Genomic DNA, 56,667 nt, shown 5'->3' with positions numbered 1-56,667 from the left:
TGAAGTACGTGATCGCCATCCAGCCCAGCGCGGTGCGCACCGGCACGTCACGCGGGCGCTGCAGCAGGTTGTGGTGCGCGTAGTCCTTGGTCATCCTGCGCTCGATCCACGGGTACATCGCCGCGATACCGGTCAGCAGCGGCAGACCGAGGATGAACGGCAGGAACGGCGCCGGGATCGTGTAGTTGCCCAGGTAGAACTCCCACGCCGGCCAGATGCGGACCAGGCCGTCGGTCCAGCCCATGTACCAGTCCGGCTGCGAGCCGGCGGAGATCTGCGCGGGGTTGTACGGGCCGAAGTTCCAGATCGGGTTGATCTGGAAGACGCCGCCCATGATCGCGATGACACCGACGACGATGGCGAAGAAGCCACCGCCCTTGGCCGCGAACACCGGCATGATGCGGACACCGACGACGTTGGTCTCCTTGCGGCCCACGCCCGGGAACTGCGTGTGCTTCTGGTACCACACCAGCGCGAGGTGCGCCGCGATCAGACCCAGGATGATCGCCGGGATGATCAGGATGTGCGCGGTGTAGAGCATCGGGATGATGTCGGTGCCGGGGAACTCCCCGCCGAACATCAGCCAGTTCAGCCACGTGCCGATGACCGGGAACGAGATCAGCAGCGCCGCCATGACGCGCAGGCCGGTGCCCGAGAGCAGGTCGTCGGGCAGCGAGTAGCCGAGGAAGCCCTCGATCGCGCCGAGCATGAACAGCACGATGCCGATGACCCAGTTGATCTCACGCGGCTTGCGGAACGCGCCGGTGAAGAAGATCCGGAACATGTGCACGACGATCGCGGCCATGAACAGCAGCGCCGCCCAGTGGTGCACCTGGCGGACGAACAGGCCACCGCGCGTCTCGAACGAGATGTCCAGCGTGGACGCGAACGCCCGCGACATCTCGATACCGCGCAGGTTCTCGAACGCGCCGTTGTAGGTGACCTCGGTCATCGACGGGTCGAAGAACAACGCCAGATACGTACCCGACAGCAGCAGCACGATGAAGCTGTACAGCGCGATCTCACCGAGCAGGAACGACCAGTGCGTCGGAAAGACCTTGTTGATCTGCTTGCGCAGGCCCGAGGCCGGGTGGAACCGCTCGTCGGCAGCGTTGGCCGCCGCTCCTGCGACGCGCGCGGCGGCGTTGGCCGGCTTCGTCGGCGTGGTGATGGCACTCATGACTTCCGCTCCCAGAACGCCGGACCCACAGCCTCGACGAAGTCGCTGCGGGCAACCATCCAACCGTTCCCCTCCGACGGTAGGCGACAGGACGATGGATCGGCCAGTGATGGATCCGCCACGCCGCGTCGCGGCTGAGAGTCGTCGCTCATCGGGCGTCATGCTTCTCAGTTGCCGCGGCTGCCGGTGCCGCGCGTTGTGCGAGTGGGTCAGCCGTGGACGTCCGCCGCGTTTCCCGTCGTGGCGGGAAGCCGGGTCGCCATCCAGAACGGCACGGCCATGAGCGCGGCCGCCGTCCACGTCAGTGCGGGTGCCGCGGTGTCCAGCACCACTCCTCCCACCGCGGCACCCCCTGCCACCGCGCCGTTCCAGGCCGCGATGGTCAGCGACTGGGCCCGATCCGCGTCCCGTCCCGCGACCAGGGCCGTGACCGATTGGAACGCCGTCGGAGCGCCGCCGAAAGCCAAGCCCCACACCGCGCACCCCATCAGCGTCGTGGCGGCATCGTCCGACACCGCGAACACCACGATCCCGGACGCGGTCAGCAACGGGCACCAGCCCAGCACCGCGCGCGGACTGCGGTCCATTGTGGATCCGACAGCCAGGATGCCGCACACGGCGGCGACACCGAACACCAGCAGGGCCGTGCTCAACAGCTCTTCCTGTGCCAGCCTGGCCAGTGCCGGCCCGAGGTAGGTGTAGAGCACGTTGTGCCCCAAGGAGTACACGAACACCATGACCAGGACGGGGCGCAGCATCGGGAGGGCGGCCCGCGTCGTCCGGACGGGTTCGGTGGTGATCGCCGGCAGCACGGTCAGGATCCAGCACAGCAACGGCACGGCGATCAAACCCATGGCCGCGAACGACCAGCGCCAGCCGACGAGGTCACCGAGCGCCGTGCCGGCGGGCACTCCGACCGCGAACCCCACGGGTGTCCCCGCCATCGCGACCGCGAGCGCACGCCCGGCTTGTCGTGGTGGCGCGATCCGCATCGCGTACACCGCGACCAGTGACCACATCACGCCGGTGATGGCGCCGGACGCCACCCGCGCACACAGGACGACGCCGTAGCCGGGGGACAGGGCTATCACGAGGTTCGTGGCGATGAAACCGAGCACGAGCGCCACCAGCACGTGTTTGCGGGGCAACCGGGAGGTCAGCGCGGTCAGGGGGACGGCGGTGGCCGCTGTGGTGACGGCGTAGACGGTGACGAGCTGCCCGGCGGCGGACGGCGACACCCGGAGGTCCTCCGACATGGCCAGGAGCAACCCCGCGGGCAGCACCTCGGTGAGACAGCCGAGCAGCACCGTGAGCGTCAGTGCGAGCAGCGCACGCCAAGGCAACCTGTTCTGGGACAAAGGGTTCCTCTCACGTGGGAACCGCCCCGGCACGGTCAGCAGGGTCTCGTGCCGGGGCGGAGGAGGGAGATCAGCCCTTGGCCAACTGGGCGTCGATCCACGCCCGCAGCGCGGTCTCGCCCCGGAAACCGATCATGCGGGAGCCGGGCAGCTCGGCCGCGTTGCGCATCGGCACCAGTGTGGGCAGGTACTGGACGCGGTAACGGGACAGGAGGTCACGGCTGACGTCCGCGTCGACCTCGCCGAGCAGGAACCGGCCGCCGTACTGCGCGGCCAGCTTCTCGATCACCGGTTTGAGCTGGCGGCACGGCGGGCACCAGGCGGCTCCGAAGTCCAGGATGACGAGCTTGGTCCTGGACGCCTCCATCACCTCGTCGTGGTTCGCGGACGTCACCTTGACGACGTTGTCCGCACTGACCTGGATGGTGGCGTCGGCCATCGGCGTGGCCTGGGCGGGTGCGGGCACCAGCACCGCGGCCACGACGGCCGCGGCGGCGACGCTCGCGCGCAGCCAGTTCTTGAGCAGGGACATGAGAACTCCTTGATGGCAGGGAAGTGCGAGTGCTCAACCGGCGGTGGTGGCGAGGCCTGCACCGACCCAGTCCTCGATGCCCTCCCGGTATTTGCGCACGTTCGAGTAACCGAGGTGGAGCAGCCGGGATCCCACGAGTTCGCTGTTGCGACAGGGCACGTTGGCGCAGTAGACGACGATCTCGGCGGTCTTGTCCGGCAGCACGTCGGGTGCGTACCGGTCGGTGAGCTCGGCCGCCTGCTCGTAGGGAAATCCGGGGATGTTCACCGCGCCGGGCAGGTGCTCCACCTCGTAATAGGCTGCGGGCATGGTGTCGACCACCACCAGCGTGCCCGCGTCGATACCCTCTTTCAGTTCTTCTCGCGAGATCAACGACAACATCTGAGGATCCCTTTCCGGCACGATTCGCGCATGTTCGCGTCGATTTCGAGTGTGACCGGGCAGGAGATTCCGTCCCACTGCCAGAGGGCTATGTCGTGCCGTTATCCATCCACTCGCGATAGCGGTCGGTCCGCATCATGAGCTGTTCGTAGGCGCCGGTGACGGCGCGGTGCAGCTCGGTGAACCGGTCGTCGAGCAGGTGGTCCGCCCGCCACAGCAGGACGTGTTGCACCGTCATCGGATCTCCGGCCAGCGGCCGGATCGCCACGCCGGGAAGTTCCGAGGTGGTCGGCTGCACCAGGCACACCCCACGCTCTCCGGACACCAGCCGGTGCCGCAACGCGTCCACGTCGTGCGCGATGAGCGGCGTGAAGCCGTGTGCCAGGCACATCTCGCGGAAGACGATGCGGCAACCGTCGCCGCAGCTGGACACGATCCAGCGCTCCCGCGCGAGATCGCTCAGCTCGACGACCGGCGAGGCGGCCAGCCGGTGCCGCGCCGGCAGCGCCACGAAGGACGGCTCGGTGACCACCCTTTCGGCACGTACTCCATCGGGCACGGCCAGCGTCCGCGGTCCGCAGATCATCGCCAGCGCCAGGTCGACGCACCCGCTGGCGACCTGGGTCACCAGCCTGCCGTGTGACAGGTCGGCGCGGCTCGTGAGCTCCAGGTCCGGAAACAGGTCCTCGACGCAGTCGAAGAGACCGGACACGAGCCCGCTGTCGTTCCAGCCGATCCGCAGCCCGCCACCGGACGGCTCCTGGCGGCGGAAGTCGCGGTCCAGTTCGTCGAACGCCGGGATGATCGCCTCGGCGCGGGCGAGCACCAGTTCGCCGATCCGGGTGGGACGCACGCCTCGCGTGCCGCGGTCGAACAGCCGGTCTCCCACCATCTGCTCGATCCGGCGGAGCTGGTGGCTGAGCGCGGGCTGGGCCAGCCGCAGCTCGCCCGCGGCGCGGTTGAGGCTGCCAGCGCGTGCGATGGCGACCAGCACCCGCAGGTGCCGGACTTGGAGTTCCATGTCACCCATCAGACACGGCTGGTCGCGTGCTGTCACCCGTTGGGACCGAACGGATCGGTCGCGCATAAGCCGATGGCATGACCTTCCGGCAGTACCCACCGGTTCTGCTTCTGCCGATAGTGGTCGAATCCGGATTTCCCTGTCCCTGTGAATATCATTTTCGGAGTCGACGGTGTTGCTGACAACTCCGCTTACCGAGCACTGTGCCGCTCCTTTGCGAAGTGGCCGGCACGTGTGCGTCGGGGTGAGCCCGTTCAACAGCTACTTCACGGTGGATCGCATTACCGCACTTGCGCGGTGGGCGATGCGAGAATTCGAGCGCTTCCATTTCTTCGTGCCCGATCACGCGGCCGTGTACACCTTGGAGGCCCTCGGCTACGAACCCGGCCGCGCCCAGCGCAAGGCCGGGCGGCAGGGCCAGTACGTGGTGAACAAGATCTTCCGGGCCCTGCGCGACGCCGGTGTGCCGGACCCCGAGGAGCACCTGCTCGACGGCATGACGCTCGCCCGCAACGACTCGTACCGCGAGCTGCTGCGTGACGCGGGGGCGTGGTTCCTGACCGACGACGCCTTCGCCGCGGACTGCCTCGAGGCCACCCGCTGGGTGCTCGACCGCCGGTTGCCGGACGGGCAGTCGCCCACCGACGACCAGCTGCGCTGCGCCGTCCGCTACTTCTTGGCGGAGCTGCCGATGTTCATCGACACCCCGGCGATCGTGGGAGCCGACAGCTCGGTGTTCGCCTACCACCAGCGGGTCGCGTTCCTGGAACGGCTCTACGCGAGGGAGCTGGCCTGGCAGCCCAACACCGCGCAGGGTTTCGTCGTGCTGCGCGCCGGCGACGAGGTGGCGTAACCGTGGCCCACGACGACTACTCGTTGCGCCGGCTGCCGGACGAGGCCAGGAGGTCCTGGTTCTCCGTCGCGGTGCAGCGGTTCGGACAGGTGTCCGCGTTCCACCAGTTCCTGCTCGGCGCCACCCTCGGACTCGGGATGACCTTCTGGGACGCGGTGCTCGCCATCACCCTCGGGTCGGTGATGCTCGAGGTCGTCACCATCCTCATGGGGATCGCGGGCGTGCGGGAGAACCTGTCGACCTCGGTGCTGGCGCGTTGGGCCGGGTTCGGCGCACGGGGTTCCGCGCTGGTGGGCCTGCTGGTGACGCTCAGCCTCGCCGGCTGGTTCGGAGTGCAGAACGACGTGTTCGCGCACGGTCTGCACCGCCTCATGGGTGGCCCGCCGGTCTGGGCGTGGGCCGTGCTCGGAGGCATCGCGGTGACCGCGATCGTCGTGGCGGGCTTTCACACCATGGCGTGGACGGCGTACCTCACGGTGCCCGCCTTCCTCTTGCTGACGGGGTGGACGATCGTCACCGAGCTGCGCAGGCACGACCTCGGCGACCTGGTCGGCATGCCGGCGCCCGGCCCGGCGCTGACCCTCGCCCAGGGCACGACGCTGGTCGCCGGCGCGTTCATCATGGGTGCCGTCATGACTCCGGACATGACCAGGTTCAACCGGAGCACCTCCGACGTCGTGAAGCAGACGCTGATCAGCGTCACGCTCGGCGAGTACCTGATCGGCCTGACCGGGGTGCTGCTGGCGCACGCGGCGCGCAGCGCGGACGTGGTCGGCATCGTGATGTCCAGTTCGGGTGTGATCGGCATGCTGATCATGGTCACGGCCATCCTGAAGATCAACGACTGGAACCTCTACTCGGCCTCGCTCGGCCTGGTGAACACCGTGGACGTGCTGCTGCGCAAGAAGATCAGCCGGTCGGCCGCGACGTTGTGGCTGGGGGCACTGGGCACACTGCTGTCCGCGCTGGGCATTCTCGACCACTTCACGGTGTTCCTCACGTGGATCGGGGTGATCACGCCACCGGTCGCGGGCATCGTGATCGCCGAGTACTTCGTCGTGCGCACCTGGCGTGCCGAACTGGACGAGTCGCGGTCCAGGGGAGAGCTGCCGGCAGACCCTCCTGACTGGGTTCCGGCGGCACTGGGGTGCTGGGCCGCGGGAACGGCTGTCGGCTTCCTGGTGCCGGTCGGCATCCCGACGATCAACTCCGTCGTGGTCGCTTTCGCGCTGTACGCTGCGATCGGCAGAACAGCCGGAATCGTCCGGCAGGTGCCCGGATCCCGGGTCGACACTCACCGCTGACGGGGAAGTGACGGCATGGAACTCGACGTCCACCACCTGCGGCTCGTGCGGGCGATCGGCGAAACCGGCAGCCTGTCCGAGGCCGCGGTGCGGCTCGGCACCAGCCAGCCCGCCGTCAGCGGCAACCTCAAGCGGCTGGAGAACGCCCTGGGACAACGGTTGTTCGACCGCGGTTCCCACACCACATCGGTCACACCGACCCCCACCGGAGAACTGCTGCTCGACCGGATCGGCGCGGTCCTGCCGATGATGGAGGGGCTGGTGCGGGACATAGGGGTCCGCTCCGGCCCCGCCGAACCGGTGCGGGTCGGCGGGGTCTGCTCACCCGTGCTGTGCCACCTGCCCGCCATCGTCGACAGCCACCGTCCGCACGGTCCCGGCGCATCGCTGTTCGACAGCGAGTGCCGGGACCTCGTCGTGGAAATGGTGGCGCAGCGGCGGCTGGAGGTGGGCGTCGTCAAGGACTACCCCGGCTTCGAAGCGGTCGCGCCCTCGTCCGTGCACCTGGCAGTGGTGGCTCACGACCGGACGCTCGTGCTGCTGCGCGAGGACCACCCGCTGGCCCGGCACAAGGTGATCAGCCTCGAGCAACTGGCGGACGAGCAGTGGGTGCTCCCACCGCCCGACTCCTCCCGCTTCCACGAGTACTTCCACAGGTCGTGCCGGCGCAAGGGTTTCACGCCTCGCGTGCGGTACGTGTCAGAGTCGTACAGCACGACTGTCGCCGCAGTGCGCAACGGCGCCGTTGGCCTTTCCCAGGCGGCGTGCGAGGGGCACCAGCAGGTCGCCGCCCGGCTGCTCGCCGACGACGCGTTGTCACGAAGGTTCTTGTTGGTGTGGCACAAGGAGAGCGAGTTCGCCGGCTTCGCGAGCGACGTGCTCACCGAGACCGCGCTGGCCTACCGGCTGGAATGCGAGTCGTCACCGGTCTACTCCCGCTACCTGGCATGACGGTGTGCCCTCCGCAGACGTGGAGGGCACACCGTCATGCCAGGTGACGTCAGCGCAGCTCCGCCGGTGGCGGGGTCGTCCCGTGAACCCAGGCCTCGTGAAACGCTGTGAGGTCCTGATCCGCCACCGCCGCCGTGTAGAGCTCCCAGTCGTACCAGCCCTGGTTGAGCAGCACAGCGATCGCCGGGTACTCCCGCAGCACCGTGAAGAACTTCTCGTCACCGATGTGCTTGCGCAGCGCGTGCACCATCAACACGCCCTTGTCCGTGACCGAGAACTCCCGGCCCACGCCCGGATCAGCCAGCTTGCGCCCCCAGAACCGCGTGTCCGCCCCGGCCTGGCGCAGCGCGTCCTGGTAGCGCCGCTCGACGGCGGGCCCGCCACGGGCCTCCTCCCACAACCACACCACGTACCGGGCGAACGACTCGACCATGGGCTGGTCTTTCCACATCTTGATGGCGAGCTGGTTTCCCCACCACTGCGAGGCCAGTGCCTGCACCAGCGCCGACTGGTCCGCGGCAGCACCGTGCACCGGGCGCCCCTGTGAAGGATGCGAGTAGGCGAGCCGGTCAGACAGGTACACGCCACCCGTCACAGGCAGGGGATGCGGACCCAGCTTGTCGTGCAGGAACTCCATGATCTCGGGCAGGTTCCTGGCCAGCGCGGTGCCGGCACCGGGCCCGAACGCGTCCAGCACCGCGATGCCGCCAGGCAGGGTGGACTCCCGCACGCTGAACCGGTCGATGGCGATCATCGTGGCGGATGGTGTGATCGGAACATTCTCCTCCCAAGCGTGAAGTCCTTCGTGGACGGACTTGCGCACACCGTTCGACACCACGCTCCACCCAGCCGGCACGCGCGCGTTGAGGCGGAACGTCGCCTTGTCGGCGGAAGTCTCGTTCACCGGAAACCACGTGGAAGCCGAGTGAGGCGCCCCGGCGGCGAGCCCGCCGCCCGACCGCGTCGTGCGCCACCCGGTCACACCCCGGGGCGCGTGTTCCGATCGGGGACGGCCGCAGTAGAGCACCTCGACGGTGAACGCGGTGTCCGCCGCCAGCGTGCTGGCGGGCGTGATCACCAGTTCGTGCTCGCCCCTGCGGACGAACGACGCGCGCACGCCGTCCACCCTCACCGACGTCACGGTGAGCCCGCGCAGGTCCAAGTTGAACCGGCTGAGCCGCTGCGTCGTCGTGGCCGAGACAACGGTCCTGGCGTTGAGGAACCGGGCGGCGGGATCGTAGGACAGGTCGACGGCGTAGTCGGCGACGTCATAACCGCCGTTGCCATCGGTGGGGTAGTAGGGATCGACGCCGAGCACGACACCGTTGGGTGCGACGTGCACGTAGCCGTCGGAGCCGATCGTGTCGTCCGCGTGCGCTGCAGCCGGACATAGGGACAGGCCGCACAAGAGCAGGGTGGCCGACGAGAACGTCCGCCGAATCCGCACAGCCATCGGGGAAACCTCTCAGGACGGTGGCAGGGTGCCGCCAGTCTCGGCGCGCCCCGCCGGACCAGGCCAATGCCACTTCCCCATGCTCGTGCGTTATCCGTTGCGCAACTCATGACCTGGACGGTCGAAGACGTTGCCGAGCTCGTAAGTGCCGCGAGCTCGACGACCAGGTTAGGAATCAGCCGTCGAGAGGTTTGCGGATCTCGGCGACGCGGGCGGCGCCGTACTGGCCGGTGAACGCCTCGATCAGCAACTGGTCCGCGGTCACGCCCTTGCGCGCGGCCAGTTCCTCCAGCGCGAAGGCCGCCAGGTCGGTCACACCGACCGGGTCGATCTTCCAGTCCTCGCCCTCGCGCAGGAACGTGAACTTGATCGGCTTGGGGATCGCGGGCACGGTGGGGTCGTTCGACGCCAGCTCTCCGGTCGCCGTGTCGGCGCCGAGGACGAGGTTCTTCAGCACGGGCGTCGTCTCCTTGACGGTGGTGGTGCCGTCCGCGTTCACGAGCTTGGTCGACGTGTTCAAGGTGACGAGGCCCTGCTGGACGGCCGTGATCAGGACCGTGCGGCCGGTGGCGGTCCGCAAGGAGGGACCGGCGGTCGCGCGCAGGCCGTAGACGATGGCGCGTTCGGCGACCGGAAGGCCCGCGAGGTCGGCCTCGGTGCTCTTCAGCGCGTGCACCCGGTAGGTCTCCCAGCGGATGATCGCGGCGCTGGTCATCACCGCCGCCGCGGCGTCGCCGTTCTTGTCTCCGAGGGCTTTCGTGAAGTCGGAGAAGACTTGCTGGACCTGCCCTGCCTGGTCGGGCTTCCCCGGCGTGGACGTCGTTGTCATCGTTGTCGGAGGCACGGTCGAGGACCGCGTCAGGCCTGGAGGCGTCGGGGAACACGCGGCCAACGCCAGCACCAGCACCGCAACGAGTCGCTTCACGGGGCGGAGCGTAAAGCGAACGGCGCGCATCCCGTGGTGGAATGCGCGCCGTTTGCTCCGAAAGGACGCGGTCCGGCCGACACGTGTGGATCTCGTGTGGCAGCGGCCACCTGTGACCTCCGCGGCTCACCACCGGCCGACGCTCCCACCACCATGACGACAAGGTCGCGTCACGGTGTGAGTGCGGCCTTCGAACCAGCGCCCGAAGCCGAAGGTGGCCGATGGCCGGCTCAGCCAAGTAGCGTCGGCATGTGCCAGAAGAGGGTGAGGTCATCGCCGGGCGGTACCGGCTGGTGTCGTCGATCGGGCAAGGATCCATGGGTGTGGTCTGGCAGGCGCGTGACGAGCAACTCGACCGCGTGGTCGCGGTCAAGCTGCTCAACACGGACCGGCGGTCCCCGGATGCGGTGGCGCAGATGCTGCGCGAGGGCCGGGTCACCGGTCGGCTGCGGCACCCGCACGCGATCAGCGTGTACGAGGTCGTTGAGCACGACGGCAAGCCCTGTCTGGTGCTGGAGTACCTGCCCTCCCGCAGCCTCGCGGCGCTGGTCGCCGAACGGGGCGCGCTCCCGCCGGGCGTGGTCGCGGCCGTGGGCAGGCAGGTCGCCGCCGCGCTGGCGGCGGCGCATGCGGAGGGCATCGTGCACCGCGACGTCTCGACGTTCAACGTCCTGCTGGCCGAGGACGGCATCGCGAAGATCACCGACTTCGGCATCGCCCGCGCGGTCGGCGAGGGCACGGTGACCGACGCCCGCCTGATCGTCGGCACGCCGGCCTTCCTGGCGCCGGAGGTGGCGGCGGGCGAGGCGGCGACGTTCGCCTCGGACGTGTTCTCCCTCGGCGCGACCCTCTACGCGGCACTGGAGGGCACGCCGCCGTTCGGTGTGGACGACAACCCCTACGCGCTCCTGCAACGCGTGGTCCGGGGGGAGTTCGAGCCGCCGCAGTTGGGTGGCCCGCTCGGCGAGGTGCTCCTGCGCCTCCTGCATCGTGACGCGACCCAACGCCCGACGATGGCCGAGGCCCACAAGCTGCTCGCGGCGGTCGCGGAGGGACTGCCGCTGCCCGCTGCGCCCCCGAAGAGCGGCACGCGGATGCTGCTCGCCCGCCGCCACCCGCCACGCCGGGTGATCGCGATGGTCGCCGGTGCGGCCGTCCTGGTCGCCGCCGGTGTCGTGATCGGCACCGTCTTGCAGGGCGACCGGCCCAGCAGCAGCGCCCAGACCAACTCCACCACGGCGACGACCACGACCGCGACCGCCTGCGATGTCCGCTACGAGGTGACCAACTCGTGGCCGGGCGGCTACCAGGTCGAGGTGACCGTGCGCAACACCAGCCCAGGCGGCCTGACCGGCTGGACCACCACGTGGCAGCCGGCTGAGGGCCACACCATCGGCAACCTGTGGAACGGCACCCTGACCCAGAACGCGACCGCGGTGACCGTCACCAACGCCGGCCACAACGCCGTGCTCGCTGCCGGGGCAACCACCTCGTTCGGGTTCGTCGCCGCCGGTCCTGAACCCGCTCGCCCGGCCGTGACCTGCTCCACCGCCAACTGATCAACGAGTACCGATGTGCGGCTTGAGCTGCAGCGATGACTTTCCGAGCGGTACAAGATCCTCGGCCAACAGCGCCTGGGACACTGGACCCTCGACCACCCGCTAGACCAGGAGTGCACCGTGCAGCAGGGAACCGTCCGCTGGTACGACCTCGAGCGCGGCTTCGGCTTCCTCGCCCCCGACGACGGCAGCGACGACATCTTCGTGCACGTCTCGCAGGTGCAGGGCGAGGGCGCGGCCCGGGCACTGCGCGAGGGCCAGACGGTGGAGTTCGAGACCGGTGAGGGACCCCGCGGCCCGCAGGCGCTGCGCGTCGCCGTCACCGGGGACGCCTCGCCTGACGCGACGCTGGGCGTGCTCGCCACCGTCTCCTGGTACGAGCCGGCCAAGGGTTACGGGTTCGCCGCGCCGGACGGCGGGGGTGCGGAGGTGTTCGTGCACTCCTCCGCCATCGTCACCGGGGGCGTCCTCGCGGCCGGGCAGCGCGTGGCCTTCGTCGTCACCGCGGGGGAGAAGGGGCCGCAGGCCCAGCACGTGGTGCCGCTGAGCTTCGACGCCGGGGTCCGCAGAGCCCCTCTGGCCGCGGCCGGCGACGGTGCCGACGGCTCCGTCCTGTGGTTCGACGAGGAGAAGGCGTTCGGCTTCGTGGCCGCCGACGACGGTGCGGGTGACGTCTTCCTGCACGTGCGCGCCCTGGTCGACGAGGTGTACCTGCCAGCCGAGGGCGACCGGGTCTCGTTCACCACGGTCACCGTGGACCAGGGTCGTCAGGCGCGCGAGGTGCGGTTCGTGGCCACCGGCGAGCCGGTGGAGGCCACCGCGGCCCCCAGCCAGGCCCGTCCGGCCACCCGGCCCGCAGCCCGTGCCGGCGACGGCACGGTGGCCCGCTACGACGCCGACCGCGGCTTCGGCTTCATCACCCCCGACGCGGGCGGGCCCGACCTCTTCGTGCACGTCTCGGTGGTCTCCGGCGAGCCCCTGGTGGCCGGAGAGCGGGTGCGCTTCCGCATCCGGCAGAGCGACCGGGGCCCGCAGGCCGACGCCGTCGAGCACGCCTGACCGTCCGGGACGGTCCTACGACGCCAGCGCGGTGTCGGTGCGACCGGTCAGGACGATCTCGTTCGCTGTGTGCGGTGGGTCGTTCTCGACGTGGCAGACGGTCTTCATCGCCATGAACAGGGTGTCGCCGTGGTGGTCCGGCGCGGGGCGGCGATGCTTGCGAACGGCGTCGTCCGCCGCTCGCTCCCGCAACCCGCACACCTGGGCAAGGCCGTGGAACTGGGTGCTTCTCCGGCTCGAACAAGCCGATCCACGCGAACCCCTTGCCGCGGTCACGGACCTCTGACGGGGAAGTGAGCTGCTGAACCCGCTGACCATCTTTACGGGATCCTTACGCCTGAGGCCTCGTGTTTTTACATCGGCCGGACTTCACACGAAGTTGACTCGCCCCCAAATGACTGAGCATCAGCAGCGGGGGACCGGCGTGACCGACACAACGCAGTACGAGATACCCGAGCGCGTGGACAGCCCGGTCCGGTCGGCCGCTCCCACCACGGGACTGGGGCGGTGGCTGCTGAAGCACCGCGTGCAGCCGGTGGTGGGGCCGGAGAGCGGTGAGGCGCACGCCGAGCCGCAGTCCTGGTGGAAAGTGATGTGCCTGACGGGCGTGGACTACTTCTCCACGCTGTCCTACCTGCCGGCCATTGCGGCGCTCGCGGCCGGAGCGGTGTCACCGTTGGCGACGTTGCTGATCGTCGCTCTGACGCTGCTGGGCATGCTGCCGATGTACCGGCGAGTGGCGAAGGAGAGCCCGCACGGGCAGGGCTCGGTGGCCATGCTGGAGAACCTGCTGCCGTTCTGGCGCGGGAAGCTGTTCGTGTTGGTGCTGCTGGGGTTCGTGGCCACGTCGTGGATCATCACGATCACACTGTCCTCCGCGGACGCGACCGTGCACCTGCTGGAGAACCCGCTGGCGCCGGACTTCCTGCACGGCCACGAGGTCACGGTGACCGTCGTGCTGTTGCTGGTGCTGGGCGGGGTGTTCCTGCTCGGGTTCAGCGAGGCCGTCGGTGTGGCGATCCCGCTGGTAGCGGTGTTCCTGCTGCTGAACGCCGTCGTCGTGGTGGCGAGCGGGGTGCGGGTGCTGGCCGAGCCGGTGGTGCTCGACCGGTGGGTGGAGGCGTTGACCTCCAGCGGTGGTGGGCTGACCGGGGTGGTCGGGCCGGCGATCCTGGCGTTCCCGTTGCTGGTGCTGGGTTTGTCCGGCTTCGAGACCGGCGTGAGCATGATGCCGTTGGTGGCGTCGAAGGGAAACACCGCGCAGGAGCGGTTGCGCGACCGCGTGCGCAACACCCGCAAGCTGCTCACGGCCGCCGCACTGATCATGTCGGTGTACCTGATCGCCACCAGCTTCGTCACCACCGTGCTGATCCCCGCGCAGGAGTTCCAGCCGGGCGGCCAGGCGAACGGCCGTGCGCTGGCCTATCTCGCCCACGAACTGCTCGGCGAGGGCATCGGCACCGCCTACGACATCAGCAGCATCCTGATCCTGTGGTTCGCGGGGGCCTCGGCGATGGCGGGTCTGATCAACATCGTCCCGCGCTACCTCCCCTCGTACGGCATGGCACCGGAGTGGTCGCGCGCGGTGCGGCCGGTGGTGATCGTCTACACCGCGATCTGCATCCTGGTCACGATCATCTTCAAGGCCGACGTCAACGCCCAGGCCGGCGCCTACGCCACCGGCATCCTGGCGATGATGGTATCCGCCTCGGTCGCCGTGGCCATCTCCGCGGTCCGGCGCCGGCAGCGGGCCGCCGCGGTCGCGTTCACCGTGCTGACGCTCGTCCTGCTCTACGCCCTGGTCGAGAACGTGATCGAGAAGCCGGACGGCATCACCATCTCGATCTTCTTCATCCTGGGCATCATCGCGATCTCGCTGGTCTCGCGCGTCACCCGCACCACCGAGCTGCGGGTGGAGCACATCGAGTTCGACGAGGCCGCGCGCCGCTTCATCGCCGACACACTCGCTCACGACGCTGCCGTGACCCTGATCGCCAACCGCCGTCAGACCGGCGACGCCGCCGAGTACTCCGAGAAGGAAACCGAACAGCGGGGGACCAACCCCGTGCCCGGCACCGCGGACGTGATCTTCCTGGAGATCGACGTGGTCGACCCGTCCGACTTCAGCGAGGTGCTGCAGGTCCGCGGGGTCGAGGTCGACGGGCACCGGATCCTGCGGGCCGACAGCCCCGCCGCGCCCAACGCCATCGCCGCGATCCTGCTCGCCCTGCGCGACTGCACCGGTGTGCGGCCCCACTGCCACTTCGCCTGGAGCGAGGGAAACCCACTGGGCCACCTGTTCCGCTACCTGCTGCTCGGCCGCGGCGACACGGCCCCGGTCGTCCGGGAGATCATCCGAGCGAGCGAACCCGACCCGGAACGGCGACCTGGCATCCACGTCGGAGGCTGACGGCGGAGGCCTTGGGAGCTTCGGCACGAAGTGGCCGGTGCGCGACGAGCACGCCGAGGATCTGATCCGAGCAGGTCTTCCAGCACGATGCTGCGAGCGTCACGTCGTCATCGAGCGAATCCTGCTCTCCGGCTGGACTGCTGATCGTTCGCTCGTGCGCGCACCCCTCACAACCACGGCTCTGCCCGCAGCCCCCACGCGGCGAGTTCGCTGATCACCAGGCGCCGCAGGGCATCCGAGTCGCCGAAGTCATCCGGGATGCCGGTCACCGCCAGGGCGACGCGATCGCCGGTTCTGGTCAGGCAGAGCGACGCCCGCAAGCGTGCCCGTTCGACGACGACGCCCGGCACGTTCATCGTCCGCACAACGACTCGCGAGGCTCGTTGTCCGGCGAAGTGGGTCGCGGCCTCCGGCACCGTGCCGAGGTTGGAGGCGACGACGTCGTTCTGCTGGGCTCCCGGCGGTCGCCACCGCGCTGCCGGCGGTGAGGCAGCAGGTGCCAGGGCGGGTCCGAGCGGTCGGCGGTGAGCTGGAGTGCCCGTTTGGTGGCCCGGCGGGTCGAGGTGAGGTCGCCGTGCACGGGCGGTCCCGCCGGCAGGTCGAGGGTCGCGAAGTCGAGGGCGTTCGCCCGGAGGTCGAGGTCCGGGCGGCGGACGCTCCTGGGCATGCCGAGGCGGATTCCGGTGGTGGAGGAGGTGCGGGCACGGATGAGGTTTGCCGCGATCTCGGTGAACAACGTGTTCGGCGTTCCGCCGTTCGCTGAAGCCACGTCGTGCCAGGACGTGGCGTCGACATCGACGATCGTCCACGAGAAGAACCGGGCCGGTGAGGCGGCGACAGGGGTGGAAGCGTTGCACTGCGAGGCTTTCAGCCGTCGGCGGAAGTTCGCCTTCGTGAGGTGGCCGACCGCCGTCTTGATCTGCGCCAGCGCATCGCGGAAATCGGCCGTGATCGTCGTGAACAAGGCCGGGCGTGGTCTGACGTGCCACGAATCGAGTGCGCGGAAGATGCCGAGGCCGTCGGACCGGAAGTGCGGCACGGTCAGGGAGACGATGGTGCCGGTCCGATGAGGCGCCGCCGCGAGGCGCCACAGCGAGCTCTCCGGCAGCGGCGCGCGGACCTGGGCGTCCACCCAGTCGGCCGCGGAGTCCGGCAGAGGGCCCTGGTGCTCGTGCAGGGGCTCGGCGTTGTCGACATCCGCCCACCTCCTGCGCGCACCCGGAACGAACGGGCGCACCGCGCGCCGGCTCAGGTGGCCGCGGTTGAGGCGGTTCCACTCGGCGTGCAGCGCCGAACTGTCCACGAGGGAAGGAAACAGCCAGAGCACCTGGACGATCCGTCCCGAGCCGAAGTCGGCCACGGCGCGGTGCAGGGCCTCGTCGGTGTCGTTGAGCCGCGGAACCTCAGGTCTCATCGCCGTTCCCGATTCCGGTGAGCAGGGCGCTGACGTCGTCAGCGAGCGGGTCGCCCAGCTCCGCCAGGATTGCTCCGCCTCGGTCCAGGACTCCTGTGCCCCTCGCACGTCGCCGCGGCTCGCCATCGCCTTGCCGAGGCCGACCAGAGTCACCGCCTGCCCGTGCAGGTCGCCGATCTCCCGCCGGATGTCGAGGCCCTGGCGGTAGTGCTCGACGGCCTCGGGGTACCGCCGCATCGCCCGGTAGAGGTCGCCGTGCCGGTAGAGCGCGTAGCCCTGGCCCCAGCGGTCGCCGCGTTCGGCCGCAGCGCTGGACGACCATCGAACCGGCCTTCGCGGATCAGTCGGTGAGGCCGAGCAGGTGGTAGCCGGTGCGGTCGTCCCAGTCGATCTCGTAGTCGTCGAGGGTGAAGGTCCAGTCCGCGTCCGGCACCGCGTTGCGCAGCGAGGTGACCGCAGCCAGCCAGTGCACCAGTGACGGGATCGCCCGGTCATCCACGCCGGGCAGCTTGGTCGACCCGTCGAGCACCGTTCCCGGCTCCAGCCGGTCGTAGAGGTACAGCCCCTCTGCTTCCTGGGAGAACGGCGCGTTCGTGTTGCAGGTGTCGACGACCTGGCCGACCGCCGCGAGTTCGGCGTCGGTCAGCGGGGTCGTGCGGCGAGCCGTGTAGTAGAGGGAGACGCCCACGTGGGCCACCCTAGCTCGGGCACCACGTCCGATGCCGGACCACGCCTTCGACGTTGCCGTGTCGTTCTCCGCCTGTCGTCCTCATCTCCGGTCTGGCGGGCGCGGTCAGGGAGGGGGTACCGAACCGTTCGTGGCGCGGCGGGCTCACCGGTCGGAACGGTGCCGATTCGCACGCCGTGGGCGCCAAGGTGTTCGTGGACGGCGTGCCGTCGCACACTGGCGCGCGGAGGTGGAGGCGCTCGGCTGCGACGCGTTCGTCACCGCCTCCTGCAAGTGGCACGGCACGCATGCGGGAGCGCTCTGGCTGGCACCCGGTGCGCTCGACGGCGCCCGCCTGGTCGAACAGGTGCCGTCGGCGGAACCGGACGGACCCGGCCACCTGCAACTCGGCACGGGCGCCGAGCAACTGGACGCGGCACCTCACGGTGCCGCCGACGCACGAGGACACCGACGCCGAGCTGGAGGAGTGATTCACCACCAGCGGCAAGCTCGACGAGGCCGTCCGCGAGGAGCCGGACTGCTGGAGATGGCGTTGGAGCTGCTGCACGCGGACCTGCGGAGGTGGTGACCTACCGGTACTCGGCGGGCCCGCTGCTGCGCACCCTGTCGAGTTCGTCCACGGCACGGACGACCCGAACGTCGACGACGAGGTCTGGCTGCGGCTGCCCGCCGCGTACGCCCGCTTCGCCAACGGAAAGATCGGAGCACACGCATGACCGGCATAGTCGACTTCGACTTCGCGTTCCCCCGCGGCAGCGTCTCAGTCTCGTGCTGATCGGGTACCGGCTGAGCCGCATGCTCGACTGCACCGACCCGGCGAGCAAGGACCTGTTCAACTTCGGCGACAGCTCGGCCGCGATCCTCGTCTCCGCCTCCGACGTGCGGTTCCGCCACCTGCACTCGGCGATGTACACCGAGCCGCGCTGGCCGGACTACTACACCGGGGCGTACCGCGACGGCCGGATCCTGATCCAGTGCAACGGCCATCGCGAGGGCCTGACCAGCGCCTACGTCGACAACTTCCTGCGGCTCACCAAGGAGACGCTGGTCGCGATCGGCAACAACCTCGGCGACGTCTCGTACCTGCTCATAAACCACGGTGACCGGCGCATGCACGAACGGTTGCTGCGTGAGCTGGAACTGCCCGAGTCGAAGAGCCTCTTCAACTACCACCGCTTCGGCCACATGGGTGGGGCGGACACGCTGATCGCGATCCGCCACCTCGTGGAGACGGGACAGCTGAAGGCGGGCGAAATCGTCCTGCTCGCGACCAGCGCGATGGGATTCAGCTGGGGCATCACCGCGCTGGAATTCCTGGAATAGCGTCTTTTGCAAACGGGACGGGGCATTACCCTGTCCGGCGTGACGTATACCGATGAACTGGTCAAGCGCCAGGCCGCTCTGCAGGCCGAGGCCGACGCGGTGGCAGTCGACCTGGGGTTGGCGGAATTGGCCGAATTGGGTGAACCGATCCGCGTCGGCAGTTCGGCGCTGGGGTTGATGGTCAAGCGGGACCTGGACGTCACGGTGGTTTGCAAGTCGCTGGACGAGCAGACCACCGAGGCCGTCGGCAGGGTGGGGCAGGAGCTGCTGCGGCACCCGCGTGTGCGCGTGGTGACCATGCGCGACGACACGGGTCACTGGAACGTGGATCCGGCGTACCCGGACGGCCTCTACCTGGGCGTCAAGTACCGCACACTGGCCGGCGCCGACTGGACGCTCGACATCTGGTTCGTCGACGAGCCTGATCGTCAGCCCGACCTGGAGCACATCAGGACCATGCCTCCCCGGCTCGACGATGAGAGCAGGAACGCGATTCTCGCCATCAAGGAAGCCTGGGCGGACAATCCCTCGTACGGCTCCGCGGTGTCGAGCTACGACATCTACAGCTCGGTTCTCGACCACGGTGTGCGCTCGCCGGAGCAATTCCTGGAATGGCGCACCAAGAACAAATGAGCAGCGCGAAGCCGGTTGAGGTGGTTCATTTCTCGGTCGGCTTTTTCACGTGTTCACCGGGTCAGGTCGCGGGCACCCCCAGAGCGGGGAGTTTTCGCCTGGCCAGCAGCACCAGCGGCACCGTGAGGAGTGCCAGTCCCGCCAGGATCGACCAGAGCACGGCGTAGCCCGCGGTGAGCAGTCCCGACATGATCGCCGGGGAGCAGGCGCCCGCCGCGCCCCAGATCGTCTGGAGCAACGCGCTGTAGCGGCCCTTGGCGGTCTCGGGCGCCGACTGGTTGGCCGCGGCCACCACGAGCGGCACCGACATGGTCTCGCCGATCACGCCGATCACCGACGTGGCCATCACGATGCCCACCGCGAACGACGGGCCGAGCGGCGGCCCGGCCAGCATGAGCAGAAACCCCGCGCAGAAGACCGCGCCCGCACACGCCACGACGCCGCCTCGGCTCGTCCGCTGAGCCAGTCGCAGCACGGGTTTCTGGACGATCGCGAGCACCACGTTGCCAATCACGACGGACGTGCCCGCGAGCCACACCGGACCCTTCAGCTCGGTCACCGAGACCAGCGGGAAGATCACCACGAGGCTGGAGGTCAGCAGCGACAGGATCGCCTGGATCAGGCACAGCGCCATGCACGGCCGGTCGCGCAGCACCGTCGCCCAGCCGACCGGCGCCGCGTCGACCGTTCTGCGCCGGTCGCCGGGAAGCCTGCCGAGCCCGCGCACGATCGGGAACAGCACGACCGCGGTGAGCGCGAACGTCGCCGCGTTGAAGTACGAGAACAGGTGCAGGCCGGTGACGCTGCCGCTGAGCGGGGTGGCGAGTGCGGCGCCGACGCCCAGTCCGACGACGCGCACGACGCTCTGGGTGCCCAGCAGGTCGTCGAGTTCGCGACCTTTCGCGACGAGACCGAGCAGCGGGGCGTTGGAGGTCCAGAACATCCGGTCGGCCGCGCTGGTGGACGCCGCGAGCACCGCGACGTGCCAGATCTCGCCGGTGAACGGGTAGAGCGTGAACGTCACCGCGCGCACCACGTTGCTCGTCAGCAGCACGACACCGGGACCCCTGCTGTCGATCTGTGGGGTGCCAGAACTCCGTACACATGCGTTGAGCTGCGGTGGTCGGGTCCTGTTGTTCGGTCGGCATGATCGTGGGCGTGGCGCTGCGACTGCTGCATCTCTTCTTCGTCAAGCTGGGCGGCTGGCTGGTCCTGCTCTGCCGGTCCTCGGCGGCGAAGGACGTCGAGTTGTTGGTGTTGCGGCATGAGGTCGCGGTGTTACGCGGTACTCATGGTCGTCCGCGGTTGGATTGGGCTGACCGCGCTGTGCTGGCCGCGCCGGTGCGGCGGTCCATGACCCGGTGGCCGCCGCCGTCGTGGATGGTGCCGAGCTTCTCGATGTCGACGTGGACGAGTTCGCCGGGCCGGGAGTACTCGTAGCGGCGAATCGGCTCGCCAGTCGGGCGGTCCAGCCAGGCCAGCCGGTGCAGGCGGTGGCGGGTCAGGATCCGGTGCAAGGTCAGCGGGTGTGCGGTGCGGGGTGGTGAGCGGACGGCTGGAACGGTCGCGCAGTCCTGCCTCGCCCTCGGTGCGCCAGCGACGCACCCACTTGTGGGCGGTCGCCCGGGAGATGCCCATCTCCGCGGCTACATGGGCGACCGGACGGCCCGCCAGGACGCGCGTGATCAGAAGCCGCCTGCCGTGAACGGTCAGCTGGGCGTTACGGTGGGACACGAAGGCCTCCGTGTGGTGCAGATTCGACACCTACACCACACACGGAGGCCTTTCCTATGATCAAGACCCAGCCGTCAACAAGGCTCGTGATCAATACACCTAGGTCGTGCTGCGGTAGGCACGGTCTGAGGGTGAGCGCGGCGGTGTGGGAGCACGACCGCGTTTCTCCCATACCGCGCCCTGACCACCCGACCGGCGCGGTGGCCGGAGCCTGGGGGCATGCTGACGGTCATGAATCGTGAGCACGACGTCGTCGTCTACGGCGCCACCGGGTTCGTTGGGGCGCTGACCGCCGCATACCTGGCCCGGCACGCCCCCGAGGGCGTACGGATCGCGCTGGCCGGACGGTCCGCGGACAAGCTCGCCGCCACCAGGGCCGGGCTGCCTGCGGCGGCGCGGGAGTGGCCGCTGGTCGTCGCCGACTCGGGGGACCCGGTCGCGCTGGCGGCGCTGGCCGCGTCGACGCGGGTGCTGGCCACCACCGTCGGTCCGTACGCGCGTTACGGGCTCCCGGTCGTCGAGGCGTGCGCACGGGCCGGCACGCACTACGCGGACCTGACCGGCGAGGTGTTGTTCGTCCGCGCCGCGATCGACGCCGTGCACGAGCTGGCCCTGGAGTCCGGAGCCCGGATCGTGCATGCCTGTGGCTACGACTCGATCCCGTCCGACCTGGGCATGTTGTTGCTGCACGAGCGGGCCGTGGCCGACGGCGCGGGGCCGCTCACCGACGTGCGGTTGGTGGCTGCGGTCCGCGGCGGTTTCAGCGGCGGCACGATCGACTCGCTGCGGGCGCAGATCGAGGCTTACGAGAGCAACCCCGGCCTGCGGCGCGTCACCGCCGATCCCCACGCGCTCAGTCCCGACCGGGCAGCAGAGCCGGCGCCCGCCCAGCCCCGCGACGCGGGGATGCCCTCCCGCGCCGCCGACGGGACATGGCAGGCGCCGTTCGTCATGGCCCCGTTCAACACCCGCATCGTGCGGCGCAGCAACGCCCTGCTCGACTGGGCCTATGGGCCGGAGCTGCGCTACGGCGAGGTCATGGGCGCGGGGAGGGGCGTGACCGGAGCGCTCATGGCGGCCGGTATCACCGGTGGGCTGGTCGGGCTGGTCGGCGCGATGTCGGTCAAGCCGGTCCGCGGCCTGCTCGACCGGGTGCTGCCCGGGCCCGGTACCGGGCCCAGCGAACAGGCTCGCGCGAAGGGCTGGTTCCGTTCGGTGCTGCACGCCACCACCAGCTCGGGGCGCCGCTACCGGGCCACGGTCGCCGGACCGGGCGATCCCGGTTACGCCGCCACGGCCGTCATGCTCGGGCAGAGCGCCCTCTGCCTGGCCCTCGACGACCTCCCGCAGCGGTCCGGCTCGCTCACGCCTGCGACGGCCATGGGCCGGCCTTTGATCGACCGTCTCCGTCTCGCCGGCCACACCTACGACGTCACGAACGCCTGACCCGCGCCACCTTGCGGGGTTGGGCGCCGGCAGAGGGCCAGGATGTAGATCCGCACGTCGGCGAGTGCTTGGCGGCTTGATCAACGAGTACGAACCTGCGGCGGCCTGAGGCGCAGGCCAGACCACCAAGCCTAGTTCTGGCACCCCACAGGGCCGTGATCACGTTGATGACACGACATCCCGCTCGGTCAGCCGGTGATCTTGCCGAACAGGTGCGTGGCGGGGGCGTCCGGGTCGTCGCCGTAGAAGAACTCCGTGAGCGCCTGGTGGAACTCGGCGCGGTCCAGTCCGCCCGAGCCGTTCTGGTCCAACGCGCTGAAGACCGCGGCGCAGTCCTCGGACGACACGTTGCCGGCCAGGCTGAAGATCTCCTTGAACTCTTCCTGGTCGACCCTGTCGTCGCCGTCGAGGTCGATCAGGTCGAAGTAGCAGTCGGCCACCGGTCCGACCTGCTGCGGGTAGAGGACGGGATCAGCCAGCGCCTGCCGGAACCCCTCGGTCATCTCTCGCAGGTCGACCTGTCCGTCACCGTCGCGATCCATCGGCGCGATCACGTTGGCCCAGAACGCGTCCAGCCCTTCGGTCAGCCGGCGGGCGGTCGTGGATTCCGGTGCGGCACCACGGGCCGCGATGTAGCGCTCGCCCATCAACCGGACGTCTCGGCTGGTGATGACCCCGTCGCCGTCGACGTCCGCGCCCTTGAACCACTGGCGGTACTTGAGATCCTGAACTGAAGTCATGACCGCGCAACGTATTGAGGCCAGCAGGTGGGGGTCCAGCGGCGTGACCCGAAGGGGGAGACCAGGTCATTCGTTCGGGTGGTGCCGATCATCGTGCCGTACTTCTGTTGGCGTAACGAAGCTTGGTGGTGCGAAGGCGAGCACATCGGGAAGGGAACCGTCGTAGCACTCGACGTTGACCAGTGCGCTGTGGGCACTCGGTCCTTGGGACAGGCGCGAGCACGGCCGGTCCGCGGTGAGGACGTTCGGGTTGCCGTGGCGGTCCATCGTCCCGGTCGTCCCCGGCTGGACCGGATCCCACCACGCTCCCGTGGACAGCTGTACGACCCCCGGCATGACGGCGTCCGACAGGATCGCACCGGCGAGACAGCTGCCGCGGTCGTTGTAGACCCGCACGATCATGCCGTTCTCGATGCCGCGCGCCGCGGCGTCCGACGGGTTGAGCGTCACCGGCTCGCGTCCGCCGATCTTCGAACTGAGGCTGTGGCCGCCGTTGTCGTACTGGCTGTGCAGACGTGAGGCGGGCTGGTTCGAGATCAGGTGCAGTGGGAACCGGTCCGCGAGATCGGCGTGCAGCCACTCCGCCGGTTCGAACCACTTCGGGTGCCCGGCGCAGTCGTCGTAGCCGAACGAGTCGATCTCCTCGGAGAAGATCTCGATGCGGCCCGACGGCGTCGGCAAGGGAAAGCGCTGCGGGTCTGCGCGGAGGTCCTCGAAGCTGCCGGGGAACGGTCCGGCCGCCGCCGGCAGCTCAGCGGTGGAGCTCTGCCAGAAGTCGTCAAAGCTCGGCAGGGCGGCGGCGTCGCCGAGCGCGGTCCTCGTCTGCTCGTAGAGGTGCCGGACCCACTCGATCTCGGAGCGCGACTCCGTGAACTCCTGCCCGAACCCGAGCCGGGCGGCCAAAGCGGCGAAGATGTCGTGGTCGGTTCGGGATTCGCCCGCCGGTTCGCGGACCTTCGGCATCGCGACGATGTGGGGGTCGGAGAACCCGGCGGCGAAGTCGTCGCGTTCGAGGCTGGTGGCGACGGGGAGGACGATGTCCGCGAACCTGGCCGTCGTGTTCCACCAGGCTTCGTGCACCACCACCGTGTCAGGGGCCTGCCAGGCGCGGGTCAGCCGGTGGAGGTCCTGGTGGTGGTGGAACGGGTTCCCTCCGCACCAGTAGATCAGGCGGAGCTCCGGCAGGGTGAGGCGCTTGCCGTCGTAGTCGATGACGTCGCCCGGACGCAGCAGGGTGTCGGCGATCCTCGCGACGGGGATGAAGTCCGCAACCGGGTTGGGAACCGCCGGTATCGTCGCCACGAACGCGCGGTCCGGGGCGACGCCCGTCGCGTCCATCGTCGCGTAACCCGCGCCCCAGCCGCACCCGGGCCGACCCATCGAGCCCGCCATGGCGGCCAGCACCACGGACATCCAGATCGGCTGTTCGCCGTGGTCCGCCCGCTGCACCGCGTAGTTGACCATGATGAGAGATCGTTGCGCGGTGAGGCGGCGGGCGAGGTCGGTGATCGTGTCGCGACCGATGCCCGAGATCTTCGCCGCCCAGGCGGCGTCCTTCGCAACCCCGTCGAGCTCGCCGGTCAGGTAGGAGGCGAAGCGGTCGAACCCGACGCAGCACCGGCGGAGGAAGTCCTCGTCGTGCCACCCGTTGACCAGCATCGTGTGTGCGATGCCGAGCATCGCGGCGGTGTCGGTGTTGGGCACGACGGGCAGCCATTCGGCGTCGAGGAAGTCGGCGGTGTCGCTGCGGATGGGGCTGATGTTCACGAACCGCACCCCGGCCTCACGGCACCGGCGTTGCAGGTCCTCCGTCTGGTGCTTGGCCAGGCCACCGGGGTTGATCTGGCTGTTCTTGAGAGCCAGCCCTCCGAACGCCACCACGAGCTCGCAGTTCTCGGCGATCTGGTCCCACATGGGCATCCGGCTCTGGTAGCTCCACGGATGACCGCCGATCACGTGGGGGAGGATCACCTCCAAAGCCGCGGTGCTGTAGGTGTTGCGGGAGTCGGTGTATCCGCCGCCCAGAGCCAGGAACCGGTGGAGTTGGCCCTGCGCGTGGTGGAACCTGCCCGCACTCGCCCAACCGTAGGATCCACCGAACACCGCGCTGTCCCCGTGCTGTGAACGAATTCGGCGGAGTTCATCGCTCACCAGAGTGATCGCCTGGTCCCAGCTCACCTCTAAGAAGGCGTCCGCGCCTCTGGCCGCGCCGTGGGCGCGAGGCTCGCCGTTCAGCCAGCCCTTGCGCACAGCGGGACGCAGGATGCGGGCGCTGTCATCGGCGGCCGTCACCATTCCGGGGCCGATGAGCGATGGCACGGGGTCGTCGTGCCGAGGTTCGATTCGTACCAGTCGGCCGGAATCGACTACGGCGACGAAACTTCCCCAGTGCGTCGCGACCGAGACGCGTCGTTCCATCACACATCAACTCCACCTCTGAGAGTCCCTGATTTCGGACAACGGTCGCTCACACCGCGGGGGTCAACATGGTGGCACGGGGCGGTCATGGTTTCCCGCCCTCGATGGCACCGTCACCAAGCTGGCGTAGCGCCTGCAGCGCCGGATGGGGTGACGGGCAGAAGTTTCACATCGGTCGTTATCGCGCCGGTGTGTGGCGGGGCCGGTACGTCTGTCACCGCGATTCAGCCTTCCAGCGCTTCACACCGCGACCGCTATCGGGTACCAAGACGGTCGGGGATCACCAACGCGTGTCGCAGCGCGTGCGTTCCGCCTCGGCGTCGCCCGATGCGTGGTGCACCGCCGCGATGTGGCGCAACGTGCCTACCTGGGTGTAGTGGTTGCTGCCGCTGCTCACGGCATCCGCGTCCGGCGTGGCAGGCCGGGGCGTCCGCGATCACGACCCGACGTTGTGACCGCGGACAACCTCCACCTCGTGGATCGGGAGAAGGACGTCATCATCCGCGGTGGCATGAACATCCATCCGCGAAAGGTCGAGACGGTGCTAGCCAGTGACAGCGGAGTCGCCGAGTGCGTCGTCGTCGGCTCACCGCACGCCTGCACAATCTCGGCTGGACACTCCGCTCCGGACTGATCGCGTCAGGTGACGCGGAAGACCGGCCAGCCGATCTCGGTGCGCCACGCGGCGGGGTCGCTCGAGTCGCGAGGGCCGACGACGTAGACCTCGCGCACCGGACCGGCCACAGACATCGCGTTCTCCACCACCCAGGTCCCGAGTTCTCCGTAAGTGACCTCGATGCCGTCGTGCTCGCCGATATGGGTGGTGACGGCCAGTTCCGCGGCCGGAAGGGTTGCAGCGTGCACGCGTCCGGTGCGGGGTGGCGCGGCGGTCGGAAGGTACAGGAGTGCGCGACCGCGCTCTTGTTCGAAGAGGGCGTTGTCGTAGCTGCCGCCCAGTGGTCCGGTCGCGGCGCCGCCGACGGCCGCCTCGAGTTCGGCCACCGCGCCCGCGAACCAGGCTTCGACGTCGCCATGTTCGATGACGGCCTCCACCGCCGCGACCGTGCGGGCGGGTTCCGCGCGTAGTTCGACGGCGATCGGCGCGGGGTCGGGCCGGAGCAGGCGCCGCAGCGACACGACTGCGGCCCTGGTGCGGTCGAGCACGTCCTCGAGGCGTTGCAGGTGGTCCGCGACCAGGGCCGCCCGGACGTCGGGGTCGGGGGTCCGCAGGATTCGCTGCACGTCGCTCAGGGGGACGTCGAGTTCGCGAAGCCGGTAGATGACCTGCGCGGTCGGGATCTGGTCGACGCCGTAGTAGCGGTAGCCGGTGCTCTCGTCCACCACGGCGGGTTCCAGCAGGGTCGCCTCGTGATACCGGCGAAGGGTCCGCACGCTCAGGTGGGTCAGGCGGGAGAACTCCCCAATGGTCAGCACCTGTTCATTCTGGACTCTCCCCCAGGGGGAGAGTCCACGGCTTGACCCTCCCGCGCCGCGAGGCTGCACGGTGTGCTCATGACACAGAACACCGACATCGCGTCCGATCTGCTTCCCGCCATCGTGCGCGAGTTCCTCGCCGCCCACGTCGTCCGCGACGCCGACACCGCCTCGTCATTCCTCACCGAGGACGCGGTGATCGTCGACCAGGACGAGACCTTCCGCGGCAAGGAGAAGGTGCACGCGTTCCTGCGGGATGCCGGCTCCGAGTTCGAGTACACGACCGAACAGATCGGCGCTCGCCGCGTCGACGACGACCACTGGGTGGTGACCGTGCGGCTCGAGGGCACCTTCCCGGGCGGCGTCGCCGAACTCGACTACCGGTTCACGCTGCGCGACGGCCTCATCGCCGACCTCGTCGTCGCCAACCACATGGCCTGACTGAACCCGCGTCACGCCAACCATCAAGGAAAAGAGAAAAATGTCTGGTTCGGATCGCGATCGTCTCGACGGTCGCCGGGTACTGGTCACGGGCGGCTCGAAGGGCGCGGGCAAGGCCGTCGTGCAGAGGCTCCGGGAGCTGGGTGCCGACGTGTACGTGACGGCCCGGACGATGCCCGACGGGTACGAGTACCCAGACCGGTTCATCGAAGCGGACACGACGACGGTCGAGGGCACCGACGCGGTGGTCGCTCGTATCGCCGAGGGCGGCGCGCTCGACGTCCTGGTGCATGTCGTCGGGGGCACGTCGACGCCGGCCGGCGGGTTCGCGGTCATCACCGATGACCAGTGGCTCACCGAGCTGAACCTCAACTTCCTCGGTGCGGTGCGGCTCGACCGGGCCCTGCTCCCGGCGATGATCGAGGCCGGGGCGGGGGTGGTGCTGCACTTCACCTCGATCCAGCGTGAAATGCCCCTGCACGACGCGTCCCTGGCCTACGCGTCGGCGAAAGCCGCTCTGCGCACGTACAGCAAGGGACTTGCCAACGAGCTCGCGCCGCGCGGCGTGCGGGTCAACGCGATCAGCCCCGGCGGCATCGAGACCGAGGCCTACGAACAGTTCGTCGACCGGATCGCCGAGGGCAACGGACTGACCCGCGAAGAGGCGAAGCAGACCATCTTCGACTCCCTCGGCGGAGTGCCGCTGGGCCGGTTCGCGAACCCCGCGGAAATCGCGGACCTGGTCGGATTCCTGGTCTCCGATCGCGCCTCGGCGATCGTAGGCGCCGAGTACGTGATCGACGGTGGGACCGTCCCGACCGTCTGAGCCGGAAGCCGGTCGCGAGCAGTGGCTCGCCGAACAGTTCAACCGGCAGAGGGTGGACAGCATCCGCCACTGATATTCATCGTCCGCCTGTGACCTGCGGCAGGCGGACGTCCTGTCGCCTGCCGCAAGGAGAAGAAATGACCACACACGTCACTGACCGTCCCTCCGCCCAGCCGGTCGGGCCGCCACCCCCATTCGACCCGGAGCTCGCTCCCGTCGTCGAGTCGCTGGCCACCCTGTTCCCGCCCGACGCGTACCGCCCGGACAACATCGCCGAGATGCGCAAGCCCGTCCCCGGGGTGGAAAAACCGACCGACGAGGTCCTTTCGCGCGGCGGCGCCTACAGCGTGGAGGAACGGACGGTCCCGGGGCCGGACGGCGAACCGGACATCGCCCTGCTGATCTGCCTCCCGAAGCACGCGGCGACCCCGACCCCGGCGATCTACCACGTCCACGGCGGCGGCATGATCGTCGAGGACAACCGCTTCGGCATGGTCGAGATGCTGGACCTGGCCGAGCCGATGGGCATGGCCGTGGTCTCGGTCGAGTACCGGCTCGCCCCCGAGACACCCCACCCCGGTCCCGTCGAGGACTGCTACGCCGGCCTGGTGTGGGTGTCGGACCACGCCCACGAGCTCAACATCGACCCGGAACGCATCGTGGTCGGCGGCACGAGCGCCGGTGGCGGCCTCACCGCAGGCGTCACCCTGATGGCACGCGACCGCAACGGCCCGGCCATCCTGGCCCAACTGCTCCTGTCACCGATGCTCGACGACCGCAACGACTCACCCTCCGCCCGGCAGATGCGCGGCCTCGGCATCTGGGACAGTTCCTCCAACGAGACCGGGTGGAACGCGCTGCTCGGCGACGGCGTTCCCGGAGGACCGGACGTGTCCCCGTACGCCGCGCCTGCCCGCGCCACAGACCTCTCCGGACTGCCCCCTACCTTTGTCGACGTCGGGTCGGCCGAAACGTTCCGGGACGAGGACGTCGCCTACGCAAGCCGCATGTGGCAGGCAGGCGGCCGCGTCGAACTGCACGTCTGGCCCGGCGGCTTCCACGGATTCGACGTCGTGGTCCCCAACGCCGTGATCTCCCAGGACGCCATCGCCGCCCGAGCGGCATGGCTGCGCCGTCAGCTTGTGGGGTACCAAAACGTGGTCCGGTAGGCCTGACCTGCGTGTCGAGGCCGCTGCGGCCGGGGTGATCCGGTCGTGGTGGAGAGCGGTGCCGTGCTTGATGTGGTCGACGGTGGTCGTAGTGGGACACGTAGCGATTCAGCACTGATTTCAGGTGATGCTCGTTGACGATCAGCAGTCGGTCGGTGAGCTCTCGACTTGAGGTACCGCCGAACCGTTCCGCGTAGCGGTTCGCCTGCGGACATTGCGGCGGATCTTCACGACATCGATCCCGCCGTCGGCGAGAACCGAATCGAACGACGCCGTCACCTGGCCGGCTCTGTCACGAATGCGGAACCGGAAGTCGCCAACCCGATCCACACGTACACCCGCTTCAACGTGGCCGCGCAGTCGACGTGGAAGAAGTCGCACGCCAGCATGCTCGCCGCTTGAGCACGCTGGAATCGCCGCCACGACGTGTCCGAGCTCCGGGTCGGCGAGGGCGGTATTCGCAGACGCCGGAGCACACGACGGACAGCAGAGGCGGACGTTCGGTGGCCGAGCTTGAGCAGCTCACCCTGTGTACGGCGGTAACCCATGTGGTGTTGTCCGCACCATCTCCTCGATCAACCCCACAACCGTCAAGTCGCTGCGCGGCGGGCTCCTGGACCGCACGCTGATCTGGAACGAGGCCCACCTACGGCACACGCTGCACGTGCATGAGCAGCACTACAACCAGCAGCGCACCCATCGATCACTCGCCGCGGCAGCAGCCTTGCGAGCCCGACTCCAACCTCTTCGACCTGACCGGATCGAACGCCTCGCGGTACTCCGACGGGACCGTCTCGGTGGAGTCCTCCACGAGTATCGGCATGCCGCTCGACCTGTGTGGACGTAATTTTCGGCGCGCACAGGGGCAGGCCACGCCGTGGAGCCTTGCAACGGCACGCGAAGCCGAGGGCGAGCCACCAAGCCACCGAACGCAACGGCGAAGCCGAGGCGTGAACACTTGCGCCGCAGGGGAAGTGAGAACCGCAATCGTCGCGAGGCAGCGACGAACCAACCACACGCGACAGAGCGCCCAATGTAACCACCGGCCAAGGTGCGGGTCACGCTGATCCATTCTCACGTCCTACTGAAGTAGCCGGCGAGGTCGGTAGGTCACGCGGCCGTCGACTACCACCATGTCGATCTCGAGCGAAGCTCCGGCGTGGCCGCCCATCGGTGCCAGCACCAGCGGTGCGGTACCCGCGCCCTGGTGGACCACCAAGGTCATGCCCAGCTGAGTCGCGATCAGGTGGCCGAGTAGGTCGCGTGCGTTACCCGCACCGGTGTTCTCGTTCGCGTCGGTGTGCATCTTCCAGTTCGCGTTCTCGACGAGCGCACCGGTCACGTGTCCTGTGTGGACCAACCTGGACATGGTGAAGTCCGCGGTCGCCTGGCTCACCGCCGCCGTGGTGGCGGCGTGGTTCAGCACCTGTGCGCGCAGGGCCGCCGGGTCCTGGCGGACCACGTGTCCGACCGCCGCGTAGAGGCCGTTCAAGGTGACAGGCGGGGGAGCGGGCCGGTTGAGCACGTCGAACGCCAGATGCCGCAGATGCCGCCGCGTGTTGCTGACGTGTTCCTCGTACTGGCTGAGCCGCTTCGGCGAGATGGCCTCCGCTACCTCGCGCCGTTCAGATCCCTCGGAGTCGGTTTGTGCGGCCCGGCTGTCGGCGCCGACGAGTGGTGGCAGCGGGTCGGCGAGCACGAGGGACGCCGGCTGGCCCGGGTTGAACCTGACCAGCGGCTCCTCGGACACGTGTTTGTCGACGATGGTGTCGAAGATCTTCCGGTCGAAGTCGGTGACCGGGTCCCAGTACAGGTGTGCGCCGTGCTGGACCCCCACGTTGCGGTTGACCAGCAGGAAGACCATGCCCTCGTAGTCTTCCTCGCCGAGCTTGTTGCCGTCCGTGTCGTACATGCCGTACATGTCGGCGTCACCGGTCACCCAGATGAAGTCGCCTCGCGAGTTCGACCCGTGGACGACCCCGTCGATGACCTTGAACTTTCCCTCCTGCTCGTACTTGTCCATCGTGCCGATCAGTTCGGCGAACTCGGCGGTGCGTTCGTCGAAGCGCTTGGCGACCTTCTCCCGCATCCCCGGGGCGACGCCGGAGAGATCGCGGTTGGGGTCGGGCTGGAAGAACCCGACGAGCCCGACGTTCTTCGCGTCGGCACCGAGCAGCACGTCGGTCTGGTTGATGGTCTTCGCCTTGATGTCCTTGGGTTTCGGCATCGCGCCGTCGCGGAGCCACCGAACGGAGTCCGGGTTCGTGGGGCGGACGTCCAGCACGATGTTGAAGCGGTCGACGAAGTTCTGGAACCGCTCCTGGTTGCGCTTCGGGATGCCGAACTCCTGCTCGAGCCGGTCCGGGGTGAGCGGCGCGGCGTCATCAGGAACCCGCCATTGCACGGAGTCCCGCAGAGCCATCGGACGTGGTGCGGCGGACGGCTGGGCGTCGATCTCGTCGAAGAGGTCCTCGACGAACGGCCTGCCGAGGTCCAGTTCCGGCAGCTGCGGCTGCACAGGCGCAAGCGCGCTGCTGACCGCTGCGGGGTCGACCTCGGCCTGCTGCTCCGGCCACCTGGCCGGGTCCGACTCGACCAAGGTGATGCCGTGGGTCTGCGCGAAGGTCTCGATCCGCGCCCGCACGACGGGGTCTTGCCCCGTGTGGGGGACTGAAACCTCTGCAACGTCGCGACCGAACACGACATCGCCGTACACGTGCGTCTCCAGAAGCAGGTTCCGCTGCGGGATCATCCCGTCCAGCCCCAGGGAGTTCTGCACGATGCCGTTGACGTAGTCCGTGCGGTTCTGCTCGAACATGTCGTGCATCAGGTCCACGAGGTTGCTGCGCGCAGGCCCCCTCGCACCGAAGGTGTAGTACGACCGCTGGCGCACGTGCGGTTCGAGCAGCAGGTGGGTGTCGCCGTAAACGGCCGTTCCTTCGAAGCCCTTCGTCCGGTTGTAGTTCACGTTCACCGCGCCGAACACCGCGGCCTCGTGCAGGCCGAATCCGCGCCTGCCCGACTCGGCGTCGTCCTTCTCCCGGCGCCACCGCGTGTAGTTGTCGCCACGAGCGACGTTGACGTCGTTGGACTGCGTCCAGAAGGCGAAGTCCGGGTCCTCGGCGAGCAATGCCTCCAGGTAGCGGACCTGCCGCGGCGTCCTGGCCGCCTCGATCTCGCTGGCGGTCAGCAGAGCCTTTGCATGCTGGTGCGCCGACCGCAGAGCCTTGAACTCAGGGCTCGGCCGGAACGGGTCGTCCGACTTTCCCTTCTGCGCCAGCTCGGCCGCAAGACGATCGACCTCGGCGCGGCGCGCGTGCACGTCGCTCTCCCGCGACCGCAGTGCTTCGAGCGTGGCCGAGTCGACGACGCGCAGACCGATCTCCGCGTTCGGCAGGTAGCGCGCGTCGGGCTGGGTGAGCGCCGCCGCTCCCTGGTCGGTACCGAAAACGGCCTCGCCCTTCAGCGAGATGGTGATCGGCGCGGTGGCGAACCAGTCCTCGGCCTTCGCGAGCAGCTGCTCGGCGGCGGCGAGGTCCGGCACCGCGAGCTTCTCGACGAGGTTCTGCTTGACCGACTCCCGGCGTGCCGCCGCCTCGGTGGCCTCCCGGTCGCCCTCGGCCCGGTCGGTCCGGATGTCGCGCAGGTGCTCATACTGGCGCTGGGACAGTGATCCTGCCTGGTCGGAGCCCGGCGGCGGTACCGAAGCCGTGGCCATGGGAGAGGCCAGCTCCTCCCTGCCCGCCGCGAGGTCGGCCGCCGTGAACGGCAGCGCGGCCGGCGGGGTCCAGGGCCCCGCCGCCGGAGCCGTAACGTCGGCCGCAGGCACCTCGGCGGCAGCCGTCGCCGGAGCTGGTGCCAGCACGGCTCGCAGGCCGTCAAGGCGTTGGGCCGCGGCCTTGGTGAGGACCAGGTCCTTGTTGTTCCACTCGCGTTCTTCCGGCTTGCCCCGGTCGGAACCACCGAAGAATCGGTGCAGAGTGGAGGTCTTGCGGAGTTCGACGACGTCGCGGAAGTGGCCCGGCGCGATCTCGCCGGGCAGCTTCTCCAGGTCGAACGTCCCGTTGGCGTTCGGGTCCGGCCGGAGCCTCCCAGCGTCGATCTCGGCCATCGTGTACGAGAGCATCTCCGCCTCGTAACGCCTGCGCAGGAGATCGAAGGTCGTCTGCGCGTCCAGACCGGCCCGCTGGGCGAGGTCCTCGACCCTGGCGGCCACGGCGGGCAGTTCGACGTCTCCGCGCATGAACGAGGTGATCGGGTCGTCGGAGACCAGCGCGCCGGCCAGGCGGACGGCTTTCGGGGACATCGCCGAGGACGACGCGTCGCCGTCCCAGTGGAGCCGGTCGGCCTGCGACTCGATGATCTTGCGTGCGAACACCGGCTTCAACAGCGGGTCGTTGAACGCCTCCGCCATGTCCCTGGCCACGTTGTCCACGACCGATGCCAGCGCAATGGCGTCGTTCCTCGTCTTGACCTCGGGGCCCTGCCCGGTCACCGCAGTGATCTTGGGCAGGATCCGGCCCAGCCCGGGGAACGACCGCGGAGCAGGTCGCCCGAGGACCTCCAGCACCCGCTGCGTGTGCTCGCGCGTGCTCTGGCCCTGGCGGATCCGCGCGTCGGGATCGGTCATGGCCAGGTCGACCAGCGGCATCCGTCGTGCCCAGTCGAGGACGTCCGCCGAGCGGCCCTGTGTCGGGCGTGCTTCAGCGGCCGCACCGGGCTCGGTGATCTCGCGCCGCGGCTCGGCAACGCTGTCATGCCGGGCTCCGGTGGTGGAGCCAGGGCCCCGCGTCTGCGGTGGTGCCTCGGTCGTCGGCGGCGGGGGAGGGCTCGGCCTCGTGGGCATGGCAGGGCTGGACTCCGTTGGCGGCGGAGGGCTCGGCCTTGTCGGCTGGTGCGCCGGTCCGGTGGGCGCGGTCGGCCGGGCGGCCGTGGTCATCGCGGTCTGGTGCGGAAATACCGCCTCTGCGTTGCTGCGGGCCGCCCACGCGGCGAACTCGGACTGCGTGAGCATGTCGAAGTGCGTCTTCTTCGGGTCACCGACGAGATAGACCTCCACACCTTCGTGGCGGACTGCCTGCACGGACAGCGCGTGCCCGACGAATCGCCCCTCGAGTGCTACGGGCAGGACGCCGACGTGGTGCAACTGCGACCAGAACCTGCTGTCCACCAGGTCCGCGAGTGGCCTGGCCCAGCCTGACGGAGTGGGGTGCGCGAGGACCTGCTCGGCGAGCAACCGGTAGTTCTCGGTCACGCCGGACGCCCGCCGGACCGGCCGGTCGACTCCCATCGGCAGCGATATGGCCGCGCTGGCCGTCCAGGCTCCGTCGATGAACTTGCGGCTGAGCACCGGGATGGAGTCGACGCCCTCGCTCGGATCGGAGACGGCGGCGAGCTTCTGCATCGCCCGTCCCCACTCGTCGCTCAGGGCGGCTTGGTCCTCTACACCGGCGTTCGACTGCTCCTCCAGCCGGTCGAACGTCTCGCGTGCCTCGGCGATCCGGTCCCGCACCAACTGCTCGACGGTTCGCCCGCCGAGCTTGTCCTTCTCCGCCAGCGGCTCGGGGTCGTTCTCCAGGGCGCGCACCAGTGCCCGCTCCACGCTGTCCGCGACCGCGCGGCCCGCGTGCACTTGTGCCATGACCGTGGGCAACACGGCCCGCAGTCCTGTGTTGACCGCGGCCGGCTCACACGTGTTGAGGAATTTCTGCTCGTCCAGGCCCCTGCCGGCGAACAGCGCGTCGGTGAGGTGAGGTGAGGTGAGCAGCGCCGTGAAGGGCGGGTGCGCCAGCATTTCGGCCCGCGCGTGCGGTGTGAGGTTGAGCGTCCCCAGCACTGCCAGCCGCTGGGGCAGCGGGTCTGCCCCGTGGTGTGGAAGGTCGGACAGCGGTGCCCGGCCTGCCTCGACGTCGGCGGCGATCCCGGCGAGCACCTTCTCGAGCGTCGCCGGCGGCATGGGCTGTGCGGACTGCCATTCGTGGACGTGACCGAGGTTCAGCTTCGTGATGTCGCCGACGCGACGATGCCTTACGGGCACGGCACTTGTGGTCACAAGCAAGTCGGTGATCAGGTCACGCACGCGCCCGGTCTGCTCCGGGCTCAACGAGCCCGAGGCCGTCAGGATCCGGTTCACCGGGCCCTGCACACCGGGGGAGGACAGCACGTCCGCGACATGGTTCTCCACCGACCCCAGCGCGGTGAGGCCGTCGAACGTCGATGCCGCGTGCTGCGGATCGAGTCCCATCGCCGCGATCTGCTCGGTGAGCTCGTGCCGCGTGGCGTTGTCGCGCTGCCCTCGTGCCAGCGCGTCGCTGGTCAGGTCGGTGCCGGCGGGGGCACCCGCGGGACTCGCGACCGCCGTCACCGCGTCGTTCGGGTTGGTTGAACCCGGTGACCGGTCCTGCGCCGCCGGGGTCGTGTCGGCACGAGAGATGGCGGGAACGGTCACGTTCGCGTCCCGCAACGACGCCTGCGACGAGCCCGTGTCGATCTGGGCCTCGCTCTCGGTCGTCACCCACTCGAGGCCCGACCAGCTGTTCTTGACGTGCGGGTCGAACAGCGCGCTGTAGTCCCGCTTGCCGACGAGAGGCACCGGCGCCGGCAGGTAGTCCATCTCGACCTGCAGCCCGTGGTTGTCCGGGCTCATCGTGAACTGGCCGATGAGACCGGTCGTCGGTGCGAGACCACCGTCCACCAGGACGTTCGGCCCGGAAATGTCCGGCGCCTGCTTCTTGAGCGCCTTGCTGAAGGCCTCCTGCGACATGCGGTAGCTCTGCAGGCCCTCGAACTTCTTCGGGATGAGGTCGGTGAGAGCGTGGATGAAGTCGTTTCCCGGTGGCGTGACGATGAAGTTGTTGTTCAGCTCGCCCTTGTCGTACTGGATCTCGGCGGCCGTGCTGAGCTCGGCACCCGGCGCGACATCGTCCACGCGTGACAACGCGGTGTCGACGCTGTGCTGGTCCCGCAGGCGCGGCGCCAGCAGCGGCATGTCCGTCGGCTGCATCTTGAGGTCACCGACCTCGTTCAGCGACACCGCGCCGGGGCGGATGTCGACGTCGACGTACACACCGCCGTGCTTGGCCAGCACCGCGTACCGCGCGACGTCGGACTGGAGGTTGAACGCCTTGGCGTTCGGGTCCTTGGCGGCGGAGTAGACGTCGTCGATCGTGGTCTTCGTGTCCGTGCGGCTCTGCACGTCGGTCGAGAGGCCGTGGACCAGGGAGTCGACGTCCGGCCGGATGTCGATGCCCGCGTCCAAGAGCTGCTGCTTGACCTCAGGGGACCATCCAGCCGACGAGGCATCGGTCCAGAGCGTGGCCTTCCAGTTCTGGTCGGGGCCGGTCGACTTCTCGTTGTTCTCGCGAACCTTCGCAGCCCAGTCCAGCAGGCTCTGCACGGCGGCCTCGTTCGGCGTGGTGCCGAACCAGGCGAAGTGCAGCTCCTTCGGAACGTCAACGGCGCCCACGTCGCCGCGCGCGGCGACGGCGTCGTCGTAGTGCTGCTGCACGTCGATCTGCTTGTCCGATCCGCGCAGGCGGTTGATCAGGATGCGGGCCTTGCCGGGCTTGCCCTCGGCGACCGCTTGGGCCACATGGGCCTTCAGGACTTCGACATCCACAGTGGATGGATCGGCCTGGGCGTGCAGCAAGCCGACCCACGGGTCGGACGAGGCGAGAGTCACGGCCGCCGCGGGAGCAGTGGGCGCCGGCGACGCCAGCGACTCCCTCCTGAACAGCCCCGGAACGTCGACGGTGAACAGCTTCTTGAGGGACTCGCGCCTGTTCCTGAGGGACTCGCGCCTGCTGCCCCTGATGGACTCGCGTCGTTGCCCTTCGGGCGCGGGCCGCGCCTGGAACTGCTGGGCGGCGTGGTGAGTGCGGGGCAGTGGCCAGGAGGCCGAGCGGTACCGGGTGGAGGGTGTCGCCGCGGCCGCGCCCGGTGCCGGCGCAGGGACGGTACCGGTGCCGGGAGCGGCGTTCGCGGTGGATGCCGGGCCGTCGTTCGCCGGTGGCTCGGGCTCCCAGCCCGCGGGTGGTGGCACGGTGGCGGGGCCGGGCGGGTCGATGGTGGTGTCGGGCACCATGACCTGGCTGGTGGCGGTGCGTTCGATCAGCCAGAGGTGGCGCGGCAGGATCCCGGGATCGGGCAGGTGGGCGGCGGAGCCCATCAGCCCGCCGTCGTTGGTGTGGACGCCGGAGTTGGTGTCGTGTTGTTGCAGGACACGGGTGGTGTCTTTGTACTCGTCGGGGACGCCGAGGTAGTGCAGGGTTTCGTGGGCCAGGACCTCAGGGCTGGTGTCGGGGTTCCAGTGGTCCTGGTCGACATCGGGGTTCTTCGGGTCGACCTTGACGGTGGTGTGGGCGTCGGCCTTGTTGTCGGTGAATTCCAGGTTGACGTGGAACTGGTCGCCGCTGGGCAGCCGGAAGCCCTGGTTGAGCAGGGTGTTGACGCCGTTGGTGGCGTTGTCCCTGATCTGCGCGAGCTGTTCGGGGGTGGTCTTGCCGGTGGGCTCGAGGTGGACCTTGACGGTGTATTCCTGCACGAACGTGCCGGGGCTGGTCTCGATGCGGCGCAGGTCGTAGTTGATGAGGCCCTGGTAGGCCTCGATCTTGGTCGGGGTGCTCTCGGTGAGGATGTCGCGGACGTCGAGGTCGACGGTGCGGACGTCGGTGTCGTTGCGGCGGTCGGCCCACGTGCTGCGGTCGGCCGGGTTGTCCGGGGTGGACCACTCCGCGGTCCTGGCGGGGTCGTGCCGCCAGGACTCGTCGGACAGGACGTCCTTGCCCCGGTGGGATTCCGGGGTCGGCGGCGTCATCGCCGGCGGCGCGCCACCACCGCGGACCTTCTTCGGCGCCTTGGTGGTCTCCGGAGCAGGACTGGGCGAGCTCGTCTCCGCACCGATGCGGCCGCTTCCCGTTGTGGAAGGCTCCGCGGGTACCGGGGGCAGGGGCTTCTGGTCCGGGTCCGCCGCGGTGCTGGTGGTGGTGTCGCGGGGTGGCGTGCTGGCGGTGGTGTCGCCGGGCGTGGTGGTGGTGTCGCCGGGTGGTGTGCTCGTGGTCGTGTCGCCAGGTGACGCGGGCGGGGCCGGCGGCGCGGGAGGCGCGGGCGGCGGGGTCGAGTTGTAGAGGTCGATCTGGCGGTCCGCCTCCGCCTTCGCGTCCCACCACTTCTTCTGCTCGGCGTCCGCGGTCCTGCGGGCCTCGTCGAGCTTGGTCTCCGCGTCCGTGATCGTCTTCTCGGCCGCGGTCCGCTCCTCGGTGAGCGCCTGGTGGGCTTTCTCCGCGTCGGTGCGGACGGTTTCGGCGTCGGCGACGGCCTTCTGCTGCGCCTGGATCTCCGCGCGGGCGTCGACGGCGGCCTTGCGTTGCACGTCGAGCTGCGCGTGGGCTTCGGCGAGCTGCTGCTGGGCGTCGGTCAATGCGGTGTGCGCCACGTCGGCCTCCTGCCCGAGCCGGTCCAGCTCGGGCTTCGGCGCTCCGTTGATCTGGGCGTCGTCCAGCGCGTCCTTGGTCGCGAGCGCCTCCTGGCTGAGCGACGAGATCTGCGGCGTGAGGTCCTGGATGGCCGCGCGGGTCTGCGCGACGTCCGCCACGGCGGTGTCGAACGCCGTCTGCCGCGTCTGGAGCTCGGCCTCGGCGCTGACGTGGTTCTCGATCGCCGTGTTCAGCTTCGTCGCGGTGTCACCCAGCGGCTGATCGGTCCTCGCCAGCACCGCGGCCGCGGTGTTGATGACCTTCTGGGCCTCGTGCCGGGCCTCGTCGACCTTCTTCTCCGCCTCGCGCCAGTCGTCAGCCGCCTTCTTGACCTCGGTCTGCGCGTCTTTCAGCGAGTCGCTGAAGTTCTGGTTCAGCATCGACTCGACCTCGGTGGCGGACATGCGCACGCCGGCCGAGCCGGGCACCGTCAGATCGACGACGCCCGTCTTGCCGCCGATCGTCGCGACCACGCGGTACTCGACGTCGAACTGCACGAGACCGGTGCGGGAGGTGTCCTTGGGCTTGGTGCTGCCGCCCTGGGCCTGTGCCGGGCCGCCGGAGACCGCGGACGAGTCCTCGTTCGCGTGCTTCAGCTCGACGCCGCCGGTGCCGAAGTTGACGGTGTCCTTCGGGTCGCCCTGCTTGACCGCCGCGCTGCCCTGGGCCAGGCCCAGGGCGAGGTCGGAGGTGTCGGCGACCTTGCCCTCGCTGGAGACGTCGGTCGTCTTCGTGGTCAGCGGAGTCTCGATCTTGACGCCGTCGCTGAGCGAGCCCAGCTGCGGGTTGACGAGCTTCGCGTAGACCTTGACGTCGGCGCCCTGGCCGAACGTCAGCGCCGCCTCCTTGAGGCCCGGCACGTCGAGCGGGCCGGACAGCATCGAGGACAGGTGCGGCTGCAGGTTCTCCGGGCTGAGCGTCGAGAACAGGCTGTTGAGCGAACCCGTGCCCTTTCCGGTGAGGCCCTTGCCCGCACCGGCCTCCGTCATCGCCTTCACGGCGGCGTCGCGCAGGTCGCCCGCGCCGCGCAGGTTCTCCACCGACGCGGTCGCCGGCAGCTGGGTGGCCCTGCTGTCCTGCTGGAAGGTGTAGGTCGCCTCCGGCGTGCCGAACTCGCTGCCGCGCCTGCTCGCCGCCGACATGTAGGGCTGTGGGGTGCCGCGACTGGTCGTCGGCTCCGAGACCTTCTGGTTGTCCGCGTGCGTGCGGACGACCATGTCCTGCTCGGCACTGTGGACCTTCGCGATCTCCTTGGAGCCCTTCTCCACGACGAGCTCGAACTCGACCGGCACGTTGTAGCGCGCCGCCGGACCGCTCGCCGTGCGGTTGTGGCCGAACGCCGCGCTGGTCGAGGTCGTCACCGAGCTGCTCTTGTTGGAGCCGATGTTCGCGATCGCGCTGACACCCGCGGTGCCGGAGACGTTCGGGTTCGCGATCCCCGGCGAGGCCAGGCCCGGTGCCCGCAGGCCGAGGCCCCAGCCGGCGCCGCGTCCCTTGCCGTCGCTGTCCTTGAGGGAGCCGCCGTCGTTGTGGGACATGTCGACGCCGTCGTTGACGACCTGGTCGAACTGCGGCTCGCCCGCCTTCGCCCGCAGCGTGACCTGGTAGGAGTCCTTGCCGAACGTGCCGGGCTGGTGGACCAGCAGCGGCACGCCGCCGTCCAGAGCGCTGTCGATCATCGCCTTGACGCTCGTCGGCGAGTTGAGGTCGACGATGCGCTGCAGGTTGCTCATCGAGTCCTTGAGCACGGAGTCCGGGATCAGCGGGTCGCTGCCGAACTTCTTGGTGTTCGTGGACAGCTTCGTCGTGAGCTCGTTGACCGCCGCGGAGAGGTCCGGGACCTTCTCCACGTTGGACAGCCCGAGCGCGCCGGGCTCGCCCGGTGCCACCGTCGACGGTGGCACCATCTTCGGGAAGTCGGGCTTGGGAACGTTCGGTGCCACCCTCGGCAGCACGCCCATCTCCCGCGCGACGTCCTCGGACACCCGCACGAAGACGGACTTCGGCAGGTTCACCTTCACGCCCTCGGCGTTCGGCGTGCCGCCGTGCACGAAGTTCCCGGTGCGGCTTTCGCCGACGATCATGAACTCGGCGTCGACCTGGACCAGCACGGTCCGGGCGTCCTCCGGTGTGGTCCGGCCGCGGTCGACGTTGCCGCCGATCTCGTTCGACGTGGTCTTGTTGTCCGACCACGGCGTCACCTTGCCGGTGACCGCGGCACCACCGGACCCGCTGGGGTTCGACGGCTGGCCGGCGGGCGGGGTGATGTTTGGGCGAACCGGGACGTTGATGCCGGCGACGAGGTCGACCGACCGGCTGGTCGTGGACGACTCACCGGCCTTGTAGCCGCCGCTGACCGAGTTGTCGGTGCCGGTGGTGTCCGAAATGGACACCAGCTTCGCTTCGCCGAGCTTGACCGACATGCCGATCGCGCCGGAGCGGTCGGCGACGCGGCGGTCGTACTTGAGGCCCTGCTCTTGCACGCCGGTCTCGATGAGCCGCTGCAGGTTCGCCTTGATGTTCTCCGGGGCGAACATCTTGTCGATCTGCGCCCGCGACGCCGTGCCCGGCGTGGTGAGCGCCGAGTCGCCCTTCGCGGCGCGGTTGAGCGCGTCGATCGCCTGGTCCCGAAGCTCCGTCGTGTTGGCGACAGCCTCCACGTGCAGGAACTCCGGTGACTTGGGACGGTCCTGGTCCGGGTTCAGCAGGTCCTTGACGGTCGGGGAGTCCGCGATCGGCGTGGACTTCGGGTCACCCGGCTTGAAACCATCGCCTGGGTCGTCCTTGAGCGTCGAGGAGTCCGACACCCACAGGTTCACCTTGCCGTCGATCTTGTCCAGGCCGGCGCCGGTCTTGGCGACGGTCTTCACGTCAGGTGCGTGCTGACCGGGTGCGCCCGGCACGATGGTGCGGACCCACGTCCGGGGCCGCGTGAACGTGGTGATCTCGACCTCGAACTCCACGTCGCCCTGGAACACCTGCGCGTCCGGGCTGCCGGGGTTCGACGAGGTGGCGCTCACGGCCGGTCCCGCCGAGGTCTTGTCAGTCCACGAGTGGCTGTAGGACACACCGGCCTGCGGCATCGGCGTCAGCGAGGCGACGCCGGTCTTCACCGGTATGTTGGCCCTGCCGGTGATACCACCGGTCCAGCCCTTGGTGGTGCTGGTATTGGCGTCGAGCTTCGGGCCGCTCGTGGTGGAGTCGCTGACCGCTCGGCCCTCGGCCTTGCCGAGGTGCTTCGGGTTCGTCAGCTTCGCCTTGACCGTGACGTTGACGTAGGTGTTCGTCGTCTTGCCGGAGTTCTTCAGCTGCACTTGGACGCCCGGACCGAGCAGGCTGTCCATGTTCGCCTTCAACGCGGCGGGGGACAGGTTCGCGTCCAGCTTGCGCTGGTTCGCGAGCTGTACGGCCACGTCGCCGTAGCCCTGGCCCTTGCCGGAGCGCGGGTTCGCGTCCGGGTTGTTCCACTTCGGCAGGAACCTCTCGAAACCGGGCAGCTCGCGCAGCTTCGTCTCGACCTGGTTCTGCACCTTCGTCGCGGGCACGAACTCGCCCACCTTGGCGTTGCCGGCGGCGAGCGTGTCGGCGACGTAGGGCGGCAGGAACCTGGTGTCCGCGGTCGCCGGGTCGGTCGTGGTGTTGCGGGTGCCGACCACGGTCGGCAGGCCCACCGCGCCGGCCTCGCCCAGACCCATGCGCATGTGGGTCGTGATCTCCATGGTCACGGGCTTGCCCGCGGGGCCTTGGACCTCGACCTCGGTGGTGACCTCGTACAGACCGGTCTCGAGCTTGACCCCGATGCCGGACTTGCGGCTGGAACTCGTCCCGGCGTTGACGCCCTCCGCGGTGCGTGCGGAGTAGGTGCCGGTCGCGCCGACGGTGCCGCCGACCTTACCCGGGACGCCGATGTTGCCGCCGAAGCCGGCGGTGACGTCGAACCCGGTCTTGGTGGACGCGGACACACTGCTGCCCCAGGCGGAGGTGTCCTTCAGGTCCAGCGCCGCGTCGGAGTGCGTGCCGACCAGCTTCGCGTCCTTGAACGTCGCCTTCATCTGCACCGCGGCGCCCTTGCCGGCGTGCGGGCTGATCAGGTCCGGCGAGGTGACGAAGCCGCCGAGCATCGCGGGCAGGTTGTCGCGGATCGAGGTCGGGGACAGGAAGTTCTGCAGCGCCTCACGACCCGGCGAACCGATCTTGGTGATCGACGGGTGCAGGTTCTCCGCGACGTCGCTGAACAGCTTCCCGGAGTCCTTGACCACCACGGCTTCCGGCACGGCGTTCTCGGCCTTGAGACCCCACGCCGGGTCGGGCGGCGTGACCGTCGCGGAGGACTTGCCGGAGTCGACGATCGTGCTGAGGTCCGTCGGGACTTGCAGGGTCACGTCGGGACCGGTGCTGAGCGTGGAGAACAGAGTGGGGTTGCCCGAAGCGTCGTACAGCGTGATCTCGTACGAGACCGGCACCGTGACCTTCTTGGACCCGGAGTCCGATCCCTTGATCGCGCGCTGCTCGGTGATGGAGGTGTTGGTGGCCTGCGACACCGCGGGTGTCGCGAGCGCGGCCTTGCCGCTCAGCGAGCCGTAGGGGCCCATCGCCACACCGGCCGTCACGGCACCGCCTACGTCGTTGGACGTCGAGATGCTGTTCGTCGTCGTGGACGCGGCGGCGGCCTGGTAGTTCTTGTCGACCTTCGTGTTCGCGGCGTCGGTGACGCTGCTCCCGTCCGCGTGCATCTCCGCGCGGACGTTCGCCTCGAACCAGGCGTTGCCGATCTTCACCTGGAAGTTGCGACCGTCACCGAGGAACGTCTCGAAGTCGTTCTCGATCGCGTCCTTGATGCGTGCGGCGTCGTCGGGCTTCAGCCCGTTGATCTCCCGCACCACCGCGTCCGCGCCGCGCACGTCGGTCGGCACGATCGAGCCGAGCGCCTTGTTGTCCTGGAAGAAGCCCGGCAGGTTCGTGTCCGGGAGCTGGCCGACCGGCTGCGGCGCCATCGTCGTCATCGGGACGACTGGGTTGGGCGTCGGCCTGGGCGGCGCGGGACGGGTGACCGCGTCGTCGTTCCGGCGCGCCTGCTGGAGCTCTGCGGTGAAGTCGAGGAAAGCCTCGAGATGAGTGGTGTTGTGCCCACCCGCCTGCGCGTCGCGGATCTGCTGGCCGGCATGGAGTCGCACGGCTCGGAGGTCGGCGTCGCTGAACCGCCGCCATCCGGGTGCGTCGATGTCGGCCGGTAGGTGCAGTGCGTAGGTGGTGATAGCGGCGTCGCGGCTGTTCCTGATTTCGTTGACGCGTTGCTGGTAGTAGTTGACCTGGCGGTTCGCGTCCGCACGCCGGGTGGCCTGGTCGTCGCGCATCGCCTGGGTTTTGAAGCGGTCGGGGACGATGTCGGAGGCGTTCCACCGGTCGCGGGCGGTCTTCATCTCGGCCAGGCGCTGTTCGGCGATCTGTGTGCGCCGGTCGTGGATGGCGGGCGGTCCTGCTTGGCGGGAGACCTCGATCATGTGCTCGATCGCGGCCGAGCGTGCGGCGTCACGGCCGTACGTCTGCTGCATGTCCCGCAGGGCGGTGGTGTCCAGGCCGTACAGGGACGCTTCGAACGACCGCTGGGGTGTTCCTTCGTGGACGGGACCGAAGCCGCCGGGGACGACGAGGTCCATGTCCGGGACTGTGGACCTTGTTGCCGGGTCCTGCATGAACGGTCGCGGCTCGGCCTGTTCCTGCCGGGTCTCGGCCGGTGCGATGGTGTCGCGGTCCCGCGCGTCGGTGTGCGAACCGGCCGACGCGCTGTCATCGGATCGGACCGACGCCGAGTCGTCCACCTCGACCGTCGGCGTGTCCGGCCGGGACGGCGCCGGCGTCTCCATCATCCGGATTTCCCGGATCTGGTCGTACAAGCGGTCGAGCTCCGGAGTCGGGAGACCGCCGATGCGCGCGTCGCGGATCAGGTCGGCGACGCGGTTCTCGATGATCTCGGCGTCGTGCGGCGTCACCGTCTGCCACTCGGGCGCCGTCGTGTCGGCGGGCAGGGTGAGCGCGTAGGTGGTCAACGCGTCGGTGCGGTCGTACTGCAGCCGCATCAGCTCCTGGTCGAGCTGGCGGGCGTGGTCGATGAGCCGCTGCTGCTCCGCCCGGCGCTGTGCCTGGTCCGAGCGCATCAGCTCAGTTTTGAACACGTCCGGCAGGGCGTCGGTGGTCCGCCTGAGGTCCCGGACGTCCTCGCGGGTCTGGCGGATCTCGCTCTGCAGGTCCCTCAGGTGCTGCTGGAGGCCGCCTTCCTTGTGGGCGATCTCCTGGTAGCGGGACATCTGCTCGATCTCGAACGAGCGGTCCGGGTGGGTGCTGTGCTGCAGGGCCAGTTCGGCGAGCTCGGCCCGCGACTTCCCGTACAGCGACGCCCGGAACGCCGCGTGCTCGTGCCGCGGGGTCCGCACGAGATTGTCCGGCCGCGCGTCGACGTCGGACTGCGCGTCGACGTCGGACTGCGCGTCGACGTCCGACCGCGCGTCGACGTCCGACTGCGTGTCGGAACTGGCAGCGCTGTAGATGCTTTCGGCGTCCTGCTGCGTGCGGTGCTCTTCGAGAGCGCGGGCCAGCTGGCGTGCGTTGAACTCGCGAGTTCTGGCTTCGAGATCGCGCAGGCGCTCGGCACGTGCATCGAGCTCGGCGTTGAACTGCTCCAACCGCTGCATTGTCGACTGCAGCTTCGCGTACTTCTCCGCGGCCTTTTCGAAGCGGTTGCTGTAGTCGGGATCGGTCGTGAACGCCAGGTTGCGCTCCGCCTGCCGTACCATCCCTTCCGCCTGGGCGATCTTCTGGTCGAAGTCGACGGACGTGTCGACCTCGTGGCCGAGCATCTTGTTCAGGAAGCCCTGGAAACCGGTGTTCGACGACTTGCCGTCGCGGAAGTTCTGCAGCGCTTCCCTTGTGTCGTCCAACTGGGCGCTCAGCCCGTCCAGACCACGCGTCGAGGCGTGGTTGGTCACGATGCGGACGTCCGCCTCGTTCTGCACCCGCTCCTGCAGCTTCTTCAGGTCCGAGGCGTCGAATCCGGCGTTCTCCGCCGCCGTGATCTGCGCGGTCAGCTGGGCGTCGAGCCGGGGCAGCACGTCCGCTGGGATGTGCTCGAGCTTGTCCGCGTTCGGACCCGCGACGAACTTGTCGACGAGGTGGGTGGTGCCGAGCGCGGGCCCCTGCGCGGCAAGGGTCTCGATCTGGCTGTTGGTGCTGTCGAGGAGGTCGGTGAGGGTCTTGACCTGCGCGTCGATCTGCGCCTGCTGTCCGGTGTGCTGCGCCGTCTTCCACAGGCTGAGCCGGCGGGGCGCCTGGGACTTCACCTCCGCGATGCGGTTCTCGAGCGTCGAGGCTCGTTCTCGCAGGGCGTTCACGAACGCCTGTGGGCCGCCGGGGTGCGCGGCCGCGCGCTTGACGAGCTGGACCTTCTGCGCGGCGTTGTAGAGGCTCTCGTCCTGGCGGCCCTTGTAGAGGTCGGCGATGGTCTGGTTGACCTCCGCGGAGGACTTGCCCGCGAGCCAGGCCTCCATGCCGGCGCGGACTTCCTGGGGCGAGGGAGCGCCGAGCGCGCCGAAGGTGCCGTTCTGCGAGCTGATCTGCACCTGGGTCGCGCCGTCCGGGCCGTGCACGGTCTGCACGCCGTTGCTGTCGACGACGAGCTGCACGTCCAACGCCTGCCCGATCGAGGCGGGCAGGTGGGAACCGACGTGGGAGTCGGCCCATGACGGCGTCTGCAGCGCTTTCGCCACCAGGTCAGCGGGCGACGGCAACGCGCCGTTCGCGTTGAGCTGCTGGGTCAGGTGGTTGATCATCTCGACGTTGCCGGGGTTCGTGCCGTCGGCCTTGGGGCCGGCGTTCACGACGTCCCAGCGCCTCGACGACCCGTTCGCCAGGTCGTTGGCGAGGTTCGCCCGCCACTGCTGGGTCTTGGCGTCGGCGGTGAGGCCTGGGGTGTTCGGTTCCAGGTCGGGGTGGAACTTCGCCAGGGTGTCCGGACTGACCTGGCTCGCCACCCAGGTCGCCAGGGCGGGCGGGGTCAGGCCGGGGTGGTTGTGGTTCTGCGGGTTCTGCCGCACATCGCTCAGCACTGTGTCCACAGTGGATCGCACGTCGCCGGAACCGACCAGCGGGGACGCGTTCGGGACTGGCGCGTTCTGGAACGCCGCACTGCGCAGCACCGACTCGATCAGACCGACGCGATCCAGGTTCGGCAGGTGCGTCCGGTTCGGACGGACGTCGATCTCGCCATCACTGTCCGAGTCGGAGTCCGAGAACCGACCGGGCATGGTCGCCGGCCTGGTCTTGAGGTCGGCGTCGGGACTCGGGTTCGAGTCGACGTCGGCGGTGCCGTCGGTGCTGGGCGTTGACACCGGGCCGTCGTTTTCCGGTGGTTTGGGGGTCCAGCCCGCGGGTGGTGGCGCGGTGGCGGGGCCGGGTGGGTCGATGGTGGTGTCGGGGACCATGACCTGGCTGGTGGCGGTGCGTTCGATGAGCCAGAGGTGGCGGGGGCGGATGCCGGGGTCGGGCAGGTGGGCTGCAGGGCCCATGAGGCCGCCGTCGTTGGTGTGGACGCCGGAGTTGGTGTCGTGTTGTTGCAGGACTCGGGTGGTGTCTTTGTACTCGTCGGGGACGCCGAGGTAGTGCAGGGTTTCGTGGGCGAGGACTTCGGGGCTGGTGTCGGGGTTCCAGTGGTCTTGGTCGACGTTGGGGTTTGTGGGGTCGACTTTGACGGTGGTGTGGGCGTCGGCCTTGTTGTTGGTGAATTCGAGGTTCAGGTGGAACTGGTCGCCGCTGGGCAGCCGGAAGCCCTGGTTGAGCAGGGTGTTGACGCCGTTGGTGGCGTTGTCCCTGATCTGCGCGAGCTGTTCGGGGGTGGTCTTGCCGGTGGGCTCGAGGTGGACCTTGACGGTGTATTCCTGCACGAACTTGCCGGGGCTGGTCTCGATCCGGCGCAGGTCGTAGTTGATGAGGCCCTGGTAGGCCTCGATCTTCGACGGTGTGCTGTCGGTCCGCACGTCGCGGACGACCACGTCGACGGTGCGGACGTCGGTGTCGTTGCGGCGGTGGGCCCACGTGCTGCGGTCGGCGGGGTTGACCGGGGTGGACCACTCCGCGGTCCTGGCGGGGTCGTGCCGCCAGGACTCGTCGCTCAGGACGTCCTTGCCCCGGTGGGATTCCGGGGTCGGCGGCGTCATCGCCGGCGGCGCACCGACCTCCGGCACGTCCTTGCGAGTGCCGTTGGCGTGCATTTTCGAGCTCGGCGCCGGGGGAGCGGGAGGCGGTGGGACCGACGTCGTGGGAGCGGGCGGGGCCGCCGGCGCGTCCATGGTGGGCGTCGGACGGGTGTTGCCGCCGGTGTCGGACCTCCCGCCGGTGTTCGCGTCAGGGGTGCCGGTCGACGAGGACGGCGGCGCGCCGCGAGTGCTGCCCTGGTCGCCGCCCTTCACGTTGCCGTCGCGAGAACCGCCGCCCTGGGAGCCGCTGTCCTTTGTGCGGTCCGGCGCGGGCTTGAGCCTGCCCTCCCCGACGGCGTCCTTCAACACCTCGTAGGCGGTCGTGACACCGGGTGCGACGGAGTTGTTCCTGTGCGGGCGGTCTTGCTGGAACGTGTCCGGGTTCTGCTCGAGGATCTTGTACGACCCGTGCTCGGAGAACTCGTCGAACGCTTCCTTGCGGAACGCGTCGCCGAGCGGGTGCCGGAACGGGATCTCGCGGGTCTCGATGTTGTTCTTGAAGTCCTGGCGGGAGTTCCGGCGGCCGCTGCCGTCAAGGTAGCTCTCGTAGAGGCTCTGGAACCTCGATCCGGGCAGCGCTGCGGCGTTGATCGTCTTGAGGATGTCGTTGCGGTTCGTCGCCTCGTGGATGGCGAATGCTTGCACGCGGGAGGGCGGAGCATCGGCGGTGGCGTTGTGGTTCAAGTGTTGCTGCAGCTGGTACTGCGCGGATACGAGCGACAGGCCGCCCTGCGTGTAGTCGATCAGCAGCACGTTCTTGCCGGGCGGCAGGTCACCCAGGAACTCGTCGAAGTGCTGGTCCAGCATGTCTTGCTGCTGGTCGGTCAGCGGTTCGGTCTTGGGCCTGCCGTCAGGCCCGTTGTACGCGGGGATGAGGATCGACGCCGGGTCGGACGGCAACGGCCGGAAGTTCGACAGCGGGATGGACACCGCGTCGTGGCCCTGGTTCTGCAACGCGGCGACCACGGCGGCGGGACTGCGGCCCAGACCGACGTAGGAGAACTGGTCCGGCGGGTACTTGTTCGTGATTTCCGTGGCGAGGTCGTTCACCGCGTCGAGCACGGTCTGCTGCTCTTGGATGTCCTTCTCGGCGGCGACCCCCATCATCTCGCTGTGGAAGTCGGCGGCGTTGTCGATGCCGTAGACCTCGGGCGTGCGGCTGCCGCCGCCCAGGTTCGTGTCGTAGAGCAGGGGGTGGATCGCCGCTTCGACAGTGGTCCCCTTCGGAGGCCTGATCCCGTTGTCCGCCATCCACTGCTTGGCCATGTACGGCGTCAGGCCGACCGTGGTGTTCTCGTCGACCCTGATGCGGACGAACTCCGACGGTTTGTTCGGTCCGTACGTGAGCCCGCCGTTCTCGTCCGGCCGCCAACCGGAGTCGGTCTTGGGATCTTCGGCGCGGTAGCTCTCCACCCGCTGCTCGGCCGTCTGGAAGTCGACGGCGTCCTCATACGCCGAGTCGCTGTCGCTGTCGCTGTTGGTGCCGGACCGCAAACCCTGGCTGTTCGCCGGTTTCTGCGACGGCGGGACGACCGCGGGCACCTCGACCACGTTGCGGCCGGTGCTCGGCGCGGAGGCGCGGTTGGCCGAGGGCGAACCGGGAGGAGGCGGCGACGGACGTGTCTTGACGGCCGAGCCGCCGGAGTTCGGCGTGCTGGTCGAGTTGGGCGTGGTGGGGGGAACGCTCGTCGCGGGGGTGGGCGTCGGCGTGTTGGTGCTGAGGGTGTTGACCGGCGGGGTGTTCGCCGCCGGGGTCGGCGGCGGCGTGCTCACCGGCGGCGTGGCAGGGGCCGGTCGCGTCTGGACGGGCGGCGTCTGGCCGGGATTCCGGGCAGGCGTCCGCGCGGAAGGCGTCTGTGCCGGGGGTGTCGTGTCCGGAGAAGAGAACCGTGGCGTCGACATCGATGGCGGCGTGCCGGGGCGCGACTGCGGAGTCGCGGTCGATGTCGAGACGGCCGGGGGCACGGTGATGTTCGGCTGCGAGGTGAGCGGAGTCGGCTTCGGAACCGAGGGCGGCGTCGAGGGCGAGGTACCGGCGGCCCTCACGATCGTGTTGTCGGGCGTCGAGGCCTTGGGCGTGTCGAACACGCCGTTCGCCCCACCGGGGCGGAACTTGTTGCTGCCACGGTCGCCGCTGGTCGCGCCAGGCGTCGCGCCCGGCGCCATGGGCGGGGCCATGCCGGGGCCCGCCGCGGGCGGGGGCGTCACGGCCGGAGCGGCACCACCGCGCGGGCTCGCGCTTTGGGGTGGGGTCGCGACGGCGCTCTGCGAACCGGGCGTCAACGGGGTGTTGCCGCCGGGCACCGCGCCCGGAGCGCCTCCGGGGAAACCGCCGGGCTTGGGCGTGCCGGCACCCGCAGAGGTCCCGCCGGGCGTGGAGGGCGTACCGGGAGTGCCGGGAATCGTGGGGATCGTCGGCTTCGGAGCCGCAGGGGGAGTCGAGGTGGAGCTCGGCGGCGCGTTCTTGATGGTGCTCTCGGGCATGCCAGGCTTGGACGCGTCGAACACACCCTTCGCACCGCCGGGACCGATTTTGTTGCCGCCGGTCACGCCGGGGGTCGCGCCGGGCAGCACGGGCGGGGAAGTGCCCGGCGACATGGCGGGCGGGGTCGCGCCGCGCGGAGGTGCGGCGCCCTGCGGACCGGGCGGGGTCGCGCTGGGCTTGGTACCGGCGACCTGACCGGGCGTGGCACCGGAGCCGGGCGCGGCCGGAACGCCCCCGGCCTTGCCGCCGCCACCGGGCGTGCCACCGCCCTTCGAACCGGGGGTGCTGGTGGCACCCGTGGTGCCACCGGGGACTGGCGGCGCACCGGCGGCGGGACCGCCCGGCGGCTTGCCGAGCGTGGGGGTGAGCGAGGCGCCGCCGTCCTTGGGGCCTTGGGCCGGGCTGACCTTGCCGCCGCCGGTCGGAGCCGGTCCGAGGGTCGGCGTGAAGGCCGCGCCGCCCCCCGGACCCTGGGAGCGGCTCACCTTGCCGCCGCCCTGCGGATCGAGGTTCGAGCCGGGGTTGGTGCCACCGCCCTTGGGTCGCTGGATGTCGCCGACCTTGCCGCCGCCTGGTGCCGGGCCGACTGATGGCGTGAGATACGCGCCGCCCTTCGGGCCCTGGGTGGGCGTGACCTTGCCGCCGCCGCTCTGCGGGGCCGGTCCCGGGGTGGGGTTTCCGCCTCCCTTGATCGACTCCGGCCTGGTGACCCTGCCGCCTCCCGACGTGTTCGGACCGGTTGTCGCCGCGGTGGCGCCGGGTGGCGGCTTCGCGTTGGTGCCTGGGTCGATCGAGCGGAAGTTGGAGGCCAGGTTGGTGTCCGTCGTCGTCGACGTCTGGTGCGTGGCCTTCAGACCGGACTGGACGTCGTTGAACGCCTTAGCGCCCTTGTCCGCCTGCGTGATCGCGTTGTCGTTGGACGCGTTGAGCGCGGGCACCGTGAACAGGCCGATGGGGCCGAGCGCGTTGCTGCTCAAGTTCAGACCACGAAGGCCGCTTGCGATGCTCGACAGCCGAGACTCGAGGTCACCCGCCTTCTTCTGCAACCCGTGCATCGCGGAGTCGCTCATGGAGTAACCGCCGTTGCCGGCGGTACCACCGCCCGTGCCCGTGTTGACCGGTGGTACCGAGGGGAGCGGGTTCGCCGCCGGGTTCGGCGACGGATTGGGATTGACGTTCCCCTTGGTCATGAGCGGCGCTTCTCCAATACTGCATCAGAACAGGGCACGATCGGTTTCGGATCCCGGTTGTCGGCTGGACTTATTCTGTCCGCCGGACGGAACGTCCGGCACTAACCGTTCCGGAGGCCGGAACGGCACCGACTGGATCACGGGTGAGCACGCCACGTTCGGCTGCGGGTGTGCGGAGAACGTGCACGCTTATGGCAAGATCCCTCGATCCGGGATGATCCTGCGCAGAGGCTTGTTCGATGTCTCCTTTCGTCGTCGATGTCAACCCGCTGGTCACCGAAGGGTTTGGGGCACGCAGGTGTGTGATTCTGGGTGCCGCGCGCCACAGATGAGACCGCCGGCCCGAGGTTCGCTCCGAACCGGTCACGACATATCGGCCAGCGGGCCTGGTCAACCGCTCGCCTTGACCAGTTGTCTGCGAGGACGGATGTCTGGCGTTGCGTTCGATCTCGATCTGAACGACCATCATGAATGGCGTGAAGGCGAATTCGTGCCCGCTGTCATGCGGCGACACTTCGATTCGGGTACCGGATCGCCGTTCTGGTCGGAGAAGGCGCGTTTGCTCGACTTCGCCGCGCGCCGTGACGTGCGGATCTATCGCGACCTGTGGTTGCTCCCCAGCGTGGTGAACGAACTGCGAGAGGTTCGGTTGGTGGACGTCGTCGCGCGAGGTATGGCGATCAGCCCGGCATCATCGGCTCCTACGACAGCGGCGGGACGGCAGGAGGTCACACTGTCACCCACTCGTGGAGCAGACCCTTCTGCTCGCTGCCGCTGGTTGAGAACGAGGGCCGATGCCTTCGCGCTCACCATCGGCAGACCTGCTTCGACCAGCTGTCGCAGAAGACCGCACGTACCGCCCATCTGACCGACGATGCGCGGTTTGAATTGGTCGAACGCTCGTTCCGCACCGCGGGACGACAGATGGTGGACACCGTGCGTTCTGCCTACGGTGAACCCAGTGGGAGCTGGTCTCTGGAGCTGCCAGCCTGAGCAGTCCCGGGGAGTCCGGCCCCAGGCCGTCAGTTCGGCCTTGTCGGTGAGGTCCGACGGACTGCAGTCGAGTTGAGCGATGACCGTTCTCTTGAGCATCGCGAGCGTAAGCGTCACGTTCGGGGACGCTAGTGGTGGAAAAACGTCCCAAAATGGTGTCGAAAGTGAAAGGAAACGGGAGACCCTCGCGCGTCGAATATTGTGGCCGAGCCACCTCGCAGGCGTCCTGATTGGTTCTCGCTGGAAACTTTGGTTATGGATTTATTGCCCGCCGCGACAAACTCGTGCAGGTGTCTCTGATGAGAATTATCCGCCGCCGAATCGGATTCCGCAACGGTAAGATGGCCAGCGGCAATCGTGGTGAGCCGGACGAGTTGCTGCTCGGAATCATCCGGCGTGGAATCATCGGCGACAACAAGGTGCTCGACACCCCTTATGGGGCAAGGAGAATAGTTTACGCCGACTACACCGCATCGGGCCGGGCACTCGACTTCATCGAGGATTTTATTCGTGCGGAGGTGCTGCCCTACTACGCCAACACGCACACCGAGAGCTCGAGCACCAGTCGGTACACCACGATGTTGCGGGAACAGGCGAGGCTGCTCATTCGCCAGTCCGTCGGAGGAACGGAGGACGACCTGGTGATGTTCTGCGGTTCCGGTGCGACCGCAGCGGTCACCAAGCTCGTGGGAATGCTGGAAATCCGGCTCCCGGCCGGTTTGGACGAGAAGTATTCGCTCGCGGACCGGATCCCTCAGGGGGAACGTCCGGTCGTCTTCGTCGGACCCTACGAGCACCACTCCAACGAGCTGCCCTGGCGCGAGGCCGTCGCGGACGTCGTAGTCATCGGCGAGGACGAGTGGGGCCGCGTCGACGTCGCCGAACTGCGCCGGCAGCTGATCCGCCACTCCCACCGCCCGTTGCGGATCGGCAGCTTCTCCGCCGCGTCGAACGTGACAGGTGTGCTGACCGACACCGACGGCATTTCCGCGCTGCTGCATGAACACGGTGCACTGTCCTTTTGGGACTATGCTGCGGCTGGGCCGCACGTGCCTGTTCGGATGCGTGAGAGCGCACCGGGACGGGGCGACCACAAGGACGCCGTTTTCCTGTCACCGCACAAGTTCGTCGGTGGCCCGCAAACGCCCGGTGTGCTGGTGGTGCGTCGCGACCTCGTCACCAACAGAGTTCCCACCGTGCCGGGCGGCGGCACGGTGGCGTTCGTCCACCCGGGAGGTCACCGCTACCTCGACGACCCTGTGGCGAGGGAGGAGGGCGGCACGCCGGCGGTCGTCGAGTCGGTCCGCGCCGGTCTGGTGTTCGCGCTCAAGGATGCCGTGGGCGCCGGGGTGATCCATGCCCGCGAACAACGGCTGTGGCGGCACGCCGTCGCCGAGTGGGAGCGGGAACCCGGCATCGAGATTCTCGGCAGCCGTACCGCGGACCGGTTGTCGATCGTGTCCTTCCGCGTCCGGTCCGGGCAGCGGTTCCTGCACCACAACTTCGTGGTCGCCGTGCTCAACGACCTGTTCGGCATCCAGTCCCGTGGCGGGTGCTCCTGCGCCGGTCCCTACGGGCACCGGCTGCTCCACATCGATGACAGGCGATCCCAGGGCTACGACCGCAACTCAGCGGCCGGGTATCACGGGGTGAAGCCCGGCTGGGTGCGCCTCAACTTCAACTACTTCATCACCGACGCCGTCCGTGATTACCTCGTCGAGGCCGTGCGGCTGGTCGCCCGGCACGGCCACCGCCTGCTGACCGATTACGTCTTCGACCCGAGAACCGGGCTGTGGCGGCACCGCGGCACAGCTCTCGTTCCCCGTGAGCTGCCCGATCTGCGCTCCGTGGTGGCCACGCACGCGACCGTGCCGCCGATTCGCGCCGATGACACGATCCTCACGAAGTACCTGGAAGAGGCTCGGCGGCTGCTCGCTGCTCGCGCTGACGTGGTCGACGACGGGATCACCGGCCTGCCGGAGGACTTCGAGGAGCTTCGCTGGTTCGTCCTGCCCCGACTCTGCCTCATCGCCGAGTGAACAGTGCGAGATCGGCGGGCTTCGCTCACTGCGGCTGCGGCAGGTCGCTGGGGCGTCGCACGAGGAGGGAGAACGAAGGAGATCTCCAGGGCAGTCGCGCTACCGGCGCTCCCGTGGCTTAACTCGAAATCCATGTGCGTACCGAGATCTGTGCGGGTCGATGTCGATCTCCCGCGGCTGGGCCGGGGATCCGACGGCGTCAGCGTGGTCGTGTTGACCGGCGCCCGGTGCGGCTCGATCAACCTGTCACGGTTGAACGGAGGCTGCGGTCGCAGCGGCCAACGAGCTCGACGCGGCTGCCCTGGCCGGCGCCGATCCGGCGCTGACCGTTGGCCTGCTCTTGCGCAAGTCGAAGCAGGCCGGCAGCGCCATCGCCCCCGGGGTTGGTTCGCAGGTGCCCGGTCGCGCCCATGGAGGTCGGACCTGGCTGTCCCGCTTCGTGGTGCGCAGGCTTCTGAAGGCCGCCCTTGAACAACTTCCCCCCAGCGAGATCGCCGTGCTCACTCCGGGACTCCAATTCCGCCCGCACCCGCAGCAGCGGAGATTTGAGCAGGGCGAGCACGGACGGCGTGGCCCGGCTGGGAATCGCAGGCCGGACGACGGGCGGTCCTGCCGTGAACACTCCGTTGAGCACGGCGAGACCGCAACCACACGGGACTCACCACCGCAGCAGCATCAGCTCCGTGGAGGAGCCAGGCCCCGTCGAGTGACTTCTGAACGGCGTCGATCAACTTCGGTCCGCCAGGTGGCAGAGCCAGCGGGCGATGTCGTCGAGACCGCGGCGTCCCGGACCGCGACCTGCGGAGCCACGACAACACTGCGGATGTCCGCAGGTGCACCGAAGCGCACTGTCCCTATGGTCACCCGGAGAACCAGCCGAGTGGAGCAGGGCCGACGAGATGATCGAGGACCTGGCACTGCCCGAGAGGCCACGACTTCGCTGAAGAGACCACTGTGGACCTTTCGCGGACAACCGTGCCCGTCAGCCTGATTCAGCTTCGTGGCGAACCCGTCTCCGGAGGTGCGTGGATGAGATCACCACTCCCGGCGGTTGGCCGCGTCAGTCGCTTGTGGACAGTCAGGTCGCGCCAGGTGTTCCCCGGCCGTGGCGTGGACGCCGCTCGTCGTGCTGTGAGCCGATCGGACGCAGGTCGCCGTCATCGTTCCGACAGGAGGAATGCTCCGTTGTACGACGGCTTCACCGCTGCATACTTGCGGCGAAAATTGCTACGCGGACAGCGTGAAACTGTTTCCAGGAAGGGAAAGCGCGCCGGGAAACAGTGGCGGACCCTGTTGGGCAGGCGCGTGCGGACGCGGGCCAGTCGGTGCGTCGGTTCGCCCAGGGACCGCGATGTTCGGGACGGACGGCTGTCCGTCGGCTCACGGCCGGCAGTCCAGCTCTCCGGTGAACAGCGCGACCACTTCGGGCGGACCGCTGACCTGGCCGGCGGGGTTGACGACCTTCGACCCCACCTCAGCCCGAGCAGGGAGAGGACACGATGAGCACGGCGGATTCCGCGACCACCTCCCCAGACTTTCCGGCTTCCTCGGAGATGCCCTGTCCGGAGGCCGCCCGGCCGGTGCGGGTGTCGTCGTCCGACACCGTGATCGTGGCCGACGAACCCGTCCACCCGGCTGCCGGTGCGCCGGGCGGGCACGCCGCGGAGGTGGTGTCGTGACCGCTTCGCCGCTGCCCAGGCTCACCGTTCCGTTGCCGCACAAGCCGCTCGCCCCGTGTGCCGGGCATGCGGTCGTTCCTGTCCAAGCCGTCGGCCCGCCGCCGCTCGGCCCCGAAGCCGAGGTGGCCTGGTATCGCTGGCTGCTGGGCCACCACGGCGCCTTCTGCGCGTGGCGGCTGCTTTCGGCCGCGCTCGGCCGCGGTGACCTCGCCGAGGCTGCGGCTCTGCACGACACCTACTCGGCACTGCTGCTCTACTCGGGCAGCTGCCGCCCCGAGGTTTACGCCTCGGTCATCCGGCCCCGGATGGCG

At 69.1% G+C, this 56,667-nt stretch carries 33 protein-coding genes and 3 pseudogenes (1 of these 36 cut by a window edge); 18 read left to right on the top strand and 18 right to left on the bottom strand.

What is annotated here, in order from left to right; translation table 11 throughout:
* From ORI60_RS41160 to ORI60_RS41140, 5 genes are all read right to left on the bottom strand, one after another.
* Window positions 1–1,180: cytochrome b (locus tag ORI60_RS41160; protein ID WP_266043425.1), on the bottom strand; the 1,180-nt coding region annotated here is incomplete at its 3' end.
* Window positions 1,181–1,389: 209 nt separating this feature from the next.
* Window positions 1,390–2,538: an MFS transporter gene (locus tag ORI60_RS41155; protein ID WP_266043424.1), complete on the bottom strand. Its 1,149-nt coding sequence runs from the start codon at window positions 2,536–2,538 to the stop codon at window positions 1,390–1,392.
* A gap of 70 nt (window positions 2,539–2,608) precedes the next feature.
* The gene (locus tag ORI60_RS41150; RefSeq protein WP_266043423.1) at window positions 2,609–3,070 is read right to left on the bottom strand and encodes a thioredoxin family protein; all 462 of its coding nucleotides are present in this window, start codon (window positions 3,068–3,070) and stop codon (window positions 2,609–2,611) included.
* Between the two features lie 33 nt (window positions 3,071–3,103).
* The gene (locus ORI60_RS41145) at window positions 3,104–3,451 is read right to left on the bottom strand and encodes a rhodanese-like domain-containing protein (protein ID WP_266043422.1); all 348 of its coding nucleotides are present in this window, start codon (window positions 3,449–3,451) and stop codon (window positions 3,104–3,106) included.
* A gap of 88 nt (window positions 3,452–3,539) precedes the next feature.
* Window positions 3,540–4,472: a LysR family transcriptional regulator gene (locus tag ORI60_RS41140; RefSeq protein ID WP_266043421.1), complete on the bottom strand. Its 933-nt coding sequence runs from the start codon at window positions 4,470–4,472 to the stop codon at window positions 3,540–3,542.
* A gap of 172 nt (window positions 4,473–4,644) precedes the next feature.
* On the opposite strand from ORI60_RS41140, the gene ORI60_RS41135 reads away from it, so the two are divergent.
* Genes ORI60_RS41135 through ORI60_RS41125 form a run of 3 tightly spaced genes read left to right on the top strand, consistent with a single transcriptional unit; the run spans window position 4,645 to window position 7,580 of the window.
* Window positions 4,645–5,325 (top strand): tRNA-dependent cyclodipeptide synthase, encoded by a 681-nt coding sequence (locus ORI60_RS41135; protein WP_266043420.1) that lies wholly within the window; start codon window positions 4,645–4,647, stop codon window positions 5,323–5,325.
* A 2-nt stretch (window positions 5,326–5,327) separates the two neighbouring features.
* Entirely contained in the window at window positions 5,328–6,629 is a 1,302-nt protein-coding gene (locus ORI60_RS41130) for a purine-cytosine permease family protein (protein ID WP_266043419.1), read from the top strand.
* 15 nt (window positions 6,630–6,644) lie between these two features.
* A complete protein-coding gene (locus tag ORI60_RS41125) occupies window positions 6,645–7,580 on the top strand; it encodes a LysR family transcriptional regulator (RefSeq protein ID WP_266043418.1) in 936 nt (311 codons plus the stop codon).
* A 49-nt stretch (window positions 7,581–7,629) separates the two neighbouring features.
* On the opposite strand, the gene ORI60_RS41120 is transcribed toward ORI60_RS41125, so the two are convergent.
* Both ORI60_RS41120 and ORI60_RS41115 read right to left on the bottom strand, forming a co-directional pair.
* Complete coding sequence (locus tag ORI60_RS41120; RefSeq protein WP_266043417.1) at window positions 7,630–9,033, bottom strand: M1 family metallopeptidase; 1,404 nt, start codon at window positions 9,031–9,033, stop codon at window positions 7,630–7,632.
* A gap of 175 nt (window positions 9,034–9,208) precedes the next feature.
* Window positions 9,209–9,958: a hypothetical protein gene (locus tag ORI60_RS41115; protein WP_266043416.1), complete on the bottom strand. Its 750-nt coding sequence runs from the start codon at window positions 9,956–9,958 to the stop codon at window positions 9,209–9,211.
* Window positions 9,959–10,209: 251 nt separating this feature from the next.
* Between ORI60_RS41115 and ORI60_RS41110 the strand changes: the two genes are divergently transcribed.
* From ORI60_RS41110 to ORI60_RS44680, 3 genes and pseudogenes are all read left to right on the top strand, one after another.
* The gene (locus ORI60_RS41110) at window positions 10,210–11,517 is read left to right on the top strand and encodes a protein kinase domain-containing protein (protein WP_266043415.1); all 1,308 of its coding nucleotides are present in this window, start codon (window positions 10,210–10,212) and stop codon (window positions 11,515–11,517) included.
* Between the two features lie 120 nt (window positions 11,518–11,637).
* Window positions 11,638–11,841, top strand: a pseudogene (locus ORI60_RS41105) (cold-shock protein); the annotation flags it as partial.
* 30 nt (window positions 11,842–11,871) lie between these two features.
* A complete protein-coding gene (locus ORI60_RS44680) occupies window positions 11,872–12,576 on the top strand; it encodes a cold shock domain-containing protein (protein ID WP_416234584.1) in 705 nt (234 codons plus the stop codon).
* Between the two features lie 15 nt (window positions 12,577–12,591).
* Here ORI60_RS44680 and ORI60_RS41085 read toward each other — a convergent pair whose 3' ends face one another.
* Window positions 12,592–12,768, bottom strand: coding sequence for a hypothetical protein (locus ORI60_RS41085; protein ID WP_266043414.1), 177 nt, complete (start codon window positions 12,766–12,768; stop codon window positions 12,592–12,594).
* A gap of 400 nt (window positions 12,769–13,168) precedes the next feature.
* Here ORI60_RS41085 and ORI60_RS41080 point away from each other — a divergent pair, with 400 nt between their 5' ends.
* On the top strand, window positions 13,169–14,986 hold the full coding sequence (locus ORI60_RS41080; RefSeq protein WP_416234583.1) for an amino acid transporter: 1,818 nt from the start codon (window positions 13,169–13,171) through the stop codon (window positions 14,984–14,986).
* Window positions 14,987–15,153: 167 nt separating this feature from the next.
* Here ORI60_RS41080 and ORI60_RS41075 read toward each other — a convergent pair whose 3' ends face one another.
* From ORI60_RS41075 to ORI60_RS41065, 3 genes are read right to left on the bottom strand one after another with little or no spacing between them, the layout of a single operon-like run.
* Window positions 15,154–15,342 carry a hypothetical protein gene (locus tag ORI60_RS41075; RefSeq protein WP_266043412.1) on the bottom strand — a complete coding sequence of 63 codons (189 nt, stop codon included), beginning with the start codon at window positions 15,340–15,342 and terminating at the stop codon, window positions 15,154–15,156.
* Window positions 15,339–16,859: a tetratricopeptide repeat protein gene (locus ORI60_RS41070; protein WP_266043427.1), complete on the bottom strand. Its 1,521-nt coding sequence runs from the start codon at window positions 16,857–16,859 to the stop codon at window positions 15,339–15,341. The genes ORI60_RS41075 and ORI60_RS41070 overlap by 4 nt, the downstream gene beginning before the upstream one ends.
* Window positions 16,741–17,088 carry a hypothetical protein gene (locus tag ORI60_RS41065; RefSeq protein ID WP_266043411.1) on the bottom strand — a complete coding sequence of 116 codons (348 nt, stop codon included), beginning with the start codon at window positions 17,086–17,088 and terminating at the stop codon, window positions 16,741–16,743. Before ORI60_RS41065 ends, ORI60_RS41070 begins: the two co-directional genes overlap by 119 nt.
* Window positions 17,089–17,317: 229 nt before the next feature.
* Between ORI60_RS41065 and ORI60_RS41060 the strand changes: the two genes are divergently transcribed.
* The 3 genes from ORI60_RS41060 (at window position 17,318) to ORI60_RS41050 (ending at window position 19,044) form a co-directional block, all read left to right on the top strand.
* The gene (locus ORI60_RS41060) at window positions 17,318–17,656 is read left to right on the top strand and encodes a hypothetical protein (protein WP_266043410.1); all 339 of its coding nucleotides are present in this window, start codon (window positions 17,318–17,320) and stop codon (window positions 17,654–17,656) included.
* 200 nt (window positions 17,657–17,856) lie between these two features.
* Complete coding sequence (locus tag ORI60_RS41055) at window positions 17,857–18,411, top strand: 3-oxoacyl-[acyl-carrier-protein] synthase III C-terminal domain-containing protein (protein WP_266043409.1); 555 nt, start codon at window positions 17,857–17,859, stop codon at window positions 18,409–18,411.
* Between the two features lie 39 nt (window positions 18,412–18,450).
* Entirely contained in the window at window positions 18,451–19,044 is a 594-nt protein-coding gene (locus ORI60_RS41050) for a hypothetical protein (RefSeq protein WP_266043408.1), read from the top strand.
* A gap of 61 nt (window positions 19,045–19,105) precedes the next feature.
* On the opposite strand, the gene ORI60_RS41045 is transcribed toward ORI60_RS41050, so the two are convergent.
* Window positions 19,106–20,122, bottom strand: coding sequence for an MFS transporter (locus ORI60_RS41045; RefSeq protein ID WP_266043426.1), 1,017 nt, complete (start codon window positions 20,120–20,122; stop codon window positions 19,106–19,108).
* A gap of 220 nt (window positions 20,123–20,342) precedes the next feature.
* Window positions 20,343–20,778 (bottom strand): annotated as a pseudogene (locus ORI60_RS41035) (helix-turn-helix domain-containing protein); the annotation flags it as partial.
* A gap of 231 nt (window positions 20,779–21,009) precedes the next feature.
* On the opposite strand from ORI60_RS41035, the gene ORI60_RS41030 reads away from it, so the two are divergent.
* Window positions 21,010–22,224 carry a saccharopine dehydrogenase family protein gene (locus tag ORI60_RS41030; protein ID WP_266043407.1) on the top strand — a complete coding sequence of 405 codons (1,215 nt, stop codon included), beginning with the start codon at window positions 21,010–21,012 and terminating at the stop codon, window positions 22,222–22,224.
* A 188-nt stretch (window positions 22,225–22,412) separates the two neighbouring features.
* On the opposite strand, the gene ORI60_RS41025 is transcribed toward ORI60_RS41030, so the two are convergent.
* The 3 genes from ORI60_RS41025 to ORI60_RS41015 all read right to left on the bottom strand — a co-directional run bounded on the left by ORI60_RS41025 (window position 22,413) and on the right by ORI60_RS41015 (window position 26,816).
* The gene (locus tag ORI60_RS41025; protein WP_266043406.1) at window positions 22,413–22,964 is read right to left on the bottom strand and encodes an EF-hand domain-containing protein; all 552 of its coding nucleotides are present in this window, start codon (window positions 22,962–22,964) and stop codon (window positions 22,413–22,415) included.
* A 66-nt stretch (window positions 22,965–23,030) separates the two neighbouring features.
* Window positions 23,031–25,382 (bottom strand): molybdopterin-dependent oxidoreductase, encoded by a 2,352-nt coding sequence (locus tag ORI60_RS41020; RefSeq protein ID WP_266043405.1) that lies wholly within the window; start codon window positions 25,380–25,382, stop codon window positions 23,031–23,033.
* Window positions 25,383–26,021: 639 nt separating this feature from the next.
* The gene (locus tag ORI60_RS41015) at window positions 26,022–26,816 is read right to left on the bottom strand and encodes a MerR family transcriptional regulator (RefSeq protein ID WP_266043404.1); all 795 of its coding nucleotides are present in this window, start codon (window positions 26,814–26,816) and stop codon (window positions 26,022–26,024) included.
* A gap of 78 nt (window positions 26,817–26,894) precedes the next feature.
* Between ORI60_RS41015 and ORI60_RS41010 the strand changes: the two genes are divergently transcribed.
* The 3 genes from ORI60_RS41010 (at window position 26,895) to ORI60_RS41000 (ending at window position 29,252) form a co-directional block, all read left to right on the top strand.
* Window positions 26,895–27,257, top strand: a complete 363-nt coding sequence (locus ORI60_RS41010; protein ID WP_266043403.1) for a nuclear transport factor 2 family protein — start codon at window positions 26,895–26,897, stop codon at window positions 27,255–27,257.
* Window positions 27,258–27,297: 40 nt separating this feature from the next.
* Window positions 27,298–28,083 carry an SDR family oxidoreductase gene (locus ORI60_RS41005; protein WP_266043402.1) on the top strand — a complete coding sequence of 262 codons (786 nt, stop codon included), beginning with the start codon at window positions 27,298–27,300 and terminating at the stop codon, window positions 28,081–28,083.
* Window positions 28,084–28,220: 137 nt separating this feature from the next.
* A complete protein-coding gene (locus ORI60_RS41000) occupies window positions 28,221–29,252 on the top strand; it encodes an alpha/beta hydrolase (protein ID WP_266043401.1) in 1,032 nt (343 codons plus the stop codon).
* Between the two features lie 106 nt (window positions 29,253–29,358).
* Here the strand turns inward: ORI60_RS41000 and ORI60_RS40995 are convergent.
* Window positions 29,359–29,415: pseudogene (locus tag ORI60_RS40995) on the bottom strand (hypothetical protein); the annotation flags it as partial.
* 5 nt (window positions 29,416–29,420) lie between these two features.
* Here ORI60_RS40995 and ORI60_RS40990 point away from each other — a divergent pair.
* Window positions 29,421–29,654, top strand: coding sequence for a hypothetical protein (locus ORI60_RS40990; RefSeq protein ID WP_266043400.1), 234 nt, complete (start codon window positions 29,421–29,423; stop codon window positions 29,652–29,654).
* A 679-nt stretch (window positions 29,655–30,333) separates the two neighbouring features.
* Here ORI60_RS40990 and ORI60_RS40985 read toward each other — a convergent pair.
* Complete coding sequence (locus ORI60_RS40985) at window positions 30,334–51,645, bottom strand: glycosyltransferase (RefSeq protein ID WP_266043399.1); 21,312 nt, start codon at window positions 51,643–51,645, stop codon at window positions 30,334–30,336.
* A gap of 1,292 nt (window positions 51,646–52,937) precedes the next feature.
* Between ORI60_RS40985 and ORI60_RS40980 the strand changes: the two genes are divergently transcribed.
* The 3 genes from ORI60_RS40980 to ORI60_RS40970 all read left to right on the top strand — a co-directional run.
* Window positions 52,938–54,677, top strand: a complete 1,740-nt coding sequence (locus ORI60_RS40980; protein ID WP_266043398.1) for an aminotransferase class V-fold PLP-dependent enzyme — start codon at window positions 52,938–52,940, stop codon at window positions 54,675–54,677.
* Window positions 54,678–56,176: 1,499 nt separating this feature from the next.
* The gene (locus tag ORI60_RS40975) at window positions 56,177–56,356 is read left to right on the top strand and encodes a hypothetical protein (RefSeq protein WP_266043397.1); all 180 of its coding nucleotides are present in this window, start codon (window positions 56,177–56,179) and stop codon (window positions 56,354–56,356) included.
* On the top strand, window positions 56,353–56,667 hold the start of the coding sequence (locus tag ORI60_RS40970) for an L-tyrosine 3-hydroxylase (RefSeq protein ID WP_266043396.1). 453 nt of this gene lie beyond the right edge of the window; 315 of the gene's 768 nt are visible here — the first part of the coding sequence; the start codon lies at window positions 56,353–56,355; the stop codon falls past the right edge of the window. Before ORI60_RS40975 ends, ORI60_RS40970 begins: the two co-directional genes overlap by 4 nt.

This window comes from Lentzea sp. NEAU-D7 (genome assembly GCF_026242055.1).
In the GTDB taxonomy this organism is placed as follows: domain Bacteria; phylum Actinomycetota; class Actinomycetes; order Mycobacteriales; family Pseudonocardiaceae; genus Lentzea.
The sequence above is the reverse complement of the archived record's forward strand: the minus strand, read 5'-3'. Positions and strand labels throughout refer to the sequence as shown.

What these genes read in the sequence shown, in the direction of transcription:
- ORI60_RS41120 (WP_266043417.1), bottom strand. Translation starts at nt 9,033, where the DNA reads ATGGCTGTGCGGATTCGGCGGACGTTCTCGTCGGCCACCCTGCTCTTG.
- ORI60_RS41005 (WP_266043402.1), top strand. Translation starts at nt 27,298, where the DNA reads ATGTCTGGTTCGGATCGCGATCGTCTCGACGGTCGCCGGGTACTGGTC.
- ORI60_RS41075 (WP_266043412.1), bottom strand. Translation starts at nt 15,342, where the DNA reads ATGAACGTGCCGGGCGTCGTCGTCGAACGGGCACGCTTGCGGGCGTCG.
- ORI60_RS41145 (WP_266043422.1), bottom strand. Translation starts at nt 3,451, where the DNA reads ATGTTGTCGTTGATCTCGCGAGAAGAACTGAAAGAGGGTATCGACGCG.
- ORI60_RS41030 (WP_266043407.1), top strand. Translation starts at nt 21,010, where the DNA reads ATGAATCGTGAGCACGACGTCGTCGTCTACGGCGCCACCGGGTTCGTT.
- ORI60_RS40975 (WP_266043397.1), top strand. Translation starts at nt 56,177, where the DNA reads ATGAGCACGGCGGATTCCGCGACCACCTCCCCAGACTTTCCGGCTTCC.
- ORI60_RS41150 (WP_266043423.1), bottom strand. Translation starts at nt 3,070, where the DNA reads ATGTCCCTGCTCAAGAACTGGCTGCGCGCGAGCGTCGCCGCCGCGGCC.
- ORI60_RS41020 (WP_266043405.1), bottom strand. Translation starts at nt 25,382, where the DNA reads ATGGAACGACGCGTCTCGGTCGCGACGCACTGGGGAAGTTTCGTCGCC.
- ORI60_RS41010 (WP_266043403.1), top strand. Translation starts at nt 26,895, where the DNA reads ATGACACAGAACACCGACATCGCGTCCGATCTGCTTCCCGCCATCGTG.
- ORI60_RS40985 (WP_266043399.1), bottom strand. Translation starts at nt 51,645, where the DNA reads ATGACCAAGGGGAACGTCAATCCCAATCCGTCGCCGAACCCGGCGGCG.
- ORI60_RS41025 (WP_266043406.1), bottom strand. Translation starts at nt 22,964, where the DNA reads ATGACTTCAGTTCAGGATCTCAAGTACCGCCAGTGGTTCAAGGGCGCG.
- ORI60_RS41080 (WP_416234583.1), top strand. Translation starts at nt 13,169, where the DNA reads ATGTGCCTGACGGGCGTGGACTACTTCTCCACGCTGTCCTACCTGCCG.
- ORI60_RS41140 (WP_266043421.1), bottom strand. Translation starts at nt 4,472, where the DNA reads ATGGAACTCCAAGTCCGGCACCTGCGGGTGCTGGTCGCCATCGCACGC.
- ORI60_RS40980 (WP_266043398.1), top strand. Translation starts at nt 52,938, where the DNA reads ATGAGAATTATCCGCCGCCGAATCGGATTCCGCAACGGTAAGATGGCC.
- ORI60_RS41125 (WP_266043418.1), top strand. Translation starts at nt 6,645, where the DNA reads ATGGAACTCGACGTCCACCACCTGCGGCTCGTGCGGGCGATCGGCGAA.
- ORI60_RS41000 (WP_266043401.1), top strand. Translation starts at nt 28,221, where the DNA reads ATGACCACACACGTCACTGACCGTCCCTCCGCCCAGCCGGTCGGGCCG.